Consider the following 57,671-nt stretch of genomic DNA (forward strand, 5'->3'; position numbering starts at 1 on the left):
CCATTCCATCCTTAACTTCTATTTTCTGCTTCTCATGACCCTTCATTGTATATTTGCTAACTTTTTTATCGTACTTTATATCAATTCCAAGAGCCTCACTAAGCTTAGACTTACCTGTAATAATAGCATTTTGGCCCTTTTCTATATTCATTTTTATTTTATCTATTTCAGCATAAGATAAAGAATTTACTTCATCCTGTGGGAAAATAAATGTACCTTTATAGTCTAGATTACTTTCGTATTTACTAAAGTCCCCACTTAACACATCATATCCTACACTTGTAAATGCAGAGTATGTACCCTTATAGGACTTCAAGTTTTTAGTCAGAATAAATACACCTGTATTTAAAGGTCTTTTTTTCGTGTTACCTTCATATATTTCATTTTCTTTACTTAAAGATTTCTTGATACTACTAATGTTTCCTGATTCTAGATACCAGTACCCACCACCGATAACAATACATATCAATAATATAAGTAAAGAAAATATTAATCCTTTTCTTTTACCCTTCATACCTCTTCCCTCCTATATGTAAACTTAATTAACATTCTACCAAATATTTGTTAATAATTCTTTATAAATAAAATAAGCATAGAAATTCATAACTATTGTAACACAGTTTTGTAAATTTTTTATCATTCTTAGGAGCTATTTAAGAACATTTTGTAAATAAATCAATATTTTCTTGACAATTTTGTTTATTCATACAATTGATGTTATTTATATTTCCGAATTGCACTATTTAAAATTCCAATATAAGTATGAGTTTTTTCAATTTTTGAAATAACCTGTTAATTACCTAATCCATTGATATAACTAACTTTCCTCATTTCTAACCATATGTTTTTTCTATATTTAATAACCTTATAATTAATATTTTAAATAGCAAACCTTTTCGCATCAAAAAATATATTCAAATATATGCGATTTATTAAGAAAATGCTAGATTTATAGCGCAATTTGACCTTTTATAGCTTTTTAGGAATTAACCTATGTTTGACGTAATTTAGACACAGTAATAATATTATGGAGTGTATTTTAAATAACGAACATTTTAACTAACTTAAAAAATGTATGTCAGGAGATAGGAAAGGGGAAATTTTTAATTATGAAGTCGTTATTCAGAAAAAAAGACGTAGCGTCAATTCTTGAGAATAACAAAAAAGCATCATTAAATAGAACACTAGGTGCTTTTGATGTTACCCTAATGAGTATCGGTGCTGTTATCGGTACTGGTGTTATGGTTCTTACAGGACTTGTTGCTGCGAGAGATGCAGGACCTGCTGTTGTTTTATCATTTATAGCTTCTGCTATTGTTTGTATAATGGTTGCACTTTGTTATGCAGAGTTTGCATCATCAGTACCAACATCAGGTAGTGCATACTCTTATATTTATGTTTCCATGGGGGAACTTGTTGCTCATTTAGTTGGATGGTCACTAATCATTGCTTATACAGTAAGTACTGCAACTGTTGCAGGTGGATGGTCATCATATTTTAATACTTTATTACATGAATTTGGTATTATACTTCCAAAGAGTTTGATTACAATACCTAGTCAAGGTGGAATTGTAAATCTTCCAGCTATAATTATAGTACTATTTGTAACTTTCCTATTATATAGAGGAACTAAGGAAAGCAAGAAAGTTAATAACTTCATGGTTATAGTTAAACTTGCAGTTATTATATTATTCGTAGGGGTTGGAGCATTCCACATGGATACTACTAACCTTACACCTTTCATGCCATATGGTTGGAGTGGTGTATTTGCAGGTGCAGCTTCTGTATTCTTTGCATTTACAGGATTTGACGCTGTTTCAACATCAGCTGAAGAAGTTAAGAACCCACAAAAGAACCTACCAATTGGTATAATTACTTCACTTTTAGTTTGTACAGCTATATACGTTGTTGTTTGTCTAGTATTAACTTCTGTAGCTAACTACACTCAACTAAATGTTGCTGATGCTATGGCCTTTGCTCTACAAAGCGTAGGACAAGGATGGGCTGCTTCACTTCTATCAGTTGGTGCTGTTATCGGAATTACAGCTGTTATGCTTGCATATAGCTTCGGTGGTTCAAGAATACTTTATTCAATGAGCCGTGATGGACTACTTCCTAAGAAGTTCTCAGTACTAGGTGAAAAGAGTCATGCACCTTCTGCTGCAACAGTAGTTATCGGACTTGCTGCTGCTCTTATGGCTGGTGTGGTAGACCTTAAGCAACTAGCAGACCTTGCTAATATTACTCTTATAGCAGCATTCTTACTTGTAGCTATTTCAGTAATAATATTCAGAAGAACTCATCCAGAAGTTGAAAGAGGATTCAGAGCACCTTTCGTGCCAGCTCTTCCAATACTAACAGCTTGTTTCTGTTTATTCCTAATGTTTAACCTATCAAAGGAAACTTGGTTATACTTCGGAATATGGATTGCTCTTGGACTAATAATTTACTTCGCTTACTCACGTAAACATAGTACACTTAACCAAGATGAATCAAAGAATATAAGTGCTTAATAATAAGTCAATTATTGCCCTAAAGAAGATTTACTTCTTTAGGGCTTTATTTATTTTAAGTATTATTTTTATTTTCAGAGTTTTCTAACAAATATCTTGTTAATCTTTGTCACCCCATGTTATAATACAATCATTATCAGTTCTACAAAATGAAATATTAGAACTAAATCTTATATACTTAAGGGGGAATTCATATGACAGTTAAAAGAGTTCTTGTTCCAATAGACAAATCTGAAAAAACACTTAAATCAATTGAGCAGTTAAAACTTCTTTTCAGAAAGGAAGAGGTTCAAGTTGTTTTATTACATGTAATTGATGACTTTAACGTAGCAGCTGTAGACTATGTAAGTGCAGAGTTTATGGATGCAGTAACAACTTTAAGTAATTCATTACTTGATAGAGCTGAAGGTCTACTTCCAGGCTATACTGTTGAAAAGATTTCTATCCTTGGATCAGCTTCTAAGGAAATCTTTAATACCTCAAGCGAGAAGAATATAGACCTTATTATAATGACAAAAACAGGTTCAGGACTAGTTGATAAGTATATTCTTGGTTCTGTTACTTCTAAGATAGTTAAAAAAGCAGATATACCTGTAATGGTAATTCCATAGGATAATAAAATAATGCACATAATTAGATTATCTCTAGTTATGTGCATTTATAAATTTCATTTTAAAATATATTCTATATTACCTTTTAAAAACTGCAGTACACCACTCTTCTCCCTTTATACCTTTGGTTAATATAAATCCGAACTTCTCTACTATTTCTATAACCTTTTCAAAACTTCTTATAAAAAGTCCTGATACAATCAACTCTCCATCCTTATTAGTAACCTTATCTATAAACTCCATAAACATTTCAGTTTCTTCTCCACCTATATTTATGATTGTTAAGTCAAAGGTATCATCTATAAGTGTATTATCCTCTAAAACATTTCCTACAATAACATTTATATTACTAACTCCGTTAAGTGAGGCATTAAAATCCACTTCCTCTTTAATATCTCTAATATCAAGAGCTGTAATACTTTCTGCTCCTTTAATTCCTGCTGCAATTGAAAGTACACCTGAACCTGTTCCTATATCTATTACCTTTTTACCATTAAGATTCTTATCTAATATCCATCTTAAACAAACCTGTGTTGTTTCATGTTCACCTGTCCCAAATGCCCCTTGAGGAACAAAATTTATCCTTCTAAGATCTGTTTCATATGATGGATCACATAGAATCCAGCCATTACCTAAATCTATCCCTTCAAAGTTATATTCGAAGTTATTCTCTATTCTCTCTACATTTAGTTCATCATCAGTAAAGCCTAAAACTCTTTTTATGATTTCAGTTACTCTTAATAGCTCATCATCATCATCTTCTTCAATAACAACATTAACATCTATTTTTTCGTTATTACTAATTTCTTCATATTCATACCCATAATCTGTAGTAATAACCTCAAAGGGTGGAGTATAAAACACATTATAAATTTCTTCAATATTTAACTTTTCTATTCCTTCATCAACTTTACTTAAATCATATTTAAAACTTATTTTATACATAATTTAATCTACCTTTCTTTAAATTTTCTAATATTTAGATATACACTCTTTGTATACTTAATTCATGTTTAATCAATATATTATACCATAAGCCACTTTTAGTAACTCTATCTTTGTAATATAATGAATAATGATAGTATTTTACGTTATGGAGGGTATAAAATGTTTAGATCTATTCTTTGGTATTCTAATTTTGCATTAAGTTTAGTAGGTACTATTCCATCTATGCTAAAGGTAAAAAAATACGATAAAAATAATAAAACTGAAGATGATAAGAAAAAAAGAGAAGATTTTGTTTATGATTTTGTTACTAACTGGGCTAAAAATAGGCTTAAATCCGCTGGAGCAACTATTAAAGTATATGGTGAGGACAATATTCCTGAAGGTGAATCTGTTCTATTTATGAGCAATCATCAAAGTAACTTTGATATTCCATTACTTCTAGGATTTATAAATACACATAAAGGATTTGTTGCCAAGCTAGAACTTGGACAAATTCCGATTTTAAATAAGTGGATGGAGAATATCGACTGTGTATTTATGGATAGAAGTAGTATTAGAAAATCAGCTGAGGCTATAGCTGAAACTACTAAACTTCTTAAAAGGGGACGATCAATGGTAATATTCCCTGAAGGAACTAGAAGCTGCTGTAATACTATGGGGGAATTTAAAGCCGGGAGCTTTAAGCTAGCTACAAAGTCTAAGGTGAAAATTGTTCCTATTACTATTAATGGCTCATACAAATTAATGGAGGCTAATGGTAATAAAATAAAGCCTTCCGAGGTTGAAATGTACATACATACACCTATTGAAACAAAGGGCTTAACTAAGGAAGAAGAGGATATGCTTCCTGATAAAGTCAAAGCTATTATCGCTAGCAAATTAAATTAAACGCAATAATAAAAGCGAGGAAATTCAATTTTTTATTTCCTCGCCTCTCTTATTTTACTTTCTTTATTATCCCTTCATAAAGATACTCTAAACAGCTAATATCAATACTACTTTCCTCTGACTTTATTTTATCCATTCTTTCCTTGGCTTTATTAAGTGTATTTTTAGCTTCTCTATAATCTCTTTGCTTTACACATATTGATGCATATTCAAATAAATAGTCTATTTTTAATACTATTTCTGCAAGGTCTTCCCTTTCTGAATTAACAAGCTTAAGTAATAAATCATATATCTTAGGTGATGTTCTATCCTTTGAAGCTTTGAGAACCTCACTATTTCTTGCATTTTTTCTTCCCATCTTTTCACCTTCCTACTTATCTAAGTTATTACTTTCAATACTTAGTATATATTATTTTATCACCAGTATAAACAGAATTCTTGAATCATGTGTAGTTTTAATTCTTAGAGATTCTTATATAGGAGATAATCTACCCTATAAAAGTATCTTCTTATAGCAAAGTATAAAAATCTCTATAAATATCGAAATATATATAAAATTCATATCGCTATATTTCGCTAATTATAGAGATTTTTATAATTACTTTTCAAAATATTACCTATTTTTATATTTTACTGACTGCTATTTTATATTATAATATAAAATATTATGTAGAATTAAAACATTTACTTTAGGAGATTAAATCATGCTCAAAGGCTTTAAATCCAAGTATAAACTCATAGCTACTATTACACTTATATTATTACTAATAACTTCAGTTTTTATATATTATTATATAAGTCATTATCTGCCTATTCCCGTTAGTAAAGAAGAGGCATTAAAATATAAAGTTATTGATCACTTTCCACGTAGACCTGGAACACTATTAACATATATTACTGCAAAGGATTCCTTTGGTGTATCACATTTTACTAAACAGTTAATAAAGTCCTTTCCTAGTTCAAGTGAAAAAAACTCTAACCCAGTTGATATGTTAGCACTTTATAACTATGAAGGAAAAAAAGAAGGTGCTATTACATCATATAAAACATTTAAATTTCAAAACAACTCTATAGAGAATGTTACTACAAGCGACGATAGGGACGACTTTGGTTCTACTGAAAAATTTATACATAACACTCCAAAGTGGAAAAAAAGTAAAAATACTACTACTTATTTAACAGGCATAAACCTTACAGTTAATACTATTGGGGGTAATTTCGAAAATTGTATAGAGATTACTAGTGTAGAAACCTTAGATAATGGCTCTAAAGTATACACAACTATATACTCAGCACCTAATATTGGATTCATTATGAAAAAGTCAGGTCCTAATTTAAAGAAACAAAAAAAGGTGTTTGAACTTTATAGTTATAATATTCCGGATAAATCGCTAATATCTCCACAGGAATTAGGCCCTTTCTTAAATAAGGCTTTTAAGGCCTTGGCCCTACCTAAGGATTCAAGTACGTACCATAATAATATAATGGGAATTACATTAAGAATACCAGAACATTGGAATGGCAAATATGCTACCAATCGTACAGTATGGGCAGATAATATAGAGGAAACTATTAACTTCCATCTTAATATGGGAAATAAATCTCATCAAAGGATTTTTTCTATTCATATGCTTAAAAAGGGTTATGGAAAAAGTTACGTAGATAAAAACCCAAAATACGTATATATAGGGGAACATAATGGACATACCCTTGTATACTCTTTAGCTAAAAGCTTATCATCTGAAACTGCATTTACTACTAAGTTTAAAGAGCAAGTTGATAAAATGTTAAGTGATGTTCCAAACATTATAAAAGACATAAAATATGACTAGTTTATCTACAATTATTCATAAGCTTGTATTATAATATAAGTTTATGAATAATTAAAATATTTACTTTAGGAGATTAAGTTATGGTAAAGGTCTTTAAATCAAAACATAAATTAATGGCTGTTATCGCACTTGTACTACTTATATTAGTTACACTTTTCACTTACTGCTACAGAAGTAACTATGTACCGAATCCAGTTAGTAAAGATGAAGCTTCAAAGTTAAAAATAGGAGAACACTTTCTTGGCAGACCTGGAAGTGTACTAACATACATTCTTGCCCCTGACAAATATGGTGTATCTTATTTTACTAAACAACTAGTAAAACCATTTCCAGGGTCTGAAGAAAAAGATTCAAAAACAAAGAATATGGTATATGTTTATAACTATGAAGGAAGAAAAGAGGGCTCTTTAGAATCCTATAAATCCGTTAAAATTTCAAAAAACTTAACAGAAAATATAACCAAAACAGGAGGAGATGTAGATCTTTCATCTGACCTTAGATATATATACAACCTTCCTAAATGGAAAATATCTAAACACTCAACTGCATATTTAACAGGTGTAAATCTTACTATTAGCACTCCTGCAGGCAAGTTTAATGATTGTATTGAAATAACAGTTGAAACTGAGCTTGATAATTCCTCTAAGCTATATGAGACAATATATTCTGCTAAAGGGATTGGATTTATTATGAAAACCTCTGGCCCTACATTAAAAAAACAAAAAAAGGTATATGAATTATATAAATATAACATACCTGCTAAAAGACTTAGTTCTAAAGCAGAACTTGAAAACTTTACAAGTAAAGTTTTAAAATACCCTCAAGAAGCTATTGAATCACCTACATATCACAATGAGATTATGGGAATTACATTATCACTTCCTGAACATTGGGTAGGTAAATGTGGCATTGATAGTGCAACTTGGTCTGATAATATTAAGGATTCTGTTACTTTCAACCTAAAGGCAGGGAATAAATCCTATCAAAGGATTTTTTCTATTCACATGCTGAAAAAAGGGTATGATAAGAATTATGTAGATAAGAACCGAAACTATGTATATATCGGGGAGTATAATGGACATACTCTTGTATATTCTTTAGCTAAAAACCTTTCATCTGAGGTTGAACTTACCAGCGAAATTAAAAATGAATTTGATAAAATGATGAGAGATGTTCCAAATATAATATCCAATATAAAGTATGAATAATATATTTTCAATTTACTTATAACAAAAGCCAAGGTCATAAATTCTGACCTTGGCTTTTTAAGCACTTTTATATTTTTCATAGTTACTCTTAAGCTTTAATACTTCTTCTCTAGAAGGATATGGATTTCCACTGTCAAGCAGTGCATTAAGTGTATTAACAGCATCATTATATCTTCCTGAATTCGCCTCTGCATTTGCTAAATGATAAAGGTAAATAGGATTTGCCCCTTGATTATCTATTAGATCTAGATAATAATTTACTATTCCTTTAAAGTATCCCCTATATGCATCTTTGTATATTTCAAGTTTGCCGTTTTTAAGCCTATAAACATTTATATTATATGCATCTAGCTTATCATGATTCCATAATGCAAATTCATATATTCCATCTCGAACACCCTTAACTTCCATATCCTCTACTTCAAGTTTATTATAATAAACGTCTTGATTTAATATGTTTACAACTTTGTTCTGTAAAAACTTATATATTGAAAGTTTTGACCTGTCCTTAGTAAGCTTCCATCCTATCACTAAATTATTCACTGAAGGAGTTTCAGCTGCAACTGCAAGCATATCACTTAGTCCTATCCCCTCTCCTTTAATTGTATCAACTATTGTCCACCCTTTACTTGTATATTTTAAAATAGCCACATATATATTATTACCTAGTTTATATCCTACACATATTTCTACAACCCCGTCTTTATCTAAATCCGCTACAATAATTGCTGGTGTACTATAATAATCTTCAATTTTTAAAATTTTAGCTCCACTAGGAAGTATCTTTTGTAGGTTATCAATTATCTCTAGTTGGTTTTCCATCTTTTCTCCTTTAAAATACTAACTACAAAAATATATATGCAACATTGCAAAAATATATTTCATTTATAAAGTTATTTTACATTTAGCCTTTAACTCTTACCAATACTATGAGAATAGGTTCTTTAGAAATTTGATAAACAATTTAAAAGTTGTATAATTATTAGTGGACCTAAATTCCCTATGCTTTAAGATGTCTGTTTATATAAAATTACAGTTTAAGGAGGTCTCAATGAAAAGTTTTTCATTTAACATTAAAAAAAATGATTTTATAAATGGATTAAAAAAATCACTTCCAATTTCCCTTGGATACTTTCCCGTTAGTTTCACCTTTGGAGTTATGGCAAGTAACCTTGGTCTTAGTCCTTTAATTGCAACATTTATATCATTAACAAACTATACTTCAGCTGGACAATTTGCAGGTACTAATCTTATAGTTACAGGAGCATCTTTTATAGAAATAGGAGTAACTGTTTTTTTAATTAATCTTAGGTATATGCTAATGAGTTTCTCACTTTCACAAAAGATTGTAAAAGTGCCTATAGTAAAGAAACTTACTATGGCATTTACTATTACAGATGAAACATATGCCCTAATGGCATTAGAGGATAAAAAGGTCTCATTTAATCATGCTATGGGTATAATGATAGGTCCCTTTATAGCTTGGTTCATAGGAACACTATGTGGAGCTATCTCATCTAGCTTCTTATCAAGTAGTATGCAAGATGCTATGGGAATAGCTTTATATGCTATGTTCCTTGCAATAATTATACCTCCAGCAAGAAAATTCAGAGCCATACTTGTAATTATATTAATTGCCGCTACTATTAGCTGCTTATTTTTTTACCTACCTATTTTAAATAAGGTTTCCACTGGATTTGTTATTATTATTGCTACGGTAATATCATGTGCTATAGGAGCAAAATTCTTACCAATGGAGGAATACATAAATGGATAGAATTATTATTTCAGTATTAATTATGGCATTTGTATCATACTTGCCTAGAGTTATTCCGCTACTTTTCATGAAAAAAGATATTGAATCAAAATTTCTTCAATCCTTTTTATTTTATATGCCATATGCTGTACTAGGAGCAATGTGCTTTCCTTCCATAATATATTCAACTGGTAATGTGACAATCGCAGTCATCGGAACATTTGCTGCATTAGTACTAGCATTCTTAAATCAAGGACTACTAAAAACCTCAATATTTACAGTTGTCTTTGTTTATATATGTGGACTTTTTATTTAATTATAAACAGAATACCTGAATGAAACATACTTTTAAATGCAAGTTAGATATGCATAAAAGAGAGGTTAGTATAAATTACACTATACTAACCTCTCTTTTAAAAATCATTTAATCTATTAAGATTAAAATATTCCTTAACAGAGTTATATCCTAAAGAGTATAAATGGTCTTTAAACTCATTCAACTTATAAAACTCTGTGGATTTTATTAATTGATCATTTTCAATGGATATAATCTTAAGCTTGTCCTTGTCTCGAACATAAACAATTCTATTATCGTTAAGTGGTGTATTCAAAACATCTATAGCATAAGAAAATATATCATGCCTACCCTGTGATGTATAACTTGGCTTTTCATCTATTTTAATAGCATATGTTAAATTTCTTTCTTCATTTTCTACATCAAATACCCAAATAGGAAAATTGCTCAAAAGTCCTCCATCTACTATAAAGCTTAAACTATCCCCATCACCTAAAATAGTAGGTGTAAAAAACAGGGGAATTGCACAACTCATACTAACAGCCTTGGCTATCTTAAAGTTATCTGGATTGATTCCATAGCGTGGAAGATCATCTGGCATAATAACAAGCCTTCTATTTGTAACATCAGCAGCTATAACTATAAGACTCTTTTTTCCTTTACTCTCTACATCCTTAAATGTACTTATACCCTTTCTCTTTAAAAGTTCCTCTACAAATTTTTCTATAATTATATTATTAAATACACCTTTTTGTAGGAATATATTAAGTGCCCTATATGGTGGTATCTTATTCCCGAGTCCAGTGGACTTTAAAAATCTATTAAATTCTTCTCCAAAAAATATATTTTCCATTTCACTTGGAGTATACCCAGCTATAATAAGAGAGGCCATGAGAGATCCTATAGATGTGCCTGCACATCTTTTAACTTTAATATCTTCTTCTAACAATGCCTTATAAGCTCCTATATAAGTAACTCCTAGAACTCCTCCGCCTTCAAGAACTAGGTTAACTTTCATTTTATCACCTTAACATTTTTATATAATAATTTATATGATAAGTTAAAGTGATTAATTCTTTATTACTAGCTATATAGTTATGGTTTTTGTAGAATCATATATAACCCTAAAAGTTAGCCTCCTAGGGTTATATCCTGAGTATTGTACCATTCAATAGCCCTCCTTACATGTTCCTCAGTAAAGTCAGGCCAATATTCATCTAAAACAAAAAAGTCAGCGTAAATAGATTGAACAGGTAAAAATCCACTTAGCCTTCTCCTTCCACCCCACCTAATAATAAGGTCAAGTCTCGATACATCACTAGATTGAATAGCACCATGAATGTTATTCTTATTAACTGCTTCTTTTCCCGCAATATTAGTTAAGTCCCAGTACCAACCATAATTAACGAGTATATTAGCTCTTATCTCTCCCTCTTTCCCCTTATGTCTTTTAGTGTAATCCATAAGCTCCTTAGGAAATAAAGGAGTAGATGTATTGCCAACTACTAAAACATGTGCACCTTCTTCTACAAGCATACGTGTAGCCTCAACACATGCCTTAATAAAAGCCTCTTTCTGGGAAGCAGGTCTTCTTGTATTATCCGTTGTAAAGCCATAAAAGGTAACCTCTTTAACACCTGCATCTCTACAGCTCCTATATGCTCTTATTCCTGGGTCTAATCCATGTTCATATCCTTTATCCTTTGTATATCCTTGATTAGTAGCCCATCGTCTATTGCCATCTGGAATGATCCCTATATGTGAAGGTATTCTCATATTTATCACCTCTTTAAATGTGATTATAGCCAATACCTATACACTCTATTCTTATTTATAGTAAGATTTTTAGTTAAACTTAAAGAAACTACAGTAGTGTAGCTATCTGCACCACTGTAGTAATATTTAAATGCATAAATTCAATTAGTGTACTTCTACATTATGAATTGAATATTCTATTCTGTCATAATGTTCTCCATCAAGAACAAAAGTAGTTTTACTTCCTTCCTTTTTAACATCAACAGGTTTATAATTCTCAGTTGCATATTTAGTAGCATCACTTAAAATGTTTGCTGCAATACTTTTATCATAACTAGCGCCTATAAATTCTTCTACTACTTCAGGTTTATTATTTGATAATACCTTTAATTCAGATACTACAAATATTTCTCCTTTTCCTCTCTTAGCAAGTTCTTCATAAAATTTCACTCTGTTATTTGACATAAAATCTACCAGTCCTTTCTGTTATATCTTGAGCTATAATCATGATTTAAATCTTATTTTGATATAAATTAATTAATTTCTCATTTAAGACAATATTATTATTCCCCTCTACTCACAATTTATCTATATATACATTAATTAATCCCTTGAATTTAGCACATTTTTTAGAATCTTATCCCTTATATTTAAATCTTGTTTTATCAATAGTTAATGCTATTATATTAATAAACAAAACATAACATTATAAAAGAAAAGGAGACATCAAATGCAAAAACTTTTAAGTAAGCTTAGGCAAGCTATAAATGATTATGCACTTATACAGTCAGGAGATAAAATTGCAGTTGGACTGTCAGGTGGAAAAGATAGTCTAACTCTTCTTAGACTTTTGAGAGAATATAAAAACTTTTCACCTGAAAAATTTGATTTAATAGCTATAACATTAAATCCTGGCTCAGGGGCAGATTTTTCCCCTTTACATGATTTTTGTAAAAGTATTGATGTAGAGTTCCATGAAATACCTACAGATATAAAGGAGATAGTTTTTGATATTAGAAAAGAAAAAAATCCATGTTCACTATGTGCAAAACTTAGACGTGGAGCATTAAATGATTATGCTAAAAAATTTAACTGTAATAAAATTGCACTTGGTCACCATAAGGATGATGCCATAGAGACACTTCTACTTTCTATGTTTTATGAAGGTAGAGTTAGCTGTTTTTCACCGAAAACAAGGCTAGAAAAGGCAGATATCACCCTTATTCGCCCTATGATCTATCTTGAGGAATATCAAACAAGAAAGTTCTGTAGAGATAACTCCCTACCTATAATTGAAAATCCATGCCCTGCTAATGGACATACTAAAAGAGAAGATATAAAAAATACTATAAAGATGCTTGGAAAAGACATTCCATCAATTAAAAAGAATCTATTTGGCTCACTAACAAACTCAGATCAGCTTTTTATATGGGATAAGGAAAAGATAAAGAAACACTAATTATAATGTTTTTCAATGACTTCTTCTTCGTAAATCAACCTTTTGTAACTTATTAACTTCTTTTAAAATATAATTTAAATATAGATGAATTTTAGTAAGTTTATGGAGTGAAAAATGGAAGTGTTAAAAGCTTTAAGAGAAAGAAGAAGTATTAGATTATATCTAAACACACCTATAGAGGATGATAAACTAAGAAGGGTGCTAGAAGCAGCTAGGATTTCGCCAAGTGCAAAGAATAGACAGGAATGGAAGTTTGTTGTTGTTAAGGATGAAAAAACAAGACAAAGACTTTTACCTGTGGTTAGAGAGCGTAAATTTGTTGTAGATGCACCTGTAATAATAGTTGCATGTGCTACGGAATCATCATTTATAATGCCCTGTGGCCAACCTGCATATACTACTGACTTATCTATTGCTATGTCATATATGATTTTAGAGGCCTCAGAACTTGGACTTGGTACTTGCTGGATTGGGGGTTTTTACGAGGATCAGATTAAAGATATTCTTGGAATACCCGAAAATGTCAGAGTAGTAGCAATGACACCTCTTGGTTATCCAGCTGAAAAGCCAAATACAAGGCCGAGAAAGATGTTAGAAGAAATTGTTTGCTATGATAGATACAAATAAATAGAGAATAATTATTAATCCTCATTACAAGTAGTGGCGTCTTCATCTAAAACCATAAGAACCTCTTCTTGAACTTCTCGTATCTTTAGATGAAGGCACTACTATCTTATAAACACAATACTTACATCACAGGTAACTTAACCATAAAAGCACCGTTAATCAAAGCTTTACTTTCTAGTATCCCAAACAATGTCTGCCCTATGTGATTTCATCATTTGAACACTACTTCTTGTAAATTTATATATTTCCTCTAAAAACTCAGTCCTATTAAAACTTCCCTTTTCCATATCATAAAGTTTTTTCTCAAGCCTTCCTGTATAATCAGTATCCATTAAAGCTTTTATAGGGAATATTTCAATTAACCTTTGACCTTTTTCAGTTATTAGAAGAGACTTACCCTTTTGTGTTATATAGTTTGCTGTTTTAAGCTTATTAATAGTTTCTGCTCTTGTTGCAGCTGTACCTATAGAATATCCATATAATATATTCTCATCTCTTTCCTCTTCGTCACTTGTGGATGTAGACTTACCACAGGTCTCCATAGCTTTAAGAAGGGTTTTTTCCGTATGATGCGCTGGTGGTTTTGTCTTCTTACATTCAACCTTTAAGGACTTTACCTCAACTACCTCATTAAGCTTAAGGTCAGGCAGCAATTCATCCTTCTTGTCCTCTTTATATAACTTAAGCCAACCCTTTACCTTAAGAATCTTTCCCTTTGACCTAAATAATCTCTCATAGTTATCCCCTTGAATTGAGGTTATAACCTCTGCAATTTCAAATTCTGCTGGAGGCATAAATTGAGATATAAATCTATTTTTAATAGCTTCATATACTATTTTCTCATCTTCACTTAAGGACTTTGGAATTATATATGTAGGAATGATTGCACTGTGACTTTCAACCTTAGCATTATTAAAAACCTTCTTAGTATCCTGGAAAACTATTTCATCTTTAAATTCAAATGATGCCTTTAAAGTATCTAGAACCTTACTTGCCTTATCCTTTAAACTCTCCTCAAGAGCAGTACTTTCAGTTCTAGGATATGTTATATACTTTTTCTCATATAGACTTTGGGCAGTCTTTAGAACCTTATCAGCAGTAAATCCCTTAGCTTTACTTGTTACATACCCTTGAAGGTTACTTAGATTAAAAAGACTTGGAGGAAATTCTTTTTTATTTTCAATAGTTTTTTCTTTAACTATAGCTTCTTTTCCTTTAATTTCGTTTTTTAGCTTCTCCACACTTTCCTTACTTTTAAACTTATCCTTATCTCCATGGAAGAACCTTCCCGTATACTCTCCATCTTCTCCTACAAAGGTTCCTATTAAAGCATAGTATTCCTCTACCTTAAAGTTTTTAATTTGCATTTCTCTATCATATATCATCTTAAGAGTCGGCATAATAACTCTTCCTATATTAAGAAGATTCCCCTTACCTCTTGCATATTTCATAGTTGCAACGGAGGTGAAGTTAATACCTATAACCCAATCAGCTAACTGACGGCTTATTCCTGCATCTTGAAGAGGTTTCATTTCTTCATTTGTCTTAAGATTCTCAAGACCCTTCATTATCTCCTTTGGAGTCCACTCATTTATTAGTATTCTCTTAATAGGCTTTTTTATCTTAAGATACGTGAAAATAAGGTAAGCTATAAGCTCTCCTTCTCTGTCATAGTCAGTTGCGGTTATAATCTCTACAACATCTTCTCTATTAACTAATGACTTTATAATATTAAGCTGTTTTTTTGCCCCACTATCCTCTATATTTCTATTTTTAGAGCTAGGCTTCACCTTATACTTAAACTCATCTGGTATATATGGAAAGTTATTAAAATCCCATCTAGCAAGCTCTTCATTATAATCTTTACAATCACAAAGAGTTAGAAGGTGACCAAATGCCCATGTGACGATATAGCCATTACCTTCATAATATCCATCCTTCTTACCCTTGCATCCTAGTGCCTCTACAATATTACGTGCTACAGAGGGTTTCTCTGCAAGTATTAATTTGTTCATATAATCACCCTAAATGTTTAAATTTTATTTAACTATTATATCATAAGTATCGTGTTGTTTGATGTATGTGTGCTGTAAGTAGTGCTCTCGTCGTTTTAGCCAAGGACAACACATATTGCACCACACTACTCCCCATCAGCGCTTATCCATAAAAATAGCTGCTGACAAATCTCCTCCGTCAACAGCTACAATAATCAATATTAAGGTTTATATTATTTTGATAAATATTCTTCTAGTGCCTTAGATAATTGATCTGGACAAGATGTTCCTCTTCCTCCGCAATCAATTCCCTTAAGTCTTGATATTGCATCTTCTACCTTCATTCCTCTAATAAGAGATGATATACCCTGTAGGTTTCCACTGCATCCTCTTTCAAATTCTACCTTTTCTATAATTCCATCCTTTACATCAAAGTTAATTTTTGATGAGCATACTCCTTTTGTGTTATAACTGTTCATAATAAGTCCTCCTAGTCTGTATTTATATTATAGTTATATATATTTATTTTAAATTACATTATACTAAGCTTCAATGTTTTCTACATTAAAGTAAAGCATAAATAAAAAAAGCTATAGGAAAACCTATAGCTTTTTATATACAAAATTAATTATCTTCTGTTTTGTTGAGCCTTCTTAGCTCTTCTGCAATCGATACATCTTGTCGGTTCGTTATCGAATCCTTTTTCTCTGTAGAATTCTTGTTCACCTTCAGTGAATACGAAATCATTACCACAATCTCTGCATACTAGTGTCTTATCTGCCATTATATATTCCTCCATTTCAAAAGATTCAACTTGACTAAAAATTCTCTAAAATGGAGAAATTCCCGATCCAAAGTAAATCTTTATTTTCATTCTTGTATCATAATAACACATTCAATTTTATTTTGCAAGTATATATATTGATGTTTATATATTAATTATAAAAATTTCAAAGCCTATAGAATTATGCCTTAAAATTATCATTAATTATGCCTTAACTAAGGATAATATAAATCTTATACTATCTTTACCATACTCAAAGCTTATTATAGCTTTATTAAGTTCTGCTAGTTGCCTACAAACAAAAAGTCCAAGACCTAGTCTCCCTACCCCTTCACTTTTATCATTGTATTTTATGAATGGTTCAAATAGCCTGTCCCTAATGCTTTTAGGTATTTGTCTACACTTATTAAATATCTCAAACTTTACCCTATCTTCCTCTTCATATAGCTTTAGGTAAACTCTTTTATCCCTAGAATATCTAACTGCATTATCTACAAGATGAACAACTATTGCCCTTATTTCACTTTTTATTCCTAGGGTATACTCCTCATCAAGCTCCATTTTTAAATCTATATTATTACTTTTTATCTTCTTACCAAATTCTTCAACAACTTCTTCAATAATATCCTTTAAACTAAACCTTTTATAATCAATCCTTAGATTTTCATCCTTTGGCTTAAGCATATTGCTCACCTACTCCTTTAAGTTTATTTAAACCTTGAATCATATCTAATTTAACTTCTATGATATTTTAATCTTAATAATATATCCTATGACTATAGAGTAAAATATGGTAGTAAAATATAGGTAAATATATATTTATACTTGTAAAATTACTTAACAAAGGAGGCTGTCCTAAAAGTATTATATCAAATACCATAACGGATAGCCTCCTACTGAATATATAAATCAAAACAAGTTTAATCTTATTTAAACTGTTTTCTACTTTTTAGTAAATACTACTTTTAGAAGTAGTGGAGTCACTATTGTAGTTACTATAACAACAACTAAAAGAGTTGGATACATTTCAGGAGTTATTATTCCTTTACTAATCCCTATAGTAGCAGTTATTATTGCAACTTCACCACGTGATATCATACCTACTCCTATTTGTAGGGATTCATCCCTTTCAAGTCCATACATTCTAGCTGATAGACCACATCCTATAACTTTACCTAAAATAGCAACAATTGATATTGCAATGATTGGCATAATTACATCTACACCAAGCATTTTACGATCGATTGCAAGTCCAATACTACTAAAGAAAATAGGTGACATTAAGTAAATAGAAACATTTGAGAACTTCTCTTCAAATCTGTGATTGTACTTAGTTAGTGCAATTACAAGTCCTGCAACATAAGCTCCTGTAATCGCTGCGATTCCAAGATAATGTTCAACAAATATTGAAAATAATATAGTAATCCCTGCTACTACAAGTATAAGTGTCTCTGTTTTCTTATCCTTGTCTCCCTTTTCCATAAGCTTTTCTATAACTTTAGGTAAGAACTTAAGTGCTAGTGCTGAAATAATTACAAATGCAAGTATTTTACCTACTATAGTTAAAACACCAACAACTCCAGATACATCTCCTGTACCAGGTGCAATTATCATAATAGCTACTGAAAGAATAATAATTCCAAGAATATCATCTATGATTGCGGCCCCTATAATATTAATACCTGCCCTTGTATTAAGCTTCCCAAGCTCATTAAGGGTTTGGACTGATATTGCAACGCTTGTTGCAGTTAGTATAACACCAACAAATATACTTTCTGTCATATTTCCAGTAAACATATAGGTTACCCCAGCACCTAAAACTAATGGAACTATAATACCACCTACAGCAATAATAAACGAAGAAAGTCCTGCGGTTTTAAACTTCTCAATATCAGTTTCAAGACCTGCCATAAACATTAAAAATATTACCCCTACTTGAGCCATAACTTTGATTGGCTCACTTGCTTCAACTACATTAAATAGTGTTGGTCCAACAACTATACCTGAAAGTAGAAAACCAAGTACCTTAGGCATTTTAAGCTTTTGACTTATTACACCTAGAATTTCACCAACAACTAGGATAATTCCTATTTGTAGTATAACCCCTGTTATCCCATGCATGTTAATACCTCCCATATACCTTACTTAAAAAAGGGTAGAGCAATCTCGTTCTAAATTGCTCTCCCTCTTTTAGTTTTGCATAAGTAAATTTAATTAAAATTATAACTGAGTATTAATACATATACAATGACTAATATCCAAGATTCATAAATACGATAACATTAATTCAATAAAATATAATAATTAAATTGGTTATTATAATAGTTTACTTCCTTATATGTTTACTAATAATTATACATAGAAGAGTGATAACAGAAAGAGTGAATCCAAGATATATACTATATGGTATATATCTCATCTCAATGTTATAGCTACCTTTATCTAGGTTAAATGCTACGAATCCTTCATTTACAACAATTGGCTTTATAGCCTTGCCATTACTCTTTATCTTCCATGATGAATCATATATAACAGGAAAAACTACAATTCCCCTTTGGCTTAATTCAAAACTTGCCTTAAGACTATTTTTTCCTCTTTGCAAACTTTGCTTCTTTATTGAATTCATATTTTTAGTAGATGATTCAATATAATTCTTATCTATTTTAACTAGTTTAGGATTGTTACCTAGGTTAAAATCTAACTTTAATTTATCACCCGATTTAAGATACCCTATATAGATTTCACTTTTCCTTTTGCTATAATCTATATACTTTGAGAAATGGGACCTATCTCCTAGCTTAACATCATTTATAGTCATAGAAATATTAAATGGTGTGTACTCATTAGGTGGTGATGTATTTAGCTTCAAGTAATATTCTCCATCATCCTTAATCTCTATCTCTTTGTTATTAAGTGGATAACTATGTAGGTTTTTAAGAACCTTTAAAGTATTACTAACATCCATAATTAAATCCTCTTCATTAAATACTTTCATATTCTGAGGTGAATACTCTATACTCGCACTATTATATAGTACCGCATCCTTTTCTATCATAGATGCTGGTAAGGTACTTCCTACTTTATCAAAGAATTTTATCTCTTGATTTGGTACTGAGAATATATAATAGTTCTTATACTTTTCTACAAGTTTACTTCCTATATATGGACAATAATTATATGGTGATATAAAGTACTTCTCCCCTGTAAACCTAGTTATGATGTTCCGTCCACCTAATCTATTTATAACCTTCATATAAGCAGTATCAGTAAATACCTCTCCTGCTTCTCTATATCCCCACTTCATAAGAGAGTGAAATCCTTCTACACCCTCTACACCTTGAGATAAATATGTGTTATATACTCCACCACTATCATTTATTTCAATTCTGCCTTTTTTCCCATATTTCTCACCGGCATATTTAACTATTGATTTTATATCCTTAGCATAATCATTTGATTTGAAGTCTCTATTTTGATTTATATAAAACCCATAGGAAAACACTTCAAATGCCATTAATATAGCTAGCAGTGATAATACTATGTTTTCTAAATTTACTTTCTTAAGTATTTTAAAGCTTCTATCTGATAGACTAAATATAACAATAAGACTTAAGTATACTAAAATAAAACCAATATTTATAATAGCTACTTCCCTGCTCATAGATAAAAACTCAGGTCTTACTAGTAGCATCACTATGTATGATATAGAAAGTATAGATATGCTGATTATTAACTTTACACTTCCCCTTACTAATGACTTAAGTCCATTACAAATAATAATCCCTATATATATGTTAAGTAGAATATTATACCTATAATTACCACCACATGCTTCATAGCCTAGATTAAATATATAATTAACACTATCACTAAACACAGCAAGTAGTAATAGTCCTATCGGTATAAGATATAAGCACTCTCTTTTCACCTTATTGAATATGATAAATACCGGTACACATAGCATTCCAATAAGTGTTATATAGGTACTACTTAAAGAGTATTCAGCCCCTATGTGGTTACCTAGAAAAACTTCTAAAAGTCTAGAAATACTATTAGTAAAGTCTTGATGAGCACTTACATCCTTAGATGAGGTTAACATATATCCTATAGCTGGAATAAGCACAAACCCAGCAAGTAATCCTGAGACAGTAGAATAGCCTATCATACTACTAACAAACTTTACTAGCCCTCTTTTTCCCTCTAGCACCATGTATCTTATAATCCCATACAGAGCAATATGAATCACTAACAAAGCTGCTAAATAATAGTTAGTTATTATTAAGAAAAACAATGATATAATATATAGCTTTTTTCCTTTTCCCCTTAGAACCTTCTCTATCCCTAGAAGAACAAGTGGAAGAAAAGCAAATGTATCTAACCACATTACATGAATAGAGCCATACATGATTATGTTATAGCTTGAAAGATATATAATAGCACCTATCCATTTATATTTTTCTGTGCAAACTTTTTTGAAATAAAGAGATGCAAAATATACTATAAAGGTAATTTTTATAGTCATAAAAATAGGGAGTAGGTCAACCATATCTGTCTTCCTAAATAACAAAAGTAATAGGTTAAATGGACTAAGCAGATAGTATATTATAAATGCATATGATGAGTCACCAAGCCCCATATTCCAATTATATATAAGATCTCCTATATTAAACTGATTCTTAAAGTACTCAAGAAAGGGAAGCCCTTGAGCATAAAGGTCATTATATAGCACCTGTCCATTTATAAGATAAATAACATAGAAACTAAGACATGCTATAGTAAAGCTTATAACTATATCCCTTAAAAACTTCTTCATCCTCTACTCTTCCTTTTCTGACTCTAAATTACTTTCTTTAATAAAGTAAAGAGGTCTTTTCTTACTTTCCATGTATACCCTAGACAAATACTCTCCAATTATCCCAAGTGCTATTAGCTGAACTCCACCTAGAAATGTAACTATACATATTGTTGAAGCATAGCCTGGCATATCTATACCGGTTATTAAAGTCTTACAAAATGTAAATGCAAAGTATATAAAACTTAACACTGCAAACATAATTCCTATAAATGAGGATACCTTAAGTGGAGTTGTTGAAAATGATACTACTCCTTCAATAGCATACTTAAACAAACTCCAAAAGGACCATTTACTATCTCCTACTTCCCTATCAAAGCTTTCATACTCTATCCACTTAGTATCGTAGCCTACCCACTCAAATATCCCCTTTGTAAACCTATGATACTCTTTAAGTGAAAGCACAGAATCAACCATTTGCCTAGTCATCATTCTATAATCAGTTGCTCCAACCTCGATGTTAACATCTGATATTTTATTAATTATCCTATAGAACTTCTTCGAAAAATACCCTCTAAACTTTGATTCTCCATTTCTTTTAACTCTCTTAGCAGCTACGGAATCATAGCCATCTTCAATATGTTTTATCATGGTGGTAAGAAGTTTTGGTGGGTGCTGAAGATCCACATCCATAACTACTACATAATCACCTTTAGAAGAGGTTAAACCTGCAAGCATTGCTGCTTCTTTGCCAAAATTTCTAGAAAATGATATATACCTTACACTTTTATCCATAAGTGAAAGATGCTTTAATAAGTTTAAGGTAGCATCACTACTACCATCATTAACAAATATATACTCAAATACATAATTATTTATAGAACTAGTTATTTCACTGCACTTAGCATAAAAAGTATCAATTACCTTCTCTTCATTATAGCAAGGAACTACTATACTTATAGTTTTCATTTCCCATTCCCCAATCTATATTAATCTAAGTCCTTTTCAAAGCCTTCTTTACTAAAATAAAATTAACAGGAACACAAATAGCATAAACGAAAAATGGCGCTATCTCACGTCCTATTCCCATGGAAATATATATGTTGAGAAGCCCAATTTGAAGTAGATAATTAAATCCATGGGCACACAAAAACTTAAAACCTCCAGACTTCGTAGGCGTTGTGTTAAATGTAAAGTAATTTGATACTATAAAGTTAAACACAAAGCTAATTCCATAGCCTATCGTATATGCTATATTATTTCCTATGTATAATCCTAAAACAAGGTATATTCCATAGTGGATTAAAGTGGCTCCCCCTCCAACTATAACAAACCTTATAAATTGTTTTATCGAAGTTGATTTAATATATAAAACCCCCTTATATTGCTTTCAATCTTCTTATAACTCAACCCTATAACTTCTATAATAGCTTATAGTTTCATATGAAAGTTTCTTATATACCCTCTCTCCAGCTTCAGATGCTTGAAGAATTACCCTTTTAGCACCAAGGTCAAATCCTATATTAGTAGATTCCTGAGCTATAAAGCTTCCAAGACCGTGGCCTCTATACCCATCTACAACTCCAACATAATATATTCCTGCTGTATCCCCTGAAAGAATGGTAGTTGCTATTCCTACAGGTTTATTCGTAGCATCTTCATAAACTATTAATGCTTTAGCATTATCATTTGAAACCATTGGAAGATTGAAAATAGCCTTAGAAGCTTCCTCTGTCTTCCCAAAAGCATTCTCAACAACCTTAGCCATATCTGCTATTTCCTTTTCTCTTTCAACAATCTTCATAGTAAATCCCTTAGGATTATCTACTCCAACTATTCTTTCATTACATATCATACAAGTAGACCCTGGAACTCTAGCAGGCTTTAAACCCTTTGCCTTTAGAAGATCCTCTAATCTTTCATTGTCATGGGTTCTAACCCATACTGCATAACTTCTATTAAGATTTTTAAAGAACTTATCTACCTTATCTAAAAACTCTTCTGATTTAGAATCCTCTAGACATATACCACCATTAAGATGTCCATCTAAACAATCTATCCCAATTGTATGTATTAAATATCCATCCCCCTCGTATAGGATTCCTTCCTCAATGTGATTCACTCTATTTTTAATTGCAGCTACTAAATTATCATCTGCACGCTTTAAATTCATTTCTAACTCTTTCATATTCATACCCTCCTAAAGGAATATTTTACTACAATTTCATAACTTATTATAGATTTTCTATTTGTATAAATTAAAACCACCCTTTAACATAATAATACACATATTCAATATACTTACAATTAGGTATTATTAAGTTTATCAAACTATTTACATAATACAACTTATACTACTGTATTTGTGAATTAACAATTAACTATCTATTAATCCAGTATTAACTTTTATCATTATATACATAAATACCTAGAAAGCTAAAATATAAATTAATATAACCATTACCCAATAAAGGTTTGTACCTTATAAATCTTTATAACAATGGAGGTGTTAATATGAAAATCGAAACTCGAAGTATCGAATGGGTACCTCATAATGAAAGACATGGTCATCCTAAAAGTCTTTTCTCAGTATGGTTTGGAGCTAATATGCACATAACAACACTTGTTTCAGGTGCACTATGTGTAACCATTGGTTTAAACTTGTTTTGGTCTATTGTAGCGGTTATTCTAGGTGCTTTAATAGGTGCTATTTTTACAGCATCCCACTCCGCACAAGGCCCTACTCTTGGAGTTCCACAAATGATTCAAAGCCGTGCACAGTTTGGTGTAATTGGTGCAGTAATTCCCTTAGCAGTTGTTGTTTTTATGTATTTAGGATTCTTGGCAAGTAGTGGACTACTTGGTGCTCAAACTATAGTAGCTACCTTTGATATTCATCTTACTCCAGCAATAGTAGTCATGAGTATATGTACATTTATCATTGCCCTTTTCGGTCATGACTTAATTCACAAGATGCAAAAGTTTTTCACAATTTTCTTTCTTGCAACATATATAATACTCACATTTCTTGTTTTCCAAGTTGATATTCCAGCAGGTGCATTTAACGCGAATAATTTCAATCTAGCTAACTTTATATTAGGAGTTGCTATTGTTGCAACATGGCAGATTTCATACGCACCTTATGTTGCTGATTATTCTAGATATCTTCCTGAGGATACTTCAGCTCCTGCAACATTTTGGTACAGCTATATAGGTCTTGTACTAGCTAGTATATGGATGATGCTTCTAGGTGTTTTCCTAACAACAGCTATTCCTGGATTCCTAGATAATACTGGACCTAACCTTGCAAAGCTATATGGTCCATTTGCAATTATAATGCTATTTAGCATTATCTTTGGTCAATTCTCTATTAATGTATTCAACCTATATGGAGCATTTATGTCTACAGTTACTACAATAGAGCCATTTGCTAAAATGAAAGTAACCCCAAAAGTACGTGGTGGATTTATGTTTGTACTAATGGCAATTGCAACTGGAATTCAAATATGGGGACAAGGTCAATTCCTTGAACTATTTGGTAACTTTATTTCATTTATCTGCTACCTACTAATTCCATGGACTGCTATTAATCTAGTAGACTACTACATGGTTAGACATGGAAAATATTCAGTAAAGGACTTCTTCGATATTAATGGTATATACGGAAAGGTTAACTGGAGTGCAGCTTTAGCTTATATTGCAGCTATACTATTCCAAATACCATTTATGAACTTAAGTTTCTATGTAGGACCAGCAGCACAAGCCCTTGGTGGTGCAGACCTTGCTTGGATACTAGGACTTGTTGTTCCAGCAGTTATATACTACTATCCAATGAAGAAGGTTGCTAGAAGAGAACTTGAAAGAGGATCTAATTTAAATTTATAGGTAAGTAATATCATCACCTGTTGACTAGGATTATCCTTAGTTGATAGGTGCTTTGTTTGTTACTTTGCTTAGATACTTTACTTATAGTAAGATGCCTTTGAATAATATCCACTCTGGTAAAATATGTTATAATATTGCTATATTTATCTTTTAGAAATAATTTGGAGGTATTCAATGGAAGATGAAAAAATTGATGAAAAGAAAACTAATTAAGGTTAAAGACAAAAATTCATTTTGGCATTAGCTTTTAATAATAAGGAGTATTTTATGATAAATAATAAAAAATTAATTTATACACTATCTGTAGTTATTTTTATTCTTTTCTCATTAATTATTTATCTTACAATATTTATACAGCCTAACATTACCTTTACTACTCAAGTTAATACAGTTAGCAATGAGGATTATAAGAGAATAATCAACAATAATCAGATAGAATCACCTAATAAGAGAATTGAGCAATTTAAACATATAAATGTAGAAATAAAAGTTAAAACGCCTTTTAACTTAATAAGCAATGTAAAAATAGATAGAGATATACTTGAGGCACACTTAAAAAACAATTCTAAAATACAAATACTTAGCGGTGGTTCCTTCGAACACAGTAATGGTAAGGAATACGGTGAAAACATTGAAATATATTTAAATGATATTGGTGATAATGAATTACTAAATGCTATTAGAGATTTGAAATATAAAGTAAAGTGGAAAAATATATGGCGAAAGCCTGATAAAAAGATTTTTTACTTTAAAGATTACCTACAATAAATTTCAATATATAAAAATCTCCTCTGTATTGTTACCAGAGGAGATAAAATTTATCTACATCTTCATGTTTTCCATGCTGTTTATTATTGAAGGATTAACCATACCAAAGATCATTGCAATATGTGCAACAACTAAAAATCCGCCTACAAGAATAAAGTGAATCTTCATTTTTTCTTTGCTAGTTCTGTTTTTAAATATTATACCAAGTTCTAGTAATGCAAGTGGCAATAGGAATACAACTCCACTTAAATAAAAACCTACTGCAACTACATCTACCCAAGTATGCCATCCCGAAGTTAAAGTAAGTGGGATTACAGCGTTCTTAAATAAATATATAAAAATACCTGTAAAATAAAGACCAACGAATATACTGCAAATCTTGTTTAATGTCCTTATACCCCCATTTTCTATTCTATTGAATATAATAAAAAATTCTGTGATGGTTATTGTTTCAGCCATCACAACAGGAATAACCATAAATATGATTAGATTCCAAGGTTGATTCTCTGCCAAAAGAGACATATAATGTGTCATTTCCATAATAAAATTCCCCCTTAGTTATTATGTATATTGAAATTATAATAATTTTCTATGAAGATATTATGAAGGAGGATGTATTTTTTGTTTCTTAGAATCTCGCCTACTAATTAAATTTTTACTTTCATCGATAAAAAGACTAGGTACTCATGTACAATTCTAAATTGATTATATTTAAGGAGGAACCTATATGCCAAATATACTTTAAGTCGCAGGTCCAAATTCAAAATATAAATTACCTGATGCAGAACCTGCTGGTTTCCTAGCTGGGTTGTGGCATGGATTGATAGCTCCAATTACATTTATAGTTAGTGTATTTAGTCCTAATGTAAGTATATATGAAACAAATAACAATGGCCTTTCATATGAATTTGGATTTATTATAGGGGTTTCATCATCACTAGGTAAGGGTAGTTCAATAGCTCATGATTCAGTTAATATAGCTCCCTAAAAATAAGCATAAAACTTGTATAATAATTAACTTCAATTATTGTACAAAAGTAGTTAGATGTTTTACAACCTAACTACTTTTTTTGCGTGTAACAATAGGAAAGAATAAAATATTAATTCCTAGGAGGTTACAATATGCACTTAAATGCTGAATTATTCGCACTTATAAACGGTCTAGACCATAAATTTATGTTTCTAGATGAAATAATGATTTTCTTCTCTAAGTATGTCCCAATTATTTTTATGGCTGTACTTGCTTTAGTTTATATGTATGGAGTATATAAAAAAAATGAAACTATAAGATATATTGCAGTTCATACATTTATGATTACACTGATAAATTTAATCATAAGCTTCTTCATTGGTCTCATTTACTACATTCCAAGACCATTTGTTAGGGGAAAAGTTAATTTATTAATGCCCCATGTAATTGATGCATCATTCCCAAGTGATCATGCAGTAGGCACAATGAGTATTGCTTTAGGACTAAATATGTTAAACGAAGTATTTGGAGAAGTATTAATCCCGATATCCTGTTTAGTCGGATTTTCAAGGGTTTATGTTGGACATCATTTCCCATCTGACGTAATAGGTGGATATATCTTGGTTTTTGTTGTTAATTATTTATATAAAGGTTTCTTAAAAGGTAAAGTTGAAAATATATATTTAAATATAGAATCATTTTTATTCGGAAAATTAGATGCTCTAATTTAAGATAATGGTTCTGCAGGATGTGAGGAATTAATAGTCCTACAAAGCTTAACTTAAAAAGGCTTATGACAATTGAAATTACACTTGTCATAAGCCTTTCATTTACAGCTTAAAATTCTCTATAAAACTTATTATCTCTGCTTCATTGATGGGATTTTCACTTAAAAGACACGAAACTACAGAAGCATACTCAGGTGCTTTCTTATCTTTATACCATAATAATTTATAATTAAAAAAGTCTAAGCATATGCTTTCAACATCAAGTCCTAGAGATTCCATGGTAAAGCGCATTTGTGTAGGTTTCTTACATGAACCTTGATTACTCTTAAGGGCACATGGCTTACAAAGCCTACAACTTCCACCTGCAAGCATTATTCCATTGCAGCGATCTTCTAGTGCTCTCATAATTTTATTAGTCCTTGATTTTAATATAGAGTTAGATACCTTTATCTTCATATACTCTTGCTTAGTGTAATCAAATTGACTTAAATTGCAGGAAAGCAAAAGTACCATAGCATATTTAAACTTTTTAGAATATGACATAAAAGAAGGGCTATAGGGAGGACATGACCATTTGCTCCCGTAGTTAGGGCACCCTTCCATGCAAAGCTGTGAAAACTTATCCTTCTTCTCATACTTAGATAACTCATTTATCTCAATTGTAGCTACTTTAGCTGATATTATTATCTCTGCTTTAGGAGTCTTAGTTCTAAAAGTTGTACTAATCATTTTACATCACCCTTATCTTAGAGATTATAATCTCACTGTATATTAGGAACTTTTGTAATTATATATAGGCTTTATTATACTAATAATCTCTACAGTGTCTTTAATATTTTTCACTATCTCCTCCATAGACTTATATGCCATAGGAGCCTCATCTATAGTTGCTATACTAACTGTACTACTATATATGCCCTTCATTGAATATAAGAATTCATCTATAGATATATTCTTACGACTTTCAGTTCTACTCATAAGCCTACCTGCTCCATGTGGTGCGGAATAGTTCCACTCACTACTTCCAAGACCCTTACATATAAGACTTCCATCCCTCATATTAATAGGAATAAGTAACCTCTCCCCTTTTCTTGCTGATACTGCACCTTTTCTTAGTATCATACTTTCTGTATCTATATAATTATGAATAGTGTTAAATTCATCTACCACTTCTAGGTTAAGTCCTTTTAATATACTATTCACCATAGCACGTCTATTTAGATTCGCATATTCTTGAACTATTTTCATATCGTGAATATAATCATGAAAATCCTCTCCATCTAGATATGCAAGTGAAGATAGGTTAACATCTCCTCCATGGGTCTTTATTGCTTTTCTTTGATAATACTGTGCAACTTCGCATCCTAGGTGCCTACTTCCTGAATGAATACACAGGTATATATTATTACTATCATCTCGATTTAGTTCTATAAAGTGGTTTCCTCCACCAAGTGTTCCAAGACTTAGCTCTGCCCTTTTCAGATTCACTATACCTCTACACTTTAATGCCTTAAGATTTATATCACTTAGATAACTATGAGAGGTCTTTCTAATATTATGACCACTTGGAACGCTACGTTTTATAATGTTATCAAGCTTATCGAGACTTATATTAGTTGAGGATAACTTTGCTGTTATAACTCCACATCCTATGTCTACACCTACAAGATTTGGCACTATCTTATCCTTAATTGTTATAGTGGTCCCTATAGTGCATCCCTTTCCTGCGTGAACATCAGGCATAACTGCTACTCTTTGTCCCTCCATGAAAACTTCATCACAAAGCTCTCTAATTTGGATCTTAGCACTTTCATCTATATTATCAGTGTACACTCTAGCATTAGCATACTTCCCCTTAATTTCTATCAAGATAACAACTCCCTATAATAACTTAATAATTCAAACTGAATTTTTTATAAAAATATAATATGCTTATATTTTATTATTTTGCTAAAAATTTAAATATTATTCTTTAGCTTACTTCGAATAATCTTATAATCCTTCATATGTACTTCAACGTAATCCTAGAAACTCTTACTGTGATTAGGATGAACTAAATGAGCCATCTCATGTAAAACTACATAATCAATGCATTCCCTATCTCGCCTTATTAGCTCTAGATTAAGATTAATCTTTCTAAGACGTACATTGCAACTTCCCCATCTAGTTTTCATAGGACGAATAGTTATAGAGGATACTCTTAAGTTAAGGGTCTTTTCCCACTTTTCTATATATTCATTAAATACTATTTTTGCTTCACTTAAGTACCAATTGTTTAAAACTTCTCTTTTTTCACAAAAATCATCCACATTATCCACATAAATTTCTATATTTGATGAAGATAATACTACCTTTTCCACAGAAGACTTCCCTACTTTAAGAGTATATGATTTTCCTAAATAGTATAAAATGTCTCCACTAACTAACTTTATTCCATTTATGCTCTCTTCACTAGTTTTAGACCTTCTCACCTTTTCTAATGACTTTTGTATCCATTTTTCCTTTTTCTGAACAAACTTTAATGCCTCACTTTCAGACAAACCAAAAGGAACAGTTAAATTCACTGTTCCATCTTGCTTTACTCTAAGTGTTAAGTTTTTTACTTTCTTGTATGTTATATTAACCTTGTAATTCATAAACTCTCCAATTAATTAACTCTTATATAATTTTCTATGCCTTCAACACTTTCATTCGATAAATCCACACCACCAGTTGAAATATTCATCTTATATTCAGGTCCAGCAGCTGATGAATATTTTCCTTGGTATAATCCTTTATCCATGTTTAACTTCATATTTTTAAGGCTTAGGAATTCTTCCTTATTTGTTGCTGTAGAGGCATAGCTACATTCAATTTTACCTGATAAATTATATTTATCAAATGGCATTTGAATATTAGCCCATCCACCTGTTGCAATGTTTACATTTTTACCTAATGGTATAAAGCTGTTAACTTCTATATCTCCTGTTGAAACTACACTAAACTTTTCTGGTAGTTTGCTTATATTATAGTTTGAAAGTTCTCCACCAGAGTTTATCTTAATACCTCCAGCTTTTATACTTACATCACTTGCATTTATAAACTCTCTAAAATCTAAGTTAATATCATTCCATTGATCAATGTTTATCTTCTTAAGAGAATTAAAGTATGGAAGCTTTACTTTAAGAATTGGGGAAGTAATATTGACATAATCCTTTAACACCTTATTATCTACTACGATAAACTCAGACTCTCTATCACTAGACAGACTATTAACATCTATATTTACCCCTTTAGGTAGTTCAATTATCAATTTACTATTCATTTTTCTATCTATTGTATATATATTTGTAGCAATTGATGCAATTCCTTCACTTATATTAAATCTATCCATAAATCTATTTTTAAGTTTTGGCTTAAGTGAAAGGGTCTTATTTGCTTTATCATAATTCTGATTTAGTTTAATATCTTTTGTAAATCCTTCGTAGGTTTTTACATGTATTAGATTATCTTTACTGCTCCTAAGTTCAACTAAAAAGCCATGGTTAAATGAGTAATCAAAATCTAACTTTAAATTATCTACATCCTCACTAAAGGTCTGAACATCCTTTTCCTTAGCTGATATATTATCTATATTATACTCTACTTGCTTTATAAGTTTTGGAATACCTATGAATCCAGATGGGATAGCCCCTATAATTCCTATCACTATTAATATAGCGGATAGTATTAACGCTTTTTTAGTTTTACTCATAAATATTCCCCTCCTTTTCCTTACCTTCTAATATATCTTCATTTACTTCACTGTCTGATTCATCCTTTTTCTTCTTAACTCTTATATACATGAATCTTGTTTTAACCCATGAAATATATGATAGGATTATATACTTTAAGAATCTTGCGATATGAATGAATATTGTCCAACAAATAATCAATGCTCCAATTGCTATAAGTGATAGAAAGAACACAAATGCACCCATAGTCCCTTCTGCAGGCATTATAGTAAATGAGAAAACAAGCCCAAATATAGAACCTACACTGGAGAATATAAGTCCTATAAATCCTGTAAACATACTACCTAGTATACTAAGTGCAAAGGGAAGCATTGCAACTGTAAAAACTAATATAAACCCTATTACTATCCAAGTAGGGAATTTTCCGTTTATTATGTCACTTGAATTAAGAAAGTTCCTACACTTATCAAATCCTTCGTATGCTAGATTCTTAGCTTTTCTATACATTGATTTATAATCTGTCTTAGATGAGAAACTTTCCTTATCTCCTTTATTCTCACCTTTTATCTCCATTATAAGTTCCGTAGCTATTGCCTTAGGTGAACCAAGAGAAGTTATAACCTCCTCTTCACTTTTTCCCTCTAGCTTTCCATTTAGAAAAAACTCTTCATAGTCCCTTAGTATGTCATTTATCTCATATTCAGTAAAATGCCCTTTAAGATAATCCTTCAGGATTTCTAGAAAATCTTTTTTATTCATTAACTATCACCCTTTCTATACATTTTTAAGATAGAATTAACGTCAAGTACAAATTGATCCCATTCCTCTATCATTATCCTCAGTTTCTCTTTTCCCTGATTTGTTATCCTGTAATATTTTCTATCTGGGCCCTCATCTGATTTCACCATATATGTTTCAAAGTTCCCTTCTGTTGTAAGCCTTCTAAGAACAGGATATATAGTACTTTCCTTAACTATCATAACTCTTGATATGGTTTCCATTATTTCATAGCCATACATATCCCTATCATTAACAAGGGTTAAAACACAAATTTCGAATACTCCCTTTCTAAGCTGTGTACTCATAACTTCTCCCCTCCCCTACTAGTATGTATTGCGATATAGCAACTTAATAAAAATCCTGAAAATAACTTTTTACGTGTTATTTCAAGTTAAATAATATTCGCCTACTATGCAAAGCGAAATAGTAATTAAAATAAAAAGTAAACTCCTAGTCTACTATGTATTACGTTATAGTCATGTAAAGTTTAAGGGTACTACGCAGTACATAGTACCCTTAAATCTATAGTATCATACTATTTCGTAATACACAATAGCATAATACCATAAATTATTTTTTCTTTCTCTTTAATATTGCAGCAGACCCAATTACTGTGAATGCAGCAATATATGTTACCCCAGCTAGACCGTTAAACTTACTTTTATTATCTGCGACTTTATCTAAAGAATCTTTACTTATTTTGTTATTCTTTTGTATTTCCTCATTTGGCTTTAGTTTTTTATCGGTTACGACGTAGTCTCCACCTCTATTTATGTTAAACTTAGTGTATCCATCTTCATCTACCTTTTCACTTTCCTTAAAGTCTAATATATCTGTTCCAGCATTTCTATAATATATATATACAGTTTCCCCTGAAAATTCTTCTCCAACCTTAACATTAAAATCCATCTTAACAGGGAAGTTATCTTTATTATCAAATCTAATTTGCATTATATCCTGACCATTTGCGGCACTTGATAATCCAACTTCATTAAATGTTTTTGCTCCAAGATTCGTTGTTTCTGATGTGTTAATAATATTATCTACATTTTCACCATGAATAGTCCATGTATACCAACCATAATCAAATTCAAGACTTGCAGTTTCCTGAAACATTGAATTCAATACATACCTTGGCATTCTTTTTTCACTACCCATGTTAAAGTAAATCCTCTCCCCTGGAGTTGACCTTCTTGCTCTTAGGGCAACATCTACCCAAGGGTCAATTACTTCTAACTTACTTACAGATCTATTAGTAGTGTTTGTCCCTTTATCTTTAGTAACCACTGCTTCTAATTCTCTGCCTTTATTTTCACTTAAAGTAGTACTTGAAGTAGTATTCTTTAAAGGTTTATTTACATCTGATATGTTAGTTCCTTTATTATTACTACTTGTTACAGTAAGCTCTCTATTACTTTCTAACTCTTTATTTTTATAATTAAATTTATTTACTTTATCTTTGTTTTTTTGTTTTTTCTTATTTTCTTTATGTCTTATTTGTTTTTCCTTAATAGCTTTTTTATGATTTAACTTATTATACTCTTCATTTCCTTCTATCTCTTCACTTTTATATGAATATAGTTTATTCTCCTTTAATTCAAAACCTTTTTCTTTATCGTCAATTTTATTTTTTCCATTAAAACTTTCTTTTGTTTTATGTTTATTATTTTCCTTTTTCTTTGCTTGTACTGGCATAATTATATTAGAAATTAAAGTGCTTAATCCTAAAAATACTACCATCACTAAAATAAATCTCCGGCTAATAAAACCTTTCATGAATACCCTACCCCTTCTTTTGTACTTTTATTATCACATAGGTTTTACATATAACATACAGTATTATACATGTTTTTCTAGAAATATGCTTATAATTCGACATAATGTGAAAATATTACCACAAATAATTAAATTAAAAACTCCCTAATGCGATATACTCACATTAGGGCTAAAAATATTACTATCTTCCCTGATGAACCCTAGTTATCTTCTCCCAACTAAGCTTATTCTTTTTATATCCAATAAATGCACTTAGCCTATATAATGAACAAAGTTGCCTAAATCCAAAACACTCTAAAAAACTAATACCTATAAGAACTAGTCCCATCTTCAATGAAATTGTATTTCTAAATAAGTAACTTTCAAATGTTATAGATGCTACAGAAACTATAAAACTATACAGAATAAATATCCCTAAATATAGTACCATAAAGTCAAAGTTTAAAAGCCCTATGTAATATGAAAGTGGTATTATAACTATCCCCAAAAGTTCAATTATAGGAGCTAAAAGCTCGAAAAACACATAATAAATATATGCAACAAGTCCTACTGCTCCGTATCTTGGATTAATAAATACATATTTATGCTCCCATAGACTTTGAGTAAGTCCCATATGCCAACGCCTACGCTGCTTCTTTAAATCCGATAATTTCTCTGGAACCTGAGTCCAACAAACAGCATCAGGTACATATCCTATATTATAATCAATTCGATTCTTAATACAATAGGTATGAAGTTTTATTACCATTTCCATGTCTTCCCCTACTGTATCCGATTCATATCCCCCAGCTCCTATAGCAGATTGTTTCTTAAAAAGCCCTATGGCACCTGATATTATAAGATTTGAATTCATCTTATTAAATGAAACCCTAGTAGATAAAAACGATCTATAGTACTCTACTATTTGAAATAATACTATAAGTTTTGTCTTAGGTTTCCTACCTATTATTTTACCATTTTCTATTACATATGAGTTGGATATCTTGACATTACCTCCAACTGCTACAGTCTTATCATCCTCCATAAAAGGTTCAACCATTTTGCTAAGGGTATCCTCCTGTAGAACAGAATCTGCATCAAGTGATAGAAATAGAGGATATCTACTAACATTAATACCCATATTAAGAGAGTCAGCTTTCCCTCCATTTTCTTTATTTATTAGAGTTATTGTAACTTGTCCTATAGCTTTTTCAAATATCTCTTCACAATCCTTTGAATTTACAAGCTTTCTAATAGGCCTATATACCCTTTTTAGACCATACTTCTCTATAACCTTACTACTTGTTCCATCAGTTGACCCATCATTAATAATTACTATTTCATACTCTGGATAATCTAGATGAAGAAGTGAATCTATACTTTCTATAATAGTTACTTCCTCATTATAAGCAGGAACTATTATAGATATAGGCATATAGTTAAGCTTATTTGATAATGTCATGTTATTCATAAACTTTCTTCTCTTAAAGAACTTTTCAAGATCTACTATAGAGAAGAATATAGAGAAGAAAAATATAATAGCATATAGGAACATATAAATCATAAAGAATACATTTAATAAATATATAATATCCTCCATTATACTTTTACCTCCCCTCTCTCGTCTATGATTATTGATTCATATGAGAGTAAATTTATATTTTCTTCATGACTCTTGTAGGCTATATATTCATCATAGTCAATGAAATTCTTAGTAAACATAGCATAAAACATTATATCCTTAGCAAACTTGTCATCTCCAGATATAATATCCTGAACTAATTTATAATCTCTTCCCTTTGATATTAATGTCATAGCTGTATTGTATCTAACATAGTAGTTATTATCAGATACAAGTCTTCTTAACTTATCCTCAGCCTTAGTTACGTCATACTTAAGCATTGCCTTAGATGCCACTACTCTAACTTCCCAATTTGGATTATCTAGCATGGATATAATTAAAGGCTCAGAGTCTATATCCTTTACAACCTCAAAGTACTTAATTATTCTCATAATTACTTCCTTAAGTGTATTTTTATCCTTTAGTTTCTCTATTAAAAGTGGGCTACACTTTCTATAGCCTGTATTTGAAAAATGGCTAATAACTATATTAATCATCTGTGGAGTAAAGTTTTTCATCTCCTCCATTAACCTTAGGTTAAGTTCCTCTATGTCTCCTTCAAATGAATCTATAGAATCAATTACTATTTTTTCATTAAAGTATAGCCCTCTTAAAGATATTATCCTAAGTGCATCAACAAACCCATTTAAGTCTCCAATTTTTGATAGGGCCTTTAGTGCATTTACTCTAATATATATAGATTCTGTATTTAGATTTTCTAAAAGAATTTTATTAATTATTTTATCATTAATTCTAAATTCACCAATTAGGTATATATAGTAGGCAAATTTCATAATAGACTTCCTATCTACCTTTGAAAATATCCTTACTATTTTGTCTTGAAAGTTTAATATATATTTCTTAGCAAATAATATATTTTCATTATTAGCATATTCCATATACTTTTTACTAAAAACCTTAAAATAAATAGGAGTATCTAAGGCATCACTTACTAAGTTTAATTCTATATCACTTAATTCTATCCCATTCCTAGTCTTCTCTAAATGCTCTAATACAAACTTACCAAACCCCGTTTCAATTTCCTTTAGCTTTTTATTTTCTAACTTTTCCTTTATCCTAGCTATTCCTACATATATCATTATGCAAATAACAACATAGGAAAAAACACCTAAAGATATTATAATAAAGCTAGTTCCACCCATAATAATTACCTACCCTCTATAATCATCCTTTGTTTAATATTACTTTCCAAAAACCTCACGCATTTTGTAGTACACAGGTTTTAATCTTTCATGATAATCTGGTTTGTTCCACTTACTCCATCTAAACATACCAAAACCAAGACTTTTTTCATTTTTCTCTGTCTTTATTATTAAAGATGAATATATACCTCTAACACTAACATCTGATGGGTTAATAGACTTCATTATATCTCCTCTAACTTTTCTTTTAGAAGGATCAGAAAAGTTGAGTAGTTGCCATGGAAGCCTTATTTCTATGTTGTCATCTGATACATAAAAGTCTGAAAGACTGTTGTAATTCTTAGAATTTATATTAGCATTTCCGTATATAAGCTTACCTGTTTCGAAATGTATAGGTTTATATTTCTTTTTATTTGGCCCTACAGTTATTTCATGACGTATAGTTAAATAAATTTTATTGAACTTGTCCATATCTTTACTATATTTCTCAGTATATTTTTCATCCTCAGGGTAAGGGCTTTTATCCTTTAATAATGGATTATAATAATCATGCACATATACCCTTGAGTTATATTTACCATCTAATTTGATAACGAAATCTACTCCTCTAGTAAAATTAAGTCCAAGAAGACTTGACTTTACTGCTCCTGACTTTGGAGTTATATCTAATGGTATATATATTTTATCCCTATTTATATCAAGGCCTTTTTTGTACACTTTCATGTATATATATTTTTCATCACTTGTTATAGATAGGCTAGAGTCTTTATCTTTAGTTACTATATCTGACTCCTTCCATTCTGATATATCTCCATCTGGATAGGATTTAACTCTTTCCTTTCCTGGATCAAATGCCAATATTCCATAGTTTTGTTCACTTGTTTGGGCATTTTGCCAGTATGCAGCCCTTTCAAGGTCTATTCCGTCCATTACGTTCCAGCTTTTTTTAAACCATTCATCCTGCCAAGAGAATATAATTGCCCCACTTGAACCGGACTTTACTATGTCATCATATAAATCAGCTGTAGCATTTGCCTGCTTAAACTCATTTACATTTCCATGGTTATATCCTCTAGACTCATCTACATGAGCAAGTCCCCTAGAAGTAGGAATTCCAAATTCTGATATAACCACTGGAATACTATGATACTTAATTAGGTCATTTAAATATGCTCTATAACTGTTTTTTCTACCCTTTTCATCTCTATATGCATTATATTTTGGATCAAGGTTAAGAAAGTCAGGATAATAGGGATATACATGATATGATGCAAACATACCAGATTTAAAATTACTAGTGGATTTTATTTTCTCAGTATCTACACTACCAATAGTGTTATATTCCTCAGGTTCATAAGGGTGATCTAATGGGTCTGTTGTTGGCCAATTTGAGAATGCTATAAGTCTTTGATGTTTGTAATTTTCCGTCTCATACTTTATAGCAAAATCTCCAACCTCTGCAAGTAATACTTCAAATGGACTTGCACCCTTTACTGTATATAAGTAGTTTCCTTTATAACTGGTTTTATCCTCATTAAAAAGGTCTGTCTGCTGAACAAAATTTCCATCCCATTCTATTCCTAGGATATAGCCAAGTACATATTTAGATACATCCTTCGTATATCTACCACTAGAGTAATCTCCATTAGGTGGAATATATGCCCTTCCATGTATAACATTAATAGTGCTTTGAATATCTCTTATAAAGTGATTCTTAATCTTAAAGCTAAACCCATTCATAGTATCTTCTATATTATTTTCATTAACCCATATTCCATGAATAATGTATAAAGGTTTATCCTTACCCCTATTAAATTCATAAAGTGCTTCATAGAAATCAGGTGATAAAAGTGTATACACTCTTATTACATTGGCATTCATTGCGTATATCTGATTAAACCACCTTAGGTACTCCGCTTTAGTTATCCCAAACTCATTAGGAAAGTATCCCGGTTTACCTACTCCTATATTTACACCCTTTAAGAAAATCTTCTCAAAGTTATCCTTATTCTTAATGACTATATCCTTACCACTGGTCTTAGCCTCTACAATTAAATTCTTATGTGTACATTTATTTTCCATTGGAAAAATACTAGTGTAGTAAAATAACCCTATCAATATCGTTGAGATAAGAATTCCTACAATTATTTTTATGTATTTTATTGGACTCATAGCTTCTCACCCTTTTTAGTATTTACTATCTTTCATTTTTACTATTCCCAGTAAGTTCTAGGTATTCACCAGTTTCGAAATACTTGTCCATCCATCTTCCATGATCTTTTATAAATTTTTTCATAGTACTTATCTCTTTTTCGTAGCTTTTATCTTCTCTTAATCCTATTTCAGCTACTGCATTATCTATTGACTTTAATACATGATGTTCACTTAAATAGGTTTTTCTAAGAGCCTTATACCTTTTTGAAAGCTTATCTAGAAAATACTGATCAGTTAGAAGCTTTTCAAACCAAGGCTCACCCTTCATCCTAAGATATCTATGATTCTTCACCTCATCAAAGTTCCCCATGGATATATTAAAGTCTAAAGCAGGTCCTACCTTTAATTTTGATCCTAGCTCTTTATAAAAATATATCCCTTTCTTTCCTGCTTTTATATTAAAGAAAAATTCATTAAGGATTACATAATCAATGAAGCTATCAATATCTATATATTCTCTATATCCAAATCTTGGGTCGGAATACATTAGAGAATACATTCTCTTTTCTATAGAGTCTAAATCATTTTGAATATACCTTAACTGACTTTGTGTAACATCACCCTTATCTGGATAAATGCATGTAAGTTGACTCTTCTTCTTTATTCTTTCTGTATATGTAGATAAGTAATTATCCCCTTGTTTTAAGCTATCCCCCGCTACAATGTAACCTGTTATCTCATAGGCATTAATACTCTTAGCGAGGTTTACTCTATCTTTACTTACCTTAGTACTTTCAACTATAGAATAAACACCCTTATAATCCTTCATTGTGATTCCTTCAACCTGTGATGTTTTAATAAAAACCTCACAGAGCTTAGCTTGGGGAGTATAATCCATTATTTTTGATGCTATATTATATACAATGTAGTTTCTAATGAGAGACTTATCTCCATCTGGAGAATTTAATATCCACTTTGAATTTCTTTTCATACCTAGGACTTCAATATCCCTGGGCTTTCCTTCATTATCTCTTATGTTTATAATATATTTTCCCTTAGAATCTTCTTGAAGATTTATCTCTACATTTGAACTTTTATTGCTATGTCCCGTAATATTATTTTCTAATTTCTCATTTTGATATAACTCCATCTTAGCTTTCACTATATCTTTACCTATATCTTTACCCTTTGAATCTATAACTATAATAGGAAGCTTAGATGTGAACTTAACATTTTTATTAGCTATAATTGACCTTTGATTCAAATAATCCATATAGCCAATATAAACATATTTATATGAAAGTATTAAAGTAACTCCAAGTACCATAATTAATATTGCTATCATAGTATTATATCTTAACTTATCATTCATATAATCTCATCCTAACCCATCATTTCTCCTGTTTGAGAGACTATATTAACAGTCTTAACCCCTGGAGTTGAATATAATAACTGCATAAGTTTTATATCTTCATTTTCTTTTAGCCTTATCTCACATACAATCTCTAGTGTAGATTCAGTTGTATTTTTAGCTCTCATTTTATAGTTTTTCAGTGATGAAAATATATTTTTCATAATTGTCTCTTCACTTAAACGCTCTGCTTTTATGACTAAAAGATATTTATCCTCACTTTTCATAGCCAATGTTATAATAAATAAAGTAACCATAATAAAAATAGACCCGATAATCGCAACTTGAATGTTATCCGTTCCAACAGAAAGTCCTACGCCTATCCCCCAAAATATAAAAGCTGTATCCCTAGGGTCCTTTATAGCTGTCCTAAAACGTACAATTGAAAGTGCTCCTACCATTCCAAGTGATAATGCTACGTTACTTCCTATAACCATTATCACAATAGCTGTTATTAGAGTTATCATTATTAATGATATATTGAAGTTTTTGCTATATACTACTCCCTTATATGTAAGCCTGTATGTTATATATATACCTATAGCAATAACCAGTGCAATAAATAGGGACTTTGAAATCTTAACTGCTGAATAAACCTGCTCATTATCAATGAGATACTGCATAATCATCGATATTTCCATAAATGTTCCTCCAATTACTATTATTCATTAACCTTATATCTATATATGGAATCCTCCATATATCTTTCTAGAACTACAATACTTACTTATAGAACTATTTACACAATCCCTAGATGATAATATATCTTGAAACCACTTGTATAAATATTTTTCATACTTAACTTCAAGAAGTGGTCTATTAATATCAAGTGTGGGGATCATATTTAGGTCCTTTGAAAAAATATCAAACTCTGTTTCACTATGGGATATTTCTGTATCTAGTGTTACTCTTATTCCATATTCATCTTTATAAAATGCCTCTCTTTTATACTCTAGGGTGGATACGGGTTTATAAATATCCGATACCATGATTGCATAAATCTTCAATGCTATTCCATCACTATAATTAAGTAAAACATCATACTCTCCATTAATAAGCCTTTTAGCATGTTCCCTAGATATAATAAGTGTTTCTTTTCTTTGATTAAGGTTAAACTTATATTTCACTTCAAGTTTAGCTTTATTATCATTAGGATTATATACTCTTATCCTTATTTTCTTTCTATTTTGTTCCCCTTCTATCTTGTCGTGATAATCAAGATTATTAATAGAATCAAAGTAAACACTTCGAACCCTATATCCTTCATCAATACTATGTAAATCCTTATTGAAAAACACAGGAAACACAGATTTAAAATAATAATAGTCCTCAAGTGTAATAAAGTATTTCATTTCTCGCCTTGAGACTTTAACTGCCTTTGAGTTTTCATACTTCTTATAATCAAGCATAGAGCATATACCTTCCAATCCTTATTTAACCTTTTATGTTAGTAAAATACATTTATTATCCTATTTCCATGTTATTGATTTTTTTTCTATTTCCCCTATAAAATAGAAAAAGGTCCTAAAAAGATGGTGTATCTTTTTAGAATCCTTACTTTAAATCTTATATTAAATTTTCCATAGACTTCTATGCCTAGCTGTATAGCCTAATGTAAATAACAGGATTATTCTATTTAAATCATTATACCACATATACTAAAAATTGAAATAATTAAAATAGGTTGTTAACAATCATTATTGTTTAATAGCATATTTAAAATCTCATATTTACTTTATTTCTGTTCCTCCGAATATACTTATAGCCTTTATATATATAGTTGGAACATCTTCCCTTATCACCTGGCTAGTTTTATTTGAATTGCCTCCTAATATAGGTATACTTGATACTTTAACCTTTACATTAGGTGGGACAATTATGTCTGCACCTCCAAAAATCACTAATGAATTTATAACAACATCTTCATCAATAATTGCATTTTTTAGGTTTAAATCAACCCCTCCAAATATCGCAGTTAAATTAGCTCCAACAAACTTTTCATATGGAAAATTAATATCATTTCCTGAAAAAAATGCTGTATATTCTGGTAATCCATCACTACTAAAGCTTTTTTCATAGAACTTATCCTTACTAAAGTCTTTTCTAAAGATAATTTGTAGACCTATAAAAATAAATATTATTGGTATAATAAGCTTACTTAATATATACCAAGATATAATATTTTGAGCTGATAAAAGTAGCATAACCCCAACAACTAATCCTATAAGTGCACTTATCTTAGACCCTCTTTGAAATAGACCCATTATACTTGGAACAATTATAAATAGAGTCCACCAACCTTCAAAAAACAAGTTAAAATTCCATAGATCTAAAGCATTTCCTCCAAACAAAACACCTAAAACAATAAAAAGTAAACCCCATAATAGGTTACTTGACTTGTTTGCCATTTTATTCTCCCTCCTATTAACTTAAAATAACAATATTCACAAATTACCACAATTGGTAGCTATAATTATATATTATATCTTACTAAGTTAAATGTGAATCTTTATTTTAGTTATAGTTTCTTAATATCTTTAATAAAAAAGATAGCCTATGCACACTTTCATGGTAAATCTAATCTTCATACCATAAAATATACATAGACTATCTAGTTTCTTATATTATATGAATTTACTATCTGTTCCCTTTAAGCTTATCTTCTACCTTATTTAGGCTACTTTCAACAGAACTTACTGAACTAGAAATTGTACCTTCTATCTTATCTTCGATTCTCTCAGCTGCTTCTGAAATACTGCTTCCATTGATGTTTAGGCTATCCTTAACCTTATTAACAAAACTCTTTTCTCTATCCACTATAATCACCTCCTAAATATCTTTTAGTTAGTGTGCACATTTCTATAGAATTTATGTTGTTAATATAGACCATAAGGAACACACTTTTAACAATATAAAATTTTCAGTAATTTATTGTAAATTTTGGTATAATATTTAAAAATACATATATATAAATACTAATATATTTTTAAGGAGTGATATGATTGGATAGCTTCAAAAAAGCTAAGAAATGGATTCTTATTGGTATTCCTATAATAAGTATAGTAGGAAGTCTAATGCATTTTGCATATGAATGGTCTGGAAACCTTGCCCTAGTTGGTTTATTTACTCCTGTTAATGAAAGCATATGGGAACATTTAAAAATGGCATTCTTCCCTACCCTAGCATGGTGGATTTTAGGCTACCTGATTTATAGAGGTGATTTTTCTTTTAATACAAGAACATGGTTATCATCTGCAGTAGTTGCATCTATTACTGCTCCATTAGTTGTAGTTACATTTTACTATACATACACAGGAGCCTTTGGAATTGAATCATTAGTTCTTGATATATTTTCACTGTTTCTTGGAATATTTATAGGTCAAATACTAGGGCTTCATCTATATAGATATGGAAAATTTAATCCTCTAGTATCTGGGGTTTTATATTTAATACTAATACTTGTCATACTTGCATTTATTGTATTTACCTTTAACCCACCACATATTCCATTGTTTTTAGATTCACAGACAGGAACATATGGGATATAGGATGTAAGTGTAGTGCTTTGCCAGGATGTGTTGTTTTATCCAAAGACAACACATCCTGGCAATCAAACTTTCACCTACATATCTTTTCTCGTAGTCGAAATAAAGCTTTTTAAATCCTTTTATCCTTAAAACTAAAATAAGGACCTAAGCCAGTTTCATGTGTCCTTACATAAGTCCAATTAAATTGTTTATCTACAACATAAATGTCTGACTTATAAAAATCCAAATCACATATTAGGTTATCTGCACTAAGAACCTTAGCTCCGTCAAGAATCAGAACATCATTTGAATGTTGATAAAAAACATAACATGAATTTTTAGCTATACTATTAAAAGCTTTATTAGCTTCTTCAGCTTGTAAACAAGTTCTTTTATTATAGCTAAATAAATGCCATAGGTATCCACAACATCCATCGGTGTTATAAAGAAAAATATCTTCCTTTTCTTTGTCACTTAGATAATCCGCAAAACTATCTTCCCATTGCTTTCGTAGATAAATTCCCCATTTAGGTATTTCTATAACTTTAATATTTTTAAGTAGTCGAATTGAATTCACTTAATCACTCCTTGTAGACTCTCAATTCCCACATAATATAAAACTGTTACTTCATAAAATAAATATATTGCGGCATTGATATAAATAAAACTTGTACTATAGTTCGTTATTTTTGAAAAAACCTAAAAAGTGCTTTAAACATACCAGTAAAATTAAAGGCTGAGCCTACAAAACTTGCTACGATACCCAAAACTATACCAATTCCTACGAAATACATTGTAGCTATTAAAATATTATCCATATATTAAAACTCCCTTCAAGTATTTCACAATATACAACTGTTATGTCTTAAGCATATTATAATTACATACCATACTTTACCATACATTATAATATAAACTTCTATTTTAATTATGTTCTATCTTAGTAAGTATCATTGCAAATAGTGTAGCCTCTAGCTAAAACAATAGAGTCTAGAGTTAGAAATTCTAATCCTTACAAATACTCTTAGTCCTAGTAAGATATCGGCAAGCAAAGTGGTTTAGATATCGCACTTGGTCTGAGGGGATTTGTAAGGATTAGAATTTTTTCTCAAAGATCTCGTTGTTTTAGCTAGAGGCTACACTACTGCAAATTAATATTTTCGGTAGAGTGATTATAATCTTATTACCTCTACCTTATATCCATCTGGATCAGTTACGAAGTAGTATCTTGGTTTTTCACCTGGTAGTCCTTTAAGGTCTGTTACCTCATATCCACTTTTTATATGTTCTTCACGAAGTCCTTCAAGGTCCTCTACTCCTACAGCTATATGGCTAAATCCATTTCCTATTTCGTATGGAGTTTCTTGATTGTAGTTATATGTAAGTTCTAGATCATATGTCCCATTTTCATCTGTCATATAAACTATTGTGAATTTATACTCTGGGAAATCCTTTCTTGAACTTTCAACAAATCCTAATGCTTCACTATAGAATTTAAGTGATGCTTCAAGGTCCATAACTCTTATACAAGTATGTAACATTTTTGTTTTCATATTATCCACTTCCTTTTTGAAACTTTATTCTATTATACTATAATAGGGCTAATAGAATACACCTATAGGAGGAACATTATGTCCAATATAAGTACATATAATGATGATTTAACTTTTAATAAACTCGTAGAGATAGATTCTAGTATTACTAACAAGTCATTTCTTGACTGTAGATTCCAAGGCTGTGACTTTTCAAGTTCAAACTTTTCAGGCTCTAATTTTCAAAACTGCATATTTGAGAATTGTAATTTATCCCTTACTAACTTCACAGGTGCAAGACTAGTTGATGTTAAGTTTAAGGAGTGTAAGATTATTGGAATTAATTTTAGCAAATGTGACACTTCATTCGTACTAGATGTCTCATTTGAAGATTCTATAATGAGAAACTGTAGTTTCTCTACTCTTTCACTTAAGAAAACCAATTTTTCAAAGTGTAGTGTTTTAGACAGTGACTTTATTGATGCTAACCTTACTGAAGCAAACTTTAGCTCTTCTACTTTAACTGGTACGGTTTTTAGCAATACCAACTTAACTAAAGCCGACTTCACAGGTGCTAGTGATTATGACATAAACCCTTTAAATAATAACATTAAAAGATGTAAATTCACTATGCCAGAGGCAATGAGGCTACTTAATAGCTTTGATATAGTTATAAAGTAAAACAAGACTCCTCTTTTACAACTTCTTTTATAATCAGGAATATGTAGGGATATAATAATAGTAACTTATAAAAAAGCAGGAGGATTATATGAAGAAAATAGCAGTTATATTTAATGGTGGAACAATTTCAATGAAGGTTGATGAGAAGCTAAAGGCAGCTGTTCCATCTCTTTCAAGTGAAGAGATAATGGCTATGGTAACTGGAATTGAAGGCTATGCAGAAATAGAGACCCATACATTCTCCTCACTTCCTGGCCCCCATGTAACTCCTGAAATAATGCTTAAGCTATCAAAGTTTATTGAAGATTTTGTGGAAAGAGATGATATAGATGGAGTTGTGGTAACCCATGGAACGGATACATTAGAGGAAACAGCTTACTTAGTAGATTTAACTCTTACAACCCATAAACCAGTTATATTTACAGGAGCTATGAGAAGTAGTTCTGAGCTTGGATATGATGGACCTTCAAATCTTTCAGCATCAATTTGTACATCTATATCAAATGATGCAAAAAATCGTGGTGTTCTTGTTTGCTTAAGTGGAGAATTAAATTCTGCTTCTGAGGTTACAAAAACCAATTCAATGAGCCTTGATACATTTAAAACTCCAAACTTTGGTCCAATCGGAATAGTTGATAATAATAGAGCAATCTTTTATAGAAGCAGGATAGAAAGACCTCACTTTAATATTAAGAGAATTGAATCTAATGTATCACTAATAAAATGTGCGTCTGGTATGGATTCAAGATTTATTGACTTCTGTATAGATAATAATGATAAAGGAATAGTTATTGAGGCACTTGGCCGTGGAAATGTACCAAAGGCTATGGTTCCAGGTATAAAAAGGGCAATAGATAGAGGAATTCCTGTGGTTATAGTATCAAGATGCTTCGAAGGTAGGGTTAGTGATTCCTATGGATATGAAGGTGGAGGTCATAATCTTCGAAACTTAGGTGCAATATTTGGTGACACTCTTCCTGGTCAGAAAGCTAGGATAAAACTTATGGTAGCTTTAAGTGCATTAACTTCAATGGAAGATATTCGAAAATTATTCGAGAATGAATTGTTCTAAATACAAAGAGCAACACGTGAGGTTAACATTTCCATATATAAATGATATATTAAACTATAGGGTTTAATTATTTATTGGGGAGATGATAAAATGAAAGAAAAAGCAATAACTGCTGGTAACGGTGGTCTTATGCTACTAGTAGTTCTATTTTTATTGATCGTTTCTACTAGTTCTGTAATTTATGGAGCTGGCCCTGGAAGTGCCATATTCTTAGTACTTGGTATACTAGGTGAGGTTCTTTGGATATTTCTTGCGGGTGGACTTTTTACACTTCAACCAAACGAATCATGTGTATTGATACTATTTGGGGATTATAAAGGAACAGTTAAAGATTCTGGTTTCCACTGGACTAATCCACTATACACTAAGAAGAAAATATCACTAAGATCAAGAAATCTTAATGGAGATAAACTTAAAGTTAATGATGAAGCTGGGAACCCAATTGAAATCGCAACGGTTGTGGTATGGAGAGTTGAGGATACCTTTAAGGCTATGTTCGATGTTGATAGCTATACTGATTATGTATCTATTCAAAGTGAATCTGCACTAAGACATTTAGCCGGGCTTTATCCATATGATACTGGAGAAGATGAAAGTGGCCTATCGCTTAGAGGAAGCTCAGATGAGGTGTCAGGGGCACTTCAAAGAGAACTTCAAGAAAGACTTTCTAAAGCTGGGGTTATTGTTGAAGAGGCTAGAATAAGTCACCTTGCATATGCACCTGAAATTGCAGCTGCAATGCTTCAACGTCAACAGGCAAATGCTATTATCGCAGCTAGACAAAAAATAGTAGAAGGTGCAGTAACAATGGTTGATATGGCACTTAATAAGCTAAAGAAGGATAATATAGTGAATCTTGATGATAAGGAAAAGGCTGCTATGGTAAGTAACCTACTCGTAGTTCTATGTAGCGAAAAGTCTACTCAACCAACTATCAATTCAGGAAAATAATATATAAGGACAAGTACTCCTATGAGTGACTTGTCCTTTAATTTAACTTATTTTATCTTACTTAACATCTTTGTAAGTGAAATTTTAATTTCCTCGATTTCTGTTTCAGTAAATTCTTCAAATATTCTATCAAAGCCCTCTGTCATTTTATCCTTACACTTAAGAGCAAATTCATATCCCTTATCTGACAACATAATATATGTATTTCTTTTATCGCTACCTATTTTGTACTTCTTAACGTATCCTGCTGCCTCGAGTCTTGAGACTATTCCTGAAATAGTTCCTTTACTAAGGCTCATTTCAGTACATATATCACTTATAGTCATCTCTTTATTATGTCCTATTAGCTTGATTATGATTATTTGCTGATGTGTAAGTCCATTTCCCTTAAGGCTATCTGCGATTATGTTTGTTGTTTTTGAGTATACTTCACGAATTAGCATCGCTATTTGAAAAGAATCTACCTTCTTGTCCATTTTACTCCTCCGATTAATGTCCCATACCTATAACCATACCTACAAAATATGGGATTAACCATATAAGCCATACTACTATGCTAAACTTATGAAAGAATTTCTTTTTCTTATCGTCATTTTTAAAAATTACCATTGTAGCCCAAAGTGCATGAAATAGCATAAGTGCTATGGCAATTACCCCTGTTATACCGTGTATATTTCCAGTAAGACTAGTAGTTAATTCTAGGTTGGACTTTGCTATTTTTCCCATTGTTATAGTTCCTATTGTATCACAAATAAGCCCTATCCAAAATATAAGTACATGAGACTTTTTAAGCGTCCCTGACTTTCTTTCACCAAAAACGCCAACAGTATAAAATACTAGCGCCAAGCTTATTGTTATAGTTGCAAATAGTAAAATTGAACTCATTTATAAATCACCTCTAATAAAATAGTTTGTATGCAAACTATTTTATTCCTATATATACCTAATGTCAAATAAAAAAAGGTGCTTGATATTTAATCTATCACACCTTCTTAGGAAATCTGCTTTATTAAACTTGCCTAATCATTAACATATTCTTGGTAGAACCTCTCCACTCATCATAGGAAGTCTTTTTATTCCACCAAGGGATGTTTTTACATTCACTTCCCCACTTATCCTCTCTACAACCTCACCTATGATACTACTATCAACTCCTAGACTGGATTGCTTCATAATGCCTAGAAGATTATCTGCATCATCACCATGCACTATAACTATTACTTTCCCTTCATTAGCTACATATAATGGGTCAATTCCTAGGAGTCTACTCATAGCACTTACATTTTTCTTAACTGGTATAGTATCTTCATCTATCAGCATACTTTTACCTGCAAGTGATGCTATTTCATTAAGAGACTGGGCTACTCCTCCACGAGTCGGGTCTCTCATAATTCTAATTCTAGCATTGGAATCTAAAATTCTACTAATCAAGGGATATAAGCTACTACAATCACTTTCTATGCTTCCAAGTGTACTAAGGCCTTCTCTTTCATTCATAATACACATACCATGATCGCCAATACTACCACTTAGTATTATCTTATCACCTACTTCTATGCTATTTGGAGATAAGCTATGTCTACTATCTAAAACTCCGATTCCTGTAGTATTTATGTATACTCTATGTCCCCTTCCCCTTTCAACTATCTTGGTATCACCTGCTACAATGCTGACATCATTCTTTCTTGCTTCGTTTCCCATAGACTTTGCTATTTTATCAAGGGAATCAAGGGAAAAGCCTTCTTCTATGATAAATCCGGCTGTTATGTATAGTGGCTTTGCACAGCTAACAGCTAAGTCATTTATAGTTCCACATATGCTAAGCTTTCCTATGTCTCCCCCGGTGAAAAATATAGGGTCTACAACGAAACTATCTGTAGTTAATGCTATATCCCCATGTACTTTTCCAATTATCGATGAATCACTTTGCTTAAGAAGTATAGGATTATTAAAGTGCTTATAAAATATACTTTCTATAAGATGTGAACTTTCCTTTCCTCCACTTCCATGGGCAATACTTACTACATCCATGTTTTCCTCCTAAATATACGAATATTCTATATTACAAGCCCCTTCACTTGATACCATACAAGGTCCAAGTGGACTTAATGGTGTACACTTTCTCTTAAAATATATACAATCCCTCGGGGACCTTCTTCCTGTTATTATGTACTTACAGCTACATTTATCATCATCTTCTATAACCTTATCATCTATATAAAATCTATGTCTAGCATCGTATATTTTATAATCATGCCTTAGTTCATATCCTGAATTCTCAATTCTTCCTATACCTCTCCAAAGGCTACTAGATGATAAAAACACTTCACTTATCAAATCCTTAGCTAAAATATTTCCCTCTTCACTTACTGCCCTACTATAAAGATTATTACACCTATAATCCTTATTTATAATTAAATTAATTAAGGAATATATTCCTCCTAAAATATCAATTGCTTCAAACCCACACATGGTCATTGGAGTATTACTTTCCCTCGCTAAGTTATCAAATACTTTATTTCCTACTATAGTTCCTACATGCCCTGGACAAATAAAACCATCTATACTAGTTTCATTATCAAGTATTAGGGATTTAAGGGCATTTGGCATTGTTTTAAGATAGTTTAATATAGAAAAGTTTTTTATATTACTTTCCCTAGCTTTCTTTAATGTAAGTGCAATACTAGGCGCTGTTGTTTCAAATCCAACACATATAAGCACAACTTCACTTTTTATATTATTCTTAGCTATGTTCAATGCTTCAAGTGGAGAGTGAACTATCCTTATATCATATCCTCTACTTCTAGAATTACTAAGTGCATCTCTACTTCCAGGAACTCTTAGAACATCTGAAAATGTAGCTAAAATAACATTTTCAGATGTTGCTACTTCTATTCCCAGATCTATATATTCTCTAGGAGTTACACATATAGGACATCCTGGCCCAGATATAAGCTTTATATTACTTGGAAGAATAGATGGTATTCCATAGTTATAAATACTTCTAGTATGGGTTCCACATATCTCCATTATTTTTATATCATGCTTTAACATAGATGAAGCTTTATGTATTGAATTTATAATCTTTTTACCTAAATCAATATTATTAAAGTCCATATTAATCCTCACTTAAACTTGCTATTTCCTTAAGAAGTTCTAAATTTTCCCTTGCACCTTCTTCACTAATCTTTTCTATAGCACATCCTACATGAACAAGTACATAGTCTCCTATTTGTAGATTTTCTATTAGTGATGTATTAACTGTCATCTCAACTCCCTCAAAATCAACTATAGACTCCCTTTGATAAACCTTAACAACCATTCCTGGAACCGCAACACACATATAATCACCTCTATGCATCCTTAATTAATTCATTTGCAATAAATATCTGTCCAAGAGATATACCACTATCATTACAAGGAACAATTCTATGAGTTAGTACCTTAAAACCATTATTTTTAAGTGAATTATAAATCCCCTCTAACAAAAGGCCATTTTGAAATACTCCTCCACTTAGTGCAACTGTATTTATACTGCTTTCATTCCTTAACCTTATGCATATATAAGCTACGAAACCAATAATGGTATTGTGAAGTTTTAATGCTATGTCCTCATATGATATAGATAGTTTCATGTCCTTAAGTATCCCCCTTATTATACCTGTAGTATCAATAGTAAAAGGCTCGGCACTTACTTTATAATCATATATCCCACTGTACTTTCCACCTTTAGCTAACTCCTCTAGATAAACTGCCGCCTCACCCTCATAGCTAATATCACCTTTAAATCCTAATATAGAAGCAATTCCATCAAACAGCCTTCCTATACTTGATGTATGGGGACAATTAATCTTCTTATCTATCATTTTAAGAATTACATCTACATCCTCTTCATCTTTGAAAACAGAGTTTAGAAAATCTCTAGATTTAGTAGCTGTATAAATTAATCCTATCCCTATCTTCCAAGGTGATAGAGTTGCCCCATCTCCTCCTGGAAGTACAAAGGGATTTATATATCCCTTTCTTTCATAACTTTTTACTGTACATATAAGAAATTCTCCACCAAGAAGTTCTCCATCCTCACCATAACCTAGCCCATCAAATGCAATTCCAATAACACTATTAAAGTAACCATTCTCAGCCATACACGAAACTATATGTGCATGATGATGATAGATTTGCAATTTATCTATACTTGATTCACTTAAAATAGGGTTACTTTTCATATATAGGTGAAGGTCATAGGCAAGAAGCTTCTCATCAATGTCATATATATTCTTAAAGTTATCAAAAACCTTTTTATATCTTTTCTCTGTAGCTAAAGAATCTATATCTCCTATATAGGGAGAAGTAAACACATAATTGTCCTTACTTAATGATATTGTGTTTTTCATAAGTGCACCAAAGGATATAATCCCATCTGTCACTTCTTTCTTTATGGATAGTGGATAGTAGCCTCTTCCTGGTCTTATAACTCTTACAGCTTCCCCTTGAACCTTTACTATAGAGTCATCTACTCCTATGTGTATATCTCTATTGTGAAGTAGATAGTAATCCGCTATTTCTTGCACTTTATCTAGTTCATGATCCTCATATATAATAGGTTCACTTCCTCTATTAGCACTTGTAAATACAAGGGATTCTATACCATCTTGAAATAACATAACATGAAGAGGAGTATATGGAAGAACTACCCCTAGAGTTGAAAGATTAGATATACTATTCATATCACCTTTATTAACCTTCTCAAGTATTACAATAGGCTTAACACTTCCACTTAGTGTATCCTCCTCAAGTCTTGATATATAGCAGTATTTTCTTACTATATCTATATTTTTCATCATAATACCTAGAGGCTTTCTAGCACGCCTCTTCCATCCTCTAAGTTTTTCAACTACTTTCTCTGAGGTTATACATATTAAGTTATATCCAGTTAGCCCCTTAACACACAATATATTTCCCTTTCTTAAAAGCTCTACTATACTTTTGATCTCGTCATTACACTTTACAATTTCTCCATTTCTATCTAGCAACTTAAGTGAAGGACCACATTCTCTACAACATATAGGCTGTGAATGAAATCTTCTATCTATTAGATTCTCATACTCTTCTTTGCATTTACTACACATACTAAAATCATTCATAGTGGTACCTTCCCTATCGTAGGGAAGGGATTTTGTTATTGAGTATCTAGGTCCACAGTTTGTACAGTTTGTAAATGGATACCTATATCTTCTACCAACTTCCTCTATATCTCTTAGACAATTATCACAGGTAGCTATATCAGGAAGCATTGGAACTGTCCCCTTATCCCTTTGACTTTCTATAACCTGAAATCTCTTATGTCCAATTACCTCAAGATTCAATACTGATATATCATCAATTCTACTAAGTAAAGGTGCCCTATTATTTAGATCCTTAAGAAATATATCTATGCTATTCTTCTCTCCCTCTACCTCTATATAAACTCCATTAGAATCGTTTCTCACAAAGCCCTTTAGTTTATTTTCTGTGGCTATTTTATATACAAATGGTCTAAATCCTACTCCTTGAACATTTCCCTTTACTTTAACAAGCTTTCTTATCATTTTCCCCTCTTATTATTTATTTCACTTATAATAAGATTAGAGAGTTCCTCTATTCCCTTATTTTCTCTACATGAAACATTGATTACCTTTATATCTCTATTTATAGACTTTACATCACTATAAAACTCATCTAGATTAAAGTCTGTATACTCTATTAGGTCTGTTTTATTAAGTACAACTATATCTGCACTTTTGAACATTGCTGGATACTTTAAAGGTTTGTCATTTCCCTCAGTTGTACTTATAACAACAATTCTCATATCTTCGCTTAAATCATAGGATGCAGGACAAACAAGGTTCCCTACGTTTTCTATAACAAGTAGGTCCAAAGCCTCTATATTCATTTCATCTACTGCCCTTTCAATCATTGAAGCGTCTAGATGACATCCCCCACCTGTATTCACTTGAACAACCTCTATGTTATGTGCCTCTATCCTCTGGGCGTCACGGGTAGTGTATAAGTCTCCTTCAATAACACCTACAGTTATTCTATCTCTTAATCTTTCAATTAGATGTTCAAGTACAGTTGTTTTCCCAGCTCCTGGTGAACCTAGTAGGTTAATCGTATATATTTTCTTTTCATCTAGATAATTTTTAAGCTTTCTCGCTACATCATCATTACTCTCTAAGATATTCTTTTTTAAGGTTAACTGCTTCACCTCTATTCCCCCTCTATTCTATATAGTAGTAGTTCCTCTCCTGATATAATGTTACTGCTATACTCATTGCATGTTGGACACTGTCTTTCAGTAAACTTTATATCAAATTCTCTTTGGCACTTATCACAAAACGCCCTTGCATTAACATTCTCAATTTCAAGAACGGCATCAGAGCATATTGTATTCTTCTTTATAGATTGAAATGCAAAATTCAAAGCAGAGTTTAGTGTACATGTAAACTCTCCTATTTTAAGAATTACCTTCGTTACCTTCTTAATGTTATTTTCCCTAGCTATATCCTCAACCATCTCTATAACACTACATATCATTGATACCTCATGCATTTTATCTCTCCTTTAAAATAACTTTAATAGCCTTACAAACTTCCCTACATATAAAATCAAAATTCTCCTGAAGCGTAGATGATAGTTCTATACCAAAGTCTAGATTATCTATCTCAACCCCTATAAGATAGCCTTTTATATGTCTATATTCACTTCTTAATACCTTTAACAAACTTTCCTCATGCTGAGTAAATGCCCCATCTAAGAAGTCATCACACTCCTCAAAGGAAAGCTTAGTTACTATTCCAGGTGCTATATTAAAATACGTACTGTCAATTATAATGACCATATCCCCATCTTCTATTTGGTCTAGACAATACATATAATCCGTCTCCCCAACTATTACCTTCACATTATCTCCAAGGTCCTTCCCTTTCTCAATAATACTTTCTACAATTCTAACGCCTATAGCATCATCTGATAGTAGGATATTACCTATGCCAAAAATCTTAATCATACTAAATTAATTTCAAATGGGGAGTACCTATCACTTGTAATATGTGCTGCACAGTTAAGGCATGGGTCAAAACTCCTAACTATTCTTCCTATCTCCACTGGATGCTGAACATTGTTAATAGTAGTCCCTATAAGAGCTTGTTCCACTGTTCCTAGAACACCCTTTTCATCTGTTGGTCCTAAATTCCAAGTAGATGGTGGTATGAGAGTATAGTTAGCTATTTTTCCTCCTGATATGTTAACCCAGTGACCAAGTGTGCCCCTTGAAGCATCTGTGAGCCCTACTCCAAATGCCTTCTCTGGTACTTTCCACTTTTCTTGATATGGTGGCCCTAGCTTTACAACTGCTAAAAGAGATTCTATACATTCACATATTTTTCTAGCTTCCAGCGCCCTTGCTATAATTCTATCCATTACAGAGACACCCCTTGTGTAAATCCCTGATAAAATCATTCTTGCAAGTGGTCCTCCCTCCATAGCATGTCCTTTATACCTTGCAGCTGCAACCCAGCTATATGCACCTTCTTTATATGCATTTGGACTTGGAGGAGGAGCTGTTCCAGGTTTACTTGTTTGATTACCTGTTTCAGGGATTAGCCAAGAATTCTTAATGCTTTCTGTAATATTGTTTCTATCAAATTCCTCTCTTATATACTGATTAGTGCTAGATTTTAATATAACTCCAGGTGATACATACTTAACTGGAAACTTAGGATTATCATATAATCCATAACTCATAAAATTCTGAGGTCCAGCCCCCATTGTGTAATAATCTTTGTAGTAGCTAGCTATAATATTAATGTCCTCAAGTAAGTTCCCCTCTATAAACTCTTTGATTTCCCTAACTGTATATAAACACGCCTGCATTTGCTGCACATTCATATCTATAGTTGTGCCACCTACAAAGATCCCATGACCATGTGGTACTTTACCAATAATTGTAGCCGCAGCTCTATGTGCATCTCGACTATATTTAACAGCCTTAACATAATCTCCATTTAGCTTTGCTGTAATATTAATAGGCAATCTATAATCTGCATCATTTGGTGATATTGTTTTATAAAGAGGGCTTACATTATCTATTTGAACAAAGTCAGGAAGAGTAAAAAAGTATATCTGCCTTAAATGATTTTGAAGAAACTCAAAGCCATTTGCAATCTCACGTACTACAACTCCATTAAAATCCGGTGCCACATTAAGTGCATTCTCAAGGGCAAGTGTTGCGGCTAGTGTATGGTGGGTTGAACATATTCCACATACTCTAGGGGATAGCCATATAGCATCAAGCGGATCTCTTCCTTGAAACATTTTCTCAAAACCTCTAAACTGTCCTCCACTACTTTTGGCACTAACTACCTTATTTCCCTCAACCTCTACCTCAATCTTCAAAAGTCCACTTACCCTAGTTACAGGGTCAATTACAATTTTCATATCTATACCCCTCCATAATGAACAAATGGCTCGTTTTTATCTGGGAAATCAGGTCCTGTACAGCCTATACATGTTGTATTTACCCCAACAGGCCAAAACTCTGTTTGATTCCATCTAACTCTAGGACAATCCGCCTTAGTTTTAGGTCCTCTGCACCCTAGCATAAACATACACTCAGAATCTCCTAGCTTCTGGGCAAATATTCCCTTATCAAAGAATGGTCTTCTTTCACATAGGTCATGAATAGTCTTTCCATAATATGCAATTGGCCTTCCATCACTATCAAGCTGAGGTATTCCAAATGAAACTAGATATCCTATAGTTCCAAGGCTCCAAATAGGGTTCGTTGGACATCCAGGCAATTTTATAACATCATTTCTTCCTAAAAATTCAGGAATACTTACAGCCTCAGTTACATTAGGTCTAGCTGCTGTAGGTCCTCCATAGCACGCACATGTTCCTATAGCTATAATGTGTTTTGCTTTTTTTGCAAGCATTGCTGTTATTTCAGCGGCTGTTATTTCCTTCCCCTTATATGTAGCAACCCTTGTACATAGTCCATTATCTTTTTTAGGAATTGCACCACAAATCATAAATATAAAATCTGTATCCATTAAAGCCATGACCCTCTCGTAGGCTACTTCTCCCTCATCTCCAGATATAGTTCCTAAAAATGTTAGGTTAACTAAATTCTTAAGAAAATATAGAACATCAGGGCTTTCTGCATCTAATAGAGATATAATCTGGCCAAAGCATCCTGATGTTTCAAGCCATATAGCATTAGGCTTTTTTACTTTTCCTAAATTTATATCATTAATTGCTCTTTTTATATAAGCATTTGCAAGTCCATCTGGATTACTATTAAGTCTAGGGCATGAAAAGTCATTATCCATATATACTCCCTCCTATACCACATATATATGAAAACCCCCTTAAGGTAATAACACCTTAAGGAGGTAAAATTCTTAGCACCCAAACATAGCCTTATGCCTAATATAATTTCTCTTAAACCTCTCAATA

General features: G+C 31.4%; 64 protein-coding genes (2 of these 64 running past the window's edge). 17 read left to right on the forward strand and 47 right to left on the reverse strand.

Features of this window, described 5'->3' with window-relative positions:
* Positions 1–514, reverse strand: the beginning of a protein-coding gene (locus CLCY_RS06310) for an alpha-amylase family protein (RefSeq protein WP_048570274.1). The gene continues 1,673 nt to the left of window position 1, outside the view; the window shows 514 of its 2,187 coding nt (coding positions 1–514); the start codon lies at positions 512–514; its stop codon lies beyond the left edge, outside the window.
* A 595-nt stretch (positions 515–1,109) separates the two neighbouring features.
* On the opposite strand from CLCY_RS06310, the gene CLCY_RS06315 reads away from it, so the two are divergent.
* Together CLCY_RS06315 and CLCY_RS06320 are read left to right on the forward strand one after the other, a co-directional pair.
* Positions 1,110–2,513, forward strand: a complete 1,404-nt coding sequence (locus CLCY_RS06315; protein WP_048570275.1) for an amino acid permease — start codon at positions 1,110–1,112, stop codon at positions 2,511–2,513.
* 194 nt (positions 2,514–2,707) lie between these two features.
* Positions 2,708–3,124 (forward strand): universal stress protein, encoded by a 417-nt coding sequence (locus CLCY_RS06320; protein ID WP_048570276.1) that lies wholly within the window; start codon positions 2,708–2,710, stop codon positions 3,122–3,124.
* Positions 3,125–3,202: 78 nt separating this feature from the next.
* Here CLCY_RS06320 and CLCY_RS06325 read toward each other — a convergent pair whose 3' ends face one another.
* Positions 3,203–4,069, reverse strand: coding sequence for a 50S ribosomal protein L11 methyltransferase (locus CLCY_RS06325; protein WP_048570277.1), 867 nt, complete (start codon positions 4,067–4,069; stop codon positions 3,203–3,205).
* Between the two features lie 162 nt (positions 4,070–4,231).
* On the opposite strand from CLCY_RS06325, the gene CLCY_RS06330 reads away from it, so the two are divergent.
* Complete coding sequence (locus CLCY_RS06330) at positions 4,232–4,960, forward strand: lysophospholipid acyltransferase family protein (protein WP_048570278.1); 729 nt, start codon at positions 4,232–4,234, stop codon at positions 4,958–4,960.
* Between the two features lie 49 nt (positions 4,961–5,009).
* Here CLCY_RS06330 and CLCY_RS06335 read toward each other — a convergent pair whose 3' ends face one another.
* Positions 5,010–5,318, reverse strand: coding sequence for a hypothetical protein (locus tag CLCY_RS06335; RefSeq protein WP_048570279.1), 309 nt, complete (start codon positions 5,316–5,318; stop codon positions 5,010–5,012).
* 346 nt (positions 5,319–5,664) lie between these two features.
* On the opposite strand from CLCY_RS06335, the gene CLCY_RS06340 reads away from it, so the two are divergent.
* Together CLCY_RS06340 and CLCY_RS06345 are read left to right on the forward strand one after the other, a co-directional pair.
* On the forward strand, positions 5,665–6,792 hold the full coding sequence (locus tag CLCY_RS06340) for a hypothetical protein (RefSeq protein WP_048570280.1): 1,128 nt from the start codon (positions 5,665–5,667) through the stop codon (positions 6,790–6,792).
* A gap of 80 nt (positions 6,793–6,872) precedes the next feature.
* Positions 6,873–8,000 carry a hypothetical protein gene (locus CLCY_RS06345; RefSeq protein WP_048570281.1) on the forward strand — a complete coding sequence of 376 codons (1,128 nt, stop codon included), beginning with the start codon at positions 6,873–6,875 and terminating at the stop codon, positions 7,998–8,000.
* A gap of 57 nt (positions 8,001–8,057) precedes the next feature.
* On the opposite strand, the gene CLCY_RS06350 is transcribed toward CLCY_RS06345, so the two are convergent.
* On the reverse strand, positions 8,058–8,822 hold the full coding sequence (locus tag CLCY_RS06350; RefSeq protein ID WP_048570282.1) for a hypothetical protein: 765 nt from the start codon (positions 8,820–8,822) through the stop codon (positions 8,058–8,060).
* Positions 8,823–9,051: 229 nt separating this feature from the next.
* On the opposite strand from CLCY_RS06350, the gene CLCY_RS06355 reads away from it, so the two are divergent.
* Together CLCY_RS06355 and CLCY_RS06360 are read left to right on the forward strand one after the other, a co-directional pair.
* Complete coding sequence (locus tag CLCY_RS06355) at positions 9,052–9,777, forward strand: AzlC family ABC transporter permease (protein ID WP_048570283.1); 726 nt, start codon at positions 9,052–9,054, stop codon at positions 9,775–9,777.
* Complete coding sequence (locus CLCY_RS06360) at positions 9,770–10,072, forward strand: AzlD domain-containing protein (protein ID WP_048570284.1); 303 nt, start codon at positions 9,770–9,772, stop codon at positions 10,070–10,072. The genes CLCY_RS06355 and CLCY_RS06360 overlap by 8 nt, the downstream gene beginning before the upstream one ends.
* A gap of 97 nt (positions 10,073–10,169) precedes the next feature.
* Here the strand turns inward: CLCY_RS06360 and CLCY_RS06365 are convergent, their stop codons facing one another.
* The 3 genes from CLCY_RS06365 to CLCY_RS06375 form a co-directional block, all read right to left on the reverse strand.
* Positions 10,170–11,069: a patatin-like phospholipase family protein gene (locus CLCY_RS06365; protein WP_048570285.1), complete on the reverse strand. Its 900-nt coding sequence runs from the start codon at positions 11,067–11,069 to the stop codon at positions 10,170–10,172.
* Between the two features lie 113 nt (positions 11,070–11,182).
* On the reverse strand, positions 11,183–11,827 hold the full coding sequence (gene uppS / locus CLCY_RS06370) for a polyprenyl diphosphate synthase (RefSeq protein ID WP_048570286.1): 645 nt from the start codon (positions 11,825–11,827) through the stop codon (positions 11,183–11,185).
* A 144-nt stretch (positions 11,828–11,971) separates the two neighbouring features.
* Complete coding sequence (locus tag CLCY_RS06375; RefSeq protein WP_048570287.1) at positions 11,972–12,271, reverse strand: hypothetical protein; 300 nt, start codon at positions 12,269–12,271, stop codon at positions 11,972–11,974.
* A 265-nt stretch (positions 12,272–12,536) separates the two neighbouring features.
* Here CLCY_RS06375 and CLCY_RS06380 point away from each other — a divergent pair, with 265 nt between their 5' ends.
* Entirely contained in the window at positions 12,537–13,265 is a 729-nt protein-coding gene (locus CLCY_RS06380) for a tRNA 2-thiocytidine biosynthesis TtcA family protein (protein WP_048570288.1), read from the forward strand.
* 114 nt (positions 13,266–13,379) lie between these two features.
* Positions 13,380–13,892 (forward strand): nitroreductase family protein, encoded by a 513-nt coding sequence (locus CLCY_RS06385; protein WP_048570289.1) that lies wholly within the window; start codon positions 13,380–13,382, stop codon positions 13,890–13,892.
* A 167-nt stretch (positions 13,893–14,059) separates the two neighbouring features.
* Here the strand turns inward: CLCY_RS06385 and CLCY_RS06390 are convergent, their stop codons facing one another.
* From CLCY_RS06390 to CLCY_RS06430, 9 genes are all read right to left on the reverse strand, one after another.
* Positions 14,060–15,907, reverse strand: a complete 1,848-nt coding sequence (locus CLCY_RS06390; protein ID WP_048570290.1) for a type IA DNA topoisomerase — start codon at positions 15,905–15,907, stop codon at positions 14,060–14,062.
* Positions 15,908–16,119: 212 nt separating this feature from the next.
* On the reverse strand, positions 16,120–16,365 hold the full coding sequence (locus CLCY_RS06395; RefSeq protein WP_048570291.1) for a TIGR03905 family TSCPD domain-containing protein: 246 nt from the start codon (positions 16,363–16,365) through the stop codon (positions 16,120–16,122).
* A gap of 149 nt (positions 16,366–16,514) precedes the next feature.
* Entirely contained in the window at positions 16,515–16,670 is a 156-nt protein-coding gene (locus CLCY_RS06400) for a zinc-ribbon domain-containing protein (protein WP_048570292.1), read from the reverse strand.
* Positions 16,671–16,874: 204 nt separating this feature from the next.
* The gene (locus CLCY_RS06405; protein WP_048570293.1) at positions 16,875–17,354 is read right to left on the reverse strand and encodes a sensor histidine kinase; all 480 of its coding nucleotides are present in this window, start codon (positions 17,352–17,354) and stop codon (positions 16,875–16,877) included.
* 258 nt (positions 17,355–17,612) lie between these two features.
* Positions 17,613–18,791, reverse strand: coding sequence for a cation:proton antiporter (locus CLCY_RS06410; protein ID WP_048570294.1), 1,179 nt, complete (start codon positions 18,789–18,791; stop codon positions 17,613–17,615).
* Positions 18,792–18,996: 205 nt separating this feature from the next.
* Complete coding sequence (locus CLCY_RS06415) at positions 18,997–21,483, reverse strand: YfhO family protein (RefSeq protein ID WP_048570295.1); 2,487 nt, start codon at positions 21,481–21,483, stop codon at positions 18,997–18,999.
* Positions 21,484–21,486: 3 nt separating this feature from the next.
* Positions 21,487–22,431 (reverse strand): glycosyltransferase family 2 protein, encoded by a 945-nt coding sequence (locus CLCY_RS06420; protein ID WP_048570296.1) that lies wholly within the window; start codon positions 22,429–22,431, stop codon positions 21,487–21,489.
* 25 nt (positions 22,432–22,456) lie between these two features.
* Positions 22,457–22,828: a GtrA family protein gene (locus tag CLCY_RS06425; RefSeq protein ID WP_048570297.1), complete on the reverse strand. Its 372-nt coding sequence runs from the start codon at positions 22,826–22,828 to the stop codon at positions 22,457–22,459.
* Positions 22,829–22,861: 33 nt separating this feature from the next.
* Positions 22,862–23,650 carry a GNAT family N-acetyltransferase gene (locus tag CLCY_RS06430; protein WP_048570298.1) on the reverse strand — a complete coding sequence of 263 codons (789 nt, stop codon included), beginning with the start codon at positions 23,648–23,650 and terminating at the stop codon, positions 22,862–22,864.
* 326 nt (positions 23,651–23,976) lie between these two features.
* Here CLCY_RS06430 and CLCY_RS06435 point away from each other — a divergent pair, with 326 nt between their 5' ends.
* Together CLCY_RS06435 and CLCY_RS06440 are read left to right on the forward strand one after the other, a co-directional pair.
* Positions 23,977–25,347, forward strand: coding sequence for a purine-cytosine permease family protein (locus tag CLCY_RS06435; protein ID WP_048570299.1), 1,371 nt, complete (start codon positions 23,977–23,979; stop codon positions 25,345–25,347).
* 267 nt (positions 25,348–25,614) lie between these two features.
* Positions 25,615–26,115 carry a hypothetical protein gene (locus CLCY_RS06440; protein ID WP_048570300.1) on the forward strand — a complete coding sequence of 167 codons (501 nt, stop codon included), beginning with the start codon at positions 25,615–25,617 and terminating at the stop codon, positions 26,113–26,115.
* 54 nt (positions 26,116–26,169) lie between these two features.
* Here the strand turns inward: CLCY_RS06440 and CLCY_RS06445 are convergent, their stop codons facing one another.
* Positions 26,170–26,655, reverse strand: coding sequence for a DUF6803 family protein (locus tag CLCY_RS06445; RefSeq protein ID WP_048570301.1), 486 nt, complete (start codon positions 26,653–26,655; stop codon positions 26,170–26,172).
* A gap of 280 nt (positions 26,656–26,935) precedes the next feature.
* Here CLCY_RS06445 and CLCY_RS13760 point away from each other — a divergent pair, with 280 nt between their 5' ends.
* Positions 26,936–27,103: a hypothetical protein gene (locus tag CLCY_RS13760; RefSeq protein WP_161797112.1), complete on the forward strand. Its 168-nt coding sequence runs from the start codon at positions 26,936–26,938 to the stop codon at positions 27,101–27,103.
* A 134-nt stretch (positions 27,104–27,237) separates the two neighbouring features.
* Positions 27,238–27,816 (forward strand): phosphatase PAP2 family protein, encoded by a 579-nt coding sequence (locus tag CLCY_RS06455; RefSeq protein WP_048570302.1) that lies wholly within the window; start codon positions 27,238–27,240, stop codon positions 27,814–27,816.
* A gap of 99 nt (positions 27,817–27,915) precedes the next feature.
* On the opposite strand, the gene CLCY_RS06460 is transcribed toward CLCY_RS06455, so the two are convergent.
* From CLCY_RS06460 to CLCY_RS06530, 15 genes are all read right to left on the reverse strand, one after another.
* Positions 27,916–28,542 (reverse strand): DUF2284 domain-containing protein, encoded by a 627-nt coding sequence (locus CLCY_RS06460; protein WP_048570303.1) that lies wholly within the window; start codon positions 28,540–28,542, stop codon positions 27,916–27,918.
* 42 nt (positions 28,543–28,584) lie between these two features.
* Positions 28,585–29,682, reverse strand: a complete 1,098-nt coding sequence (locus CLCY_RS06465; protein WP_048570304.1) for an RNA-splicing ligase RtcB — start codon at positions 29,680–29,682, stop codon at positions 28,585–28,587.
* A 155-nt stretch (positions 29,683–29,837) separates the two neighbouring features.
* Complete coding sequence (locus tag CLCY_RS06470) at positions 29,838–30,449, reverse strand: M48 family metallopeptidase (protein ID WP_048570390.1); 612 nt, start codon at positions 30,447–30,449, stop codon at positions 29,838–29,840.
* An 11-nt stretch (positions 30,450–30,460) separates the two neighbouring features.
* Positions 30,461–31,546, reverse strand: a complete 1,086-nt coding sequence (locus CLCY_RS06475; protein ID WP_048570305.1) for a hypothetical protein — start codon at positions 31,544–31,546, stop codon at positions 30,461–30,463.
* Complete coding sequence (locus CLCY_RS06480) at positions 31,539–32,285, reverse strand: DUF1700 domain-containing protein (protein WP_048570306.1); 747 nt, start codon at positions 32,283–32,285, stop codon at positions 31,539–31,541. The genes CLCY_RS06475 and CLCY_RS06480 overlap by 8 nt, the downstream gene beginning before the upstream one ends.
* The gene (locus CLCY_RS06485; protein WP_048570307.1) at positions 32,285–32,611 is read right to left on the reverse strand and encodes a PadR family transcriptional regulator; all 327 of its coding nucleotides are present in this window, start codon (positions 32,609–32,611) and stop codon (positions 32,285–32,287) included. The genes CLCY_RS06480 and CLCY_RS06485 overlap by 1 nt, the downstream gene beginning before the upstream one ends.
* A 265-nt stretch (positions 32,612–32,876) precedes the next feature.
* Positions 32,877–34,082 carry a hypothetical protein gene (locus CLCY_RS06490; RefSeq protein ID WP_152668118.1) on the reverse strand — a complete coding sequence of 402 codons (1,206 nt, stop codon included), beginning with the start codon at positions 34,080–34,082 and terminating at the stop codon, positions 32,877–32,879.
* A 181-nt stretch (positions 34,083–34,263) separates the two neighbouring features.
* Positions 34,264–35,661 carry a glycosyltransferase family 2 protein gene (locus CLCY_RS06495; RefSeq protein ID WP_242844946.1) on the reverse strand — a complete coding sequence of 466 codons (1,398 nt, stop codon included), beginning with the start codon at positions 35,659–35,661 and terminating at the stop codon, positions 34,264–34,266.
* Entirely contained in the window at positions 35,661–36,845 is a 1,185-nt protein-coding gene (locus tag CLCY_RS06500; protein WP_048570310.1) for a HEAT repeat domain-containing protein, read from the reverse strand. Before CLCY_RS06500 ends, CLCY_RS06495 begins: the two co-directional genes overlap by 1 nt.
* Before the next feature lie 39 nt (positions 36,846–36,884).
* Positions 36,885–39,017, reverse strand: a complete 2,133-nt coding sequence (locus tag CLCY_RS06505; protein WP_048570311.1) for a hypothetical protein — start codon at positions 39,015–39,017, stop codon at positions 36,885–36,887.
* Between the two features lie 25 nt (positions 39,018–39,042).
* Entirely contained in the window at positions 39,043–40,371 is a 1,329-nt protein-coding gene (locus tag CLCY_RS06510; protein WP_048570312.1) for a CotH kinase family protein, read from the reverse strand.
* Between the two features lie 11 nt (positions 40,372–40,382).
* Positions 40,383–41,051: a DUF4956 domain-containing protein gene (locus CLCY_RS06515; RefSeq protein ID WP_048570313.1), complete on the reverse strand. Its 669-nt coding sequence runs from the start codon at positions 41,049–41,051 to the stop codon at positions 40,383–40,385.
* 39 nt (positions 41,052–41,090) lie between these two features.
* Positions 41,091–41,819: a polyphosphate polymerase domain-containing protein gene (locus CLCY_RS06520; protein ID WP_048570314.1), complete on the reverse strand. Its 729-nt coding sequence runs from the start codon at positions 41,817–41,819 to the stop codon at positions 41,091–41,093.
* Between the two features lie 321 nt (positions 41,820–42,140).
* The gene (locus CLCY_RS06525; RefSeq protein WP_048570315.1) at positions 42,141–42,818 is read right to left on the reverse strand and encodes a LiaF transmembrane domain-containing protein; all 678 of its coding nucleotides are present in this window, start codon (positions 42,816–42,818) and stop codon (positions 42,141–42,143) included.
* Positions 42,819–43,047: 229 nt separating this feature from the next.
* Complete coding sequence (locus tag CLCY_RS06530) at positions 43,048–43,227, reverse strand: hypothetical protein (RefSeq protein ID WP_048570316.1); 180 nt, start codon at positions 43,225–43,227, stop codon at positions 43,048–43,050.
* A gap of 185 nt (positions 43,228–43,412) precedes the next feature.
* On the opposite strand from CLCY_RS06530, the gene CLCY_RS06535 reads away from it, so the two are divergent.
* Entirely contained in the window at positions 43,413–43,958 is a 546-nt protein-coding gene (locus CLCY_RS06535; protein ID WP_048570317.1) for a DUF6512 family protein, read from the forward strand.
* Positions 43,959–44,067: 109 nt separating this feature from the next.
* On the opposite strand, the gene CLCY_RS06540 is transcribed toward CLCY_RS06535, so the two are convergent.
* From CLCY_RS06540 to gloA, 3 genes are all read right to left on the reverse strand, one after another.
* Positions 44,068–44,514, reverse strand: coding sequence for a DUF4275 family protein (locus CLCY_RS06540; protein WP_048570318.1), 447 nt, complete (start codon positions 44,512–44,514; stop codon positions 44,068–44,070).
* Between the two features lie 106 nt (positions 44,515–44,620).
* On the reverse strand, positions 44,621–44,755 hold the full coding sequence (locus CLCY_RS14075) for a hypothetical protein (protein ID WP_278336147.1): 135 nt from the start codon (positions 44,753–44,755) through the stop codon (positions 44,621–44,623).
* A gap of 354 nt (positions 44,756–45,109) precedes the next feature.
* The gene (gene gloA, locus CLCY_RS06545) at positions 45,110–45,490 is read right to left on the reverse strand and encodes a lactoylglutathione lyase (RefSeq protein ID WP_048570319.1); all 381 of its coding nucleotides are present in this window, start codon (positions 45,488–45,490) and stop codon (positions 45,110–45,112) included.
* A 78-nt stretch (positions 45,491–45,568) separates the two neighbouring features.
* Between gloA and CLCY_RS06550 the strand changes: the two genes are divergently transcribed.
* The 3 genes from CLCY_RS06550 to CLCY_RS06560 all read left to right on the forward strand — a co-directional run bounded on the left by CLCY_RS06550 (position 45,569) and on the right by CLCY_RS06560 (position 48,173).
* Entirely contained in the window at positions 45,569–46,150 is a 582-nt protein-coding gene (locus tag CLCY_RS06550; RefSeq protein ID WP_053083282.1) for a pentapeptide repeat-containing protein, read from the forward strand.
* An 88-nt stretch (positions 46,151–46,238) separates the two neighbouring features.
* Entirely contained in the window at positions 46,239–47,222 is a 984-nt protein-coding gene (locus tag CLCY_RS06555) for an asparaginase (protein WP_048570320.1), read from the forward strand.
* Positions 47,223–47,312: 90 nt separating this feature from the next.
* A complete protein-coding gene (locus CLCY_RS06560; RefSeq protein WP_048570321.1) occupies positions 47,313–48,173 on the forward strand; it encodes an SPFH domain-containing protein in 861 nt (286 codons plus the stop codon).
* Between the two features lie 47 nt (positions 48,174–48,220).
* On the opposite strand, the gene CLCY_RS06565 is transcribed toward CLCY_RS06560, so the two are convergent.
* The 12 genes from CLCY_RS06565 to CLCY_RS06620 form a co-directional block, all read right to left on the reverse strand.
* Positions 48,221–48,649: a MarR family winged helix-turn-helix transcriptional regulator gene (locus CLCY_RS06565; protein ID WP_048570322.1), complete on the reverse strand. Its 429-nt coding sequence runs from the start codon at positions 48,647–48,649 to the stop codon at positions 48,221–48,223.
* 13 nt (positions 48,650–48,662) lie between these two features.
* The gene (locus CLCY_RS06570) at positions 48,663–49,058 is read right to left on the reverse strand and encodes an HsmA family protein (protein ID WP_048570323.1); all 396 of its coding nucleotides are present in this window, start codon (positions 49,056–49,058) and stop codon (positions 48,663–48,665) included.
* Between the two features lie 141 nt (positions 49,059–49,199).
* Entirely contained in the window at positions 49,200–50,204 is a 1,005-nt protein-coding gene (hypE, locus tag CLCY_RS06575) for a hydrogenase expression/formation protein HypE (protein ID WP_048570324.1), read from the reverse strand.
* A 9-nt stretch (positions 50,205–50,213) separates the two neighbouring features.
* The gene (gene hypD, locus CLCY_RS06580; RefSeq protein WP_048570325.1) at positions 50,214–51,290 is read right to left on the reverse strand and encodes a hydrogenase formation protein HypD; all 1,077 of its coding nucleotides are present in this window, start codon (positions 51,288–51,290) and stop codon (positions 50,214–50,216) included.
* A gap of 1 nt (position 51,291) precedes the next feature.
* A complete protein-coding gene (locus CLCY_RS06585) occupies positions 51,292–51,516 on the reverse strand; it encodes a HypC/HybG/HupF family hydrogenase formation chaperone (protein ID WP_048570326.1) in 225 nt (74 codons plus the stop codon).
* Positions 51,517–51,526: 10 nt separating this feature from the next.
* Positions 51,527–53,761: a carbamoyltransferase HypF gene (gene hypF, locus CLCY_RS06590; protein ID WP_048570327.1), complete on the reverse strand. Its 2,235-nt coding sequence runs from the start codon at positions 53,759–53,761 to the stop codon at positions 51,527–51,529.
* Entirely contained in the window at positions 53,758–54,420 is a 663-nt protein-coding gene (hypB, locus tag CLCY_RS06595; RefSeq protein WP_048570328.1) for a hydrogenase nickel incorporation protein HypB, read from the reverse strand. Before hypB ends, hypF begins: the two co-directional genes overlap by 4 nt.
* 2 nt (positions 54,421–54,422) lie before the next feature.
* Positions 54,423–54,764, reverse strand: coding sequence for a hydrogenase maturation nickel metallochaperone HypA (hypA, locus tag CLCY_RS06600; RefSeq protein WP_048570329.1), 342 nt, complete (start codon positions 54,762–54,764; stop codon positions 54,423–54,425).
* Position 54,765: 1 nt separating this feature from the next.
* Entirely contained in the window at positions 54,766–55,221 is a 456-nt protein-coding gene (locus tag CLCY_RS06605) for a hydrogenase maturation protease (protein WP_048570330.1), read from the reverse strand.
* The gene (locus CLCY_RS06610) at positions 55,218–56,651 is read right to left on the reverse strand and encodes a nickel-dependent hydrogenase large subunit (RefSeq protein WP_048570331.1); all 1,434 of its coding nucleotides are present in this window, start codon (positions 56,649–56,651) and stop codon (positions 55,218–55,220) included. Before CLCY_RS06610 ends, CLCY_RS06605 begins: the two co-directional genes overlap by 4 nt.
* 2 nt (positions 56,652–56,653) lie before the next feature.
* A complete protein-coding gene (locus tag CLCY_RS06615) occupies positions 56,654–57,544 on the reverse strand; it encodes a hydrogenase small subunit (protein WP_082141737.1) in 891 nt (296 codons plus the stop codon).
* A 72-nt stretch (positions 57,545–57,616) separates the two neighbouring features.
* Positions 57,617–57,671, reverse strand: the end of a protein-coding gene (locus tag CLCY_RS06620; protein WP_048570332.1) for a hypothetical protein. The gene runs 638 nt beyond the window's last position; the window shows 55 of its 693 coding nt (coding positions 639–693); its start codon lies off the right edge, out of view; it ends in the stop codon at positions 57,617–57,619.

The sequence above is a fragment of the Clostridium cylindrosporum DSM 605 genome (assembly GCF_001047375.1).
Taxonomy (GTDB): Bacteria; Bacillota; Clostridia; order Clostridiales; family Caloramatoraceae; genus Clostridium_AB; species Clostridium_AB cylindrosporum.

What these genes read in the sequence shown, in the direction of transcription:
- CLCY_RS06415 (WP_048570295.1), bottom strand. Translation starts at nt 21,483, where the DNA reads ATGAAGAAGTTTTTAAGGGATATAGTTATAAGCTTTACTATAGCATGT.
- CLCY_RS06395 (WP_048570291.1), bottom strand. Translation starts at nt 16,365, where the DNA reads ATGAACAGTTATAACACAAAAGGAGTATGCTCATCAAAAATTAACTTT.
- CLCY_RS06330 (WP_048570278.1), top strand. Translation starts at nt 4,232, where the DNA reads ATGTTTAGATCTATTCTTTGGTATTCTAATTTTGCATTAAGTTTAGTA.
- CLCY_RS06430 (WP_048570298.1), bottom strand. Translation starts at nt 23,650, where the DNA reads ATGAAAGAGTTAGAAATGAATTTAAAGCGTGCAGATGATAATTTAGTA.
- CLCY_RS06585 (WP_048570326.1), bottom strand. Translation starts at nt 51,516, where the DNA reads ATGTGTGTTGCGGTTCCAGGAATGGTTGTTAAGGTTTATCAAAGGGAG.
- gloA (WP_048570319.1), bottom strand. Translation starts at nt 45,490, where the DNA reads ATGAAAACAAAAATGTTACATACTTGTATAAGAGTTATGGACCTTGAA.
- CLCY_RS06365 (WP_048570285.1), bottom strand. Translation starts at nt 11,069, where the DNA reads ATGAAAGTTAACCTAGTTCTTGAAGGCGGAGGAGTTCTAGGAGTTACT.
- CLCY_RS06325 (WP_048570277.1), bottom strand. Translation starts at nt 4,069, where the DNA reads ATGTATAAAATAAGTTTTAAATATGATTTAAGTAAAGTTGATGAAGGA.
- CLCY_RS06335 (WP_048570279.1), bottom strand. Translation starts at nt 5,318, where the DNA reads ATGGGAAGAAAAAATGCAAGAAATAGTGAGGTTCTCAAAGCTTCAAAG.
- CLCY_RS06385 (WP_048570289.1), top strand. Translation starts at nt 13,380, where the DNA reads ATGGAAGTGTTAAAAGCTTTAAGAGAAAGAAGAAGTATTAGATTATAT.
- CLCY_RS06520 (WP_048570314.1), bottom strand. Translation starts at nt 41,819, where the DNA reads ATGCTTGATTATAAGAAGTATGAAAACTCAAAGGCAGTTAAAGTCTCA.
- CLCY_RS06610 (WP_048570331.1), bottom strand. Translation starts at nt 56,651, where the DNA reads ATGAAAATTGTAATTGACCCTGTAACTAGGGTAAGTGGACTTTTGAAG.
- CLCY_RS06495 (WP_242844946.1), bottom strand. Translation starts at nt 35,661, where the DNA reads ATGGAGGATATTATATATTTATTAAATGTATTCTTTATGATTTATATG.
- CLCY_RS06390 (WP_048570290.1), bottom strand. Translation starts at nt 15,907, where the DNA reads ATGAACAAATTAATACTTGCAGAGAAACCCTCTGTAGCACGTAATATT.
- CLCY_RS06435 (WP_048570299.1), top strand. Translation starts at nt 23,977, where the DNA reads ATGAAAATCGAAACTCGAAGTATCGAATGGGTACCTCATAATGAAAGA.
- CLCY_RS06380 (WP_048570288.1), top strand. Translation starts at nt 12,537, where the DNA reads ATGCAAAAACTTTTAAGTAAGCTTAGGCAAGCTATAAATGATTATGCA.
- CLCY_RS06350 (WP_048570282.1), bottom strand. Translation starts at nt 8,822, where the DNA reads ATGGAAAACCAACTAGAGATAATTGATAACCTACAAAAGATACTTCCT.
- CLCY_RS06490 (WP_152668118.1), bottom strand. Translation starts at nt 34,082, where the DNA reads ATGAAAGGTTTTATTAGCCGGAGATTTATTTTAGTGATGGTAGTATTT.
- CLCY_RS06445 (WP_048570301.1), bottom strand. Translation starts at nt 26,655, where the DNA reads ATGGAAATGACACATTATATGTCTCTTTTGGCAGAGAATCAACCTTGG.
- CLCY_RS06565 (WP_048570322.1), bottom strand. Translation starts at nt 48,649, where the DNA reads ATGGACAAGAAGGTAGATTCTTTTCAAATAGCGATGCTAATTCGTGAA.
- CLCY_RS06455 (WP_048570302.1), top strand. Translation starts at nt 27,238, where the DNA reads ATGCACTTAAATGCTGAATTATTCGCACTTATAAACGGTCTAGACCAT.
- CLCY_RS06440 (WP_048570300.1), top strand. Translation starts at nt 25,615, where the DNA reads ATGATAAATAATAAAAAATTAATTTATACACTATCTGTAGTTATTTTT.
- CLCY_RS06605 (WP_048570330.1), bottom strand. Translation starts at nt 55,221, where the DNA reads ATGATTAAGATTTTTGGCATAGGTAATATCCTACTATCAGATGATGCT.
- CLCY_RS06510 (WP_048570312.1), bottom strand. Translation starts at nt 40,371, where the DNA reads ATGAATGATAAGTTAAGATATAATACTATGATAGCAATATTAATTATG.
- CLCY_RS06345 (WP_048570281.1), top strand. Translation starts at nt 6,873, where the DNA reads ATGGTAAAGGTCTTTAAATCAAAACATAAATTAATGGCTGTTATCGCA.
- CLCY_RS06505 (WP_048570311.1), bottom strand. Translation starts at nt 39,017, where the DNA reads ATGAGTCCAATAAAATACATAAAAATAATTGTAGGAATTCTTATCTCA.
- CLCY_RS06485 (WP_048570307.1), bottom strand. Translation starts at nt 32,611, where the DNA reads ATGAGTACACAGCTTAGAAAGGGAGTATTCGAAATTTGTGTTTTAACC.
- CLCY_RS06570 (WP_048570323.1), bottom strand. Translation starts at nt 49,058, where the DNA reads ATGAGTTCAATTTTACTATTTGCAACTATAACAATAAGCTTGGCGCTA.
- CLCY_RS06500 (WP_048570310.1), bottom strand. Translation starts at nt 36,845, where the DNA reads ATGGGTGGAACTAGCTTTATTATAATATCTTTAGGTGTTTTTTCCTAT.
- CLCY_RS06360 (WP_048570284.1), top strand. Translation starts at nt 9,770, where the DNA reads ATGGATAGAATTATTATTTCAGTATTAATTATGGCATTTGTATCATAC.
- hypA (WP_048570329.1), bottom strand. Translation starts at nt 54,764, where the DNA reads ATGCATGAGGTATCAATGATATGTAGTGTTATAGAGATGGTTGAGGAT.
- CLCY_RS06550 (WP_053083282.1), top strand. Translation starts at nt 45,569, where the DNA reads ATGTCCAATATAAGTACATATAATGATGATTTAACTTTTAATAAACTC.
- CLCY_RS06340 (WP_048570280.1), top strand. Translation starts at nt 5,665, where the DNA reads ATGCTCAAAGGCTTTAAATCCAAGTATAAACTCATAGCTACTATTACA.
- CLCY_RS06400 (WP_048570292.1), bottom strand. Translation starts at nt 16,670, where the DNA reads ATGGCAGATAAGACACTAGTATGCAGAGATTGTGGTAATGATTTCGTA.
- CLCY_RS06480 (WP_048570306.1), bottom strand. Translation starts at nt 32,285, where the DNA reads ATGAATAAAAAAGATTTTCTAGAAATCCTGAAGGATTATCTTAAAGGG.
- CLCY_RS06555 (WP_048570320.1), top strand. Translation starts at nt 46,239, where the DNA reads ATGAAGAAAATAGCAGTTATATTTAATGGTGGAACAATTTCAATGAAG.
- CLCY_RS14075 (WP_278336147.1), bottom strand. Translation starts at nt 44,755, where the DNA reads ATGGATAATATTTTAATAGCTACAATGTATTTCGTAGGAATTGGTATA.
- CLCY_RS06560 (WP_048570321.1), top strand. Translation starts at nt 47,313, where the DNA reads ATGAAAGAAAAAGCAATAACTGCTGGTAACGGTGGTCTTATGCTACTA.
- hypD (WP_048570325.1), bottom strand. Translation starts at nt 51,290, where the DNA reads ATGGACTTTAATAATATTGATTTAGGTAAAAAGATTATAAATTCAATA.
- CLCY_RS06320 (WP_048570276.1), top strand. Translation starts at nt 2,708, where the DNA reads ATGACAGTTAAAAGAGTTCTTGTTCCAATAGACAAATCTGAAAAAACA.
- hypF (WP_048570327.1), bottom strand. Translation starts at nt 53,761, where the DNA reads ATGATAAGAAAGCTTGTTAAAGTAAAGGGAAATGTTCAAGGAGTAGGA.
- CLCY_RS06615 (WP_082141737.1), bottom strand. Translation starts at nt 57,544, where the DNA reads ATGGATAATGACTTTTCATGCCCTAGACTTAATAGTAATCCAGATGGA.
- hypE (WP_048570324.1), bottom strand. Translation starts at nt 50,204, where the DNA reads ATGGATGTAGTAAGTATTGCCCATGGAAGTGGAGGAAAGGAAAGTTCA.
- CLCY_RS06470 (WP_048570390.1), bottom strand. Translation starts at nt 30,449, where the DNA reads ATGAATTACAAGGTTAATATAACATACAAGAAAGTAAAAAACTTAACA.
- CLCY_RS06475 (WP_048570305.1), bottom strand. Translation starts at nt 31,546, where the DNA reads ATGAGTAAAACTAAAAAAGCGTTAATACTATCCGCTATATTAATAGTG.
- CLCY_RS06410 (WP_048570294.1), bottom strand. Translation starts at nt 18,791, where the DNA reads ATGCATGGGATAACAGGGGTTATACTACAAATAGGAATTATCCTAGTT.
- CLCY_RS06460 (WP_048570303.1), bottom strand. Translation starts at nt 28,542, where the DNA reads ATGATTAGTACAACTTTTAGAACTAAGACTCCTAAAGCAGAGATAATA.
- uppS (WP_048570286.1), bottom strand. Translation starts at nt 11,827, where the DNA reads ATGAGAATACCTTCACATATAGGGATCATTCCAGATGGCAATAGACGA.
- CLCY_RS06315 (WP_048570275.1), top strand. Translation starts at nt 1,110, where the DNA reads ATGAAGTCGTTATTCAGAAAAAAAGACGTAGCGTCAATTCTTGAGAAT.
- CLCY_RS06405 (WP_048570293.1), bottom strand. Translation starts at nt 17,354, where the DNA reads ATGCTTAAGCCAAAGGATGAAAATCTAAGGATTGATTATAAAAGGTTT.
- CLCY_RS06375 (WP_048570287.1), bottom strand. Translation starts at nt 12,271, where the DNA reads ATGTCAAATAACAGAGTGAAATTTTATGAAGAACTTGCTAAGAGAGGA.
- CLCY_RS06420 (WP_048570296.1), bottom strand. Translation starts at nt 22,431, where the DNA reads ATGAAAACTATAAGTATAGTAGTTCCTTGCTATAATGAAGAGAAGGTA.
- CLCY_RS06355 (WP_048570283.1), top strand. Translation starts at nt 9,052, where the DNA reads ATGAAAAGTTTTTCATTTAACATTAAAAAAAATGATTTTATAAATGGA.
- CLCY_RS06515 (WP_048570313.1), bottom strand. Translation starts at nt 41,051, where the DNA reads ATGGAAATATCGATGATTATGCAGTATCTCATTGATAATGAGCAGGTT.
- CLCY_RS06525 (WP_048570315.1), bottom strand. Translation starts at nt 42,818, where the DNA reads ATGGCAAACAAGTCAAGTAACCTATTATGGGGTTTACTTTTTATTGTT.